56 protein-coding genes (2 of these 56 cut by a window edge) are annotated in these 57671 nt (G+C 54.4%); 16 read left to right on the top strand and 40 right to left on the bottom strand.

What is annotated here, in order from left to right; all coding sequences use genetic code 11:
- From NAZ64_RS19775 to NAZ64_RS19755, 5 genes are all read right to left on the bottom strand, one after another.
- Positions 1–136, bottom strand: the 5' end (the start) of a protein-coding gene (locus NAZ64_RS19775) for an MFS transporter (RefSeq protein WP_000028931.1). Its footprint begins 1154 nt before the window's first position; the window shows 136 of its 1290 coding nt (coding positions 1–136); the start codon lies at positions 134–136; its stop codon lies off the left edge, out of view.
- A 55-nt stretch (positions 137–191) separates the two neighbouring features.
- Positions 192–1397 (bottom strand): L-rhamnonate dehydratase, encoded by a 1206-nt coding sequence (gene rhmD / locus NAZ64_RS19770; protein WP_220569758.1) that lies wholly within the window; start codon positions 1395–1397, stop codon positions 192–194.
- 13 nt (positions 1398–1410) lie between these two features.
- Complete coding sequence (locus tag NAZ64_RS19765) at positions 1411–2193, bottom strand: IclR family transcriptional regulator (RefSeq protein WP_000894173.1); 783 nt, start codon at positions 2191–2193, stop codon at positions 1411–1413.
- 249 nt (positions 2194–2442) lie between these two features.
- Positions 2443–3639 carry a nicotinamide mononucleotide deamidase-related protein YfaY gene (locus NAZ64_RS19760; protein ID WP_000935679.1) on the bottom strand — a complete coding sequence of 399 codons (1197 nt, stop codon included), beginning with the start codon at positions 3637–3639 and terminating at the stop codon, positions 2443–2445.
- 114 nt (positions 3640–3753) lie between these two features.
- Positions 3754–4296, bottom strand: coding sequence for a YfaZ family outer membrane protein (locus tag NAZ64_RS19755; RefSeq protein WP_001562414.1), 543 nt, complete (start codon positions 4294–4296; stop codon positions 3754–3756).
- A gap of 278 nt (positions 4297–4574) precedes the next feature.
- Here NAZ64_RS19755 and nudI point away from each other — a divergent pair, with 278 nt between their 5' ends.
- Complete coding sequence (gene nudI / locus NAZ64_RS19750; protein ID WP_001249905.1) at positions 4575–5000, top strand: nucleoside triphosphatase NudI; 426 nt, start codon at positions 4575–4577, stop codon at positions 4998–5000.
- 45 nt (positions 5001–5045) lie between these two features.
- On the opposite strand, the gene pmrG is transcribed toward nudI, so the two are convergent.
- On the bottom strand, positions 5046–5651 hold the full coding sequence (gene pmrG, locus NAZ64_RS19745) for a lipopolysaccharide core heptose(II)-phosphate phosphatase PmrG (protein ID WP_000879260.1): 606 nt from the start codon (positions 5649–5651) through the stop codon (positions 5046–5048).
- Positions 5652–5949: 298 nt separating this feature from the next.
- Here pmrG and arnB point away from each other — a divergent pair, with 298 nt between their 5' ends.
- Genes arnB through arnF form a run of 7 tightly spaced genes read left to right on the top strand, consistent with a single transcriptional unit; the run spans position 5950 to position 13302 of the window.
- On the top strand, positions 5950–7089 hold the full coding sequence (gene arnB, locus NAZ64_RS19740) for a UDP-4-amino-4-deoxy-L-arabinose aminotransferase (protein ID WP_001279301.1): 1140 nt from the start codon (positions 5950–5952) through the stop codon (positions 7087–7089).
- Between the two features lie 2 nt (positions 7090–7091).
- Positions 7092–8075, top strand: a complete 984-nt coding sequence (gene arnC / locus NAZ64_RS19735; RefSeq protein WP_000458893.1) for an undecaprenyl-phosphate 4-deoxy-4-formamido-L-arabinose transferase — start codon at positions 7092–7094, stop codon at positions 8073–8075.
- Entirely contained in the window at positions 8072–10054 is a 1983-nt protein-coding gene (gene arnA / locus NAZ64_RS19730) for a bifunctional UDP-4-amino-4-deoxy-L-arabinose formyltransferase/UDP-glucuronic acid oxidase ArnA (protein ID WP_483641019.1), read from the top strand. Before arnC ends, arnA begins: the two co-directional genes overlap by 4 nt.
- Positions 10051–10950, top strand: coding sequence for a 4-deoxy-4-formamido-L-arabinose-phosphoundecaprenol deformylase (gene arnD, locus NAZ64_RS19725; protein ID WP_000169760.1), 900 nt, complete (start codon positions 10051–10053; stop codon positions 10948–10950). Before arnA ends, arnD begins: the two co-directional genes overlap by 4 nt.
- Entirely contained in the window at positions 10947–12593 is a 1647-nt protein-coding gene (arnT, locus tag NAZ64_RS19720) for a lipid IV(A) 4-amino-4-deoxy-L-arabinosyltransferase (RefSeq protein ID WP_000978056.1), read from the top strand. The genes arnD and arnT overlap by 4 nt, the downstream gene beginning before the upstream one ends.
- Positions 12590–12925: a 4-amino-4-deoxy-L-arabinose-phosphoundecaprenol flippase subunit ArnE gene (arnE, locus tag NAZ64_RS19715; RefSeq protein ID WP_000580685.1), complete on the top strand. Its 336-nt coding sequence runs from the start codon at positions 12590–12592 to the stop codon at positions 12923–12925. Before arnT ends, arnE begins: the two co-directional genes overlap by 4 nt.
- Positions 12925–13302 (top strand): 4-amino-4-deoxy-L-arabinose-phosphoundecaprenol flippase subunit ArnF, encoded by a 378-nt coding sequence (gene arnF / locus NAZ64_RS19710; RefSeq protein ID WP_000538692.1) that lies wholly within the window; start codon positions 12925–12927, stop codon positions 13300–13302. The genes arnE and arnF overlap by 1 nt, the downstream gene beginning before the upstream one ends.
- On the opposite strand, the gene pmrD is transcribed toward arnF, so the two are convergent.
- The 9 genes from pmrD to NAZ64_RS19665 form a co-directional block, all read right to left on the bottom strand.
- Positions 13297–13554 carry a signal transduction protein PmrD gene (gene pmrD, locus NAZ64_RS19705; RefSeq protein ID WP_000455132.1) on the bottom strand — a complete coding sequence of 86 codons (258 nt, stop codon included), beginning with the start codon at positions 13552–13554 and terminating at the stop codon, positions 13297–13299. The genes arnF and pmrD overlap by 6 nt on opposite strands.
- Before the next feature lie 97 nt (positions 13555–13651).
- Entirely contained in the window at positions 13652–15019 is a 1368-nt protein-coding gene (gene menE, locus NAZ64_RS19700; RefSeq protein ID WP_220569756.1) for an o-succinylbenzoate--CoA ligase, read from the bottom strand.
- A complete protein-coding gene (gene menC, locus NAZ64_RS19695) occupies positions 15016–15978 on the bottom strand; it encodes an o-succinylbenzoate synthase (RefSeq protein ID WP_483641018.1) in 963 nt (320 codons plus the stop codon). Before menC ends, menE begins: the two co-directional genes overlap by 4 nt.
- Positions 15978–16835: a 1,4-dihydroxy-2-naphthoyl-CoA synthase gene (gene menB / locus NAZ64_RS19690; RefSeq protein WP_000640013.1), complete on the bottom strand. Its 858-nt coding sequence runs from the start codon at positions 16833–16835 to the stop codon at positions 15978–15980. The genes menC and menB overlap by 1 nt, the downstream gene beginning before the upstream one ends.
- 14 nt (positions 16836–16849) lie before the next feature.
- On the bottom strand, positions 16850–17608 hold the full coding sequence (gene menH, locus NAZ64_RS19685; protein WP_079982485.1) for a 2-succinyl-6-hydroxy-2,4-cyclohexadiene-1-carboxylate synthase: 759 nt from the start codon (positions 17606–17608) through the stop codon (positions 16850–16852).
- The gene (menD, locus tag NAZ64_RS19680; protein ID WP_001606480.1) at positions 17605–19275 is read right to left on the bottom strand and encodes a 2-succinyl-5-enolpyruvyl-6-hydroxy-3-cyclohexene-1-carboxylic-acid synthase; all 1671 of its coding nucleotides are present in this window, start codon (positions 19273–19275) and stop codon (positions 17605–17607) included. The genes menH and menD overlap by 4 nt, the downstream gene beginning before the upstream one ends.
- Before the next feature lie 85 nt (positions 19276–19360).
- Positions 19361–20656 (bottom strand): isochorismate synthase MenF, encoded by a 1296-nt coding sequence (menF, locus tag NAZ64_RS19675; RefSeq protein WP_000555674.1) that lies wholly within the window; start codon positions 20654–20656, stop codon positions 19361–19363.
- 100 nt (positions 20657–20756) lie between these two features.
- The gene (gene elaB, locus NAZ64_RS19670; protein WP_001522308.1) at positions 20757–21062 is read right to left on the bottom strand and encodes a stress response protein ElaB; all 306 of its coding nucleotides are present in this window, start codon (positions 21060–21062) and stop codon (positions 20757–20759) included.
- Between the two features lie 54 nt (positions 21063–21116).
- Entirely contained in the window at positions 21117–21578 is a 462-nt protein-coding gene (locus tag NAZ64_RS19665; RefSeq protein WP_000568155.1) for a GNAT family N-acetyltransferase, read from the bottom strand.
- Positions 21579–21638: 60 nt separating this feature from the next.
- Between NAZ64_RS19665 and rbn the strand changes: the two genes are divergently transcribed.
- Positions 21639–22556: a ribonuclease BN gene (gene rbn / locus NAZ64_RS19660; RefSeq protein ID WP_023139156.1), complete on the top strand. Its 918-nt coding sequence runs from the start codon at positions 21639–21641 to the stop codon at positions 22554–22556.
- Between the two features lie 65 nt (positions 22557–22621).
- Positions 22622–23626, top strand: a complete 1005-nt coding sequence (locus tag NAZ64_RS19655; protein WP_058331728.1) for a chemotaxis protein — start codon at positions 22622–22624, stop codon at positions 23624–23626.
- Between the two features lie 140 nt (positions 23627–23766).
- On the opposite strand, the gene nuoN is transcribed toward NAZ64_RS19655, so the two are convergent.
- The 15 genes from nuoN to lrhA form a co-directional block, all read right to left on the bottom strand.
- On the bottom strand, positions 23767–25224 hold the full coding sequence (gene nuoN / locus NAZ64_RS19650) for an NADH-quinone oxidoreductase subunit NuoN (protein ID WP_000156669.1): 1458 nt from the start codon (positions 25222–25224) through the stop codon (positions 23767–23769).
- A gap of 6 nt (positions 25225–25230) precedes the next feature.
- A complete protein-coding gene (nuoM, locus tag NAZ64_RS19645) occupies positions 25231–26760 on the bottom strand; it encodes an NADH-quinone oxidoreductase subunit M (RefSeq protein ID WP_000926428.1) in 1530 nt (509 codons plus the stop codon).
- A gap of 76 nt (positions 26761–26836) precedes the next feature.
- Positions 26837–28678, bottom strand: coding sequence for an NADH-quinone oxidoreductase subunit L (gene nuoL, locus NAZ64_RS19640; protein WP_001056582.1), 1842 nt, complete (start codon positions 28676–28678; stop codon positions 26837–26839).
- Positions 28675–28977, bottom strand: a complete 303-nt coding sequence (gene nuoK / locus NAZ64_RS19635) for an NADH-quinone oxidoreductase subunit NuoK (RefSeq protein ID WP_000612687.1) — start codon at positions 28975–28977, stop codon at positions 28675–28677. The genes nuoL and nuoK overlap by 4 nt, the downstream gene beginning before the upstream one ends.
- Entirely contained in the window at positions 28974–29528 is a 555-nt protein-coding gene (gene nuoJ / locus NAZ64_RS19630; protein WP_000393522.1) for an NADH-quinone oxidoreductase subunit J, read from the bottom strand. Before nuoJ ends, nuoK begins: the two co-directional genes overlap by 4 nt.
- 10 nt (positions 29529–29538) lie before the next feature.
- Positions 29539–30081 (bottom strand): NADH-quinone oxidoreductase subunit NuoI, encoded by a 543-nt coding sequence (gene nuoI / locus NAZ64_RS19625; RefSeq protein WP_000172747.1) that lies wholly within the window; start codon positions 30079–30081, stop codon positions 29539–29541.
- A 14-nt stretch (positions 30082–30095) separates the two neighbouring features.
- Complete coding sequence (nuoH, locus tag NAZ64_RS19620; RefSeq protein WP_000118515.1) at positions 30096–31073, bottom strand: NADH-quinone oxidoreductase subunit NuoH; 978 nt, start codon at positions 31071–31073, stop codon at positions 30096–30098.
- Positions 31070–33796, bottom strand: a complete 2727-nt coding sequence (gene nuoG / locus NAZ64_RS19615; RefSeq protein ID WP_001528469.1) for an NADH-quinone oxidoreductase subunit NuoG — start codon at positions 33794–33796, stop codon at positions 31070–31072. The genes nuoH and nuoG overlap by 4 nt, the downstream gene beginning before the upstream one ends.
- 30 nt (positions 33797–33826) lie before the next feature.
- Positions 33827–35164 carry an NADH-quinone oxidoreductase subunit NuoF gene (gene nuoF, locus NAZ64_RS19610; protein WP_023201628.1) on the bottom strand — a complete coding sequence of 446 codons (1338 nt, stop codon included), beginning with the start codon at positions 35162–35164 and terminating at the stop codon, positions 33827–33829.
- Positions 35161–35661, bottom strand: a complete 501-nt coding sequence (gene nuoE, locus NAZ64_RS19605) for an NADH-quinone oxidoreductase subunit NuoE (protein WP_000545038.1) — start codon at positions 35659–35661, stop codon at positions 35161–35163. The genes nuoF and nuoE overlap by 4 nt, the downstream gene beginning before the upstream one ends.
- 2 nt (positions 35662–35663) lie before the next feature.
- On the bottom strand, positions 35664–37466 hold the full coding sequence (nuoC, locus tag NAZ64_RS19600; RefSeq protein ID WP_000247855.1) for an NADH-quinone oxidoreductase subunit C/D: 1803 nt from the start codon (positions 37464–37466) through the stop codon (positions 35664–35666).
- Between the two features lie 86 nt (positions 37467–37552).
- Complete coding sequence (nuoB, locus tag NAZ64_RS19595; protein WP_000386728.1) at positions 37553–38215, bottom strand: NADH-quinone oxidoreductase subunit NuoB; 663 nt, start codon at positions 38213–38215, stop codon at positions 37553–37555.
- 15 nt (positions 38216–38230) lie between these two features.
- Positions 38231–38674: an NADH-quinone oxidoreductase subunit NuoA gene (gene nuoA, locus NAZ64_RS19590; protein ID WP_000062993.1), complete on the bottom strand. Its 444-nt coding sequence runs from the start codon at positions 38672–38674 to the stop codon at positions 38231–38233.
- Between the two features lie 394 nt (positions 38675–39068).
- On the bottom strand, positions 39069–39221 hold the full coding sequence (locus NAZ64_RS19585; protein WP_061377306.1) for an STM2329 family putative cytoplasmic protein: 153 nt from the start codon (positions 39219–39221) through the stop codon (positions 39069–39071).
- 79 nt (positions 39222–39300) lie between these two features.
- On the bottom strand, positions 39301–40239 hold the full coding sequence (gene lrhA, locus NAZ64_RS19580) for a transcriptional regulator LrhA (protein ID WP_000606288.1): 939 nt from the start codon (positions 40237–40239) through the stop codon (positions 39301–39303).
- Between the two features lie 932 nt (positions 40240–41171).
- Between lrhA and alaA the strand changes: the two genes are divergently transcribed.
- A complete protein-coding gene (gene alaA / locus NAZ64_RS19575; protein WP_000074540.1) occupies positions 41172–42386 on the top strand; it encodes an alanine transaminase AlaA in 1215 nt (404 codons plus the stop codon).
- Between the two features lie 93 nt (positions 42387–42479).
- A complete protein-coding gene (gene yfbR, locus NAZ64_RS19570; RefSeq protein ID WP_000813882.1) occupies positions 42480–43079 on the top strand; it encodes a 5'-deoxynucleotidase in 600 nt (199 codons plus the stop codon).
- 105 nt (positions 43080–43184) lie between these two features.
- Here yfbR and NAZ64_RS19565 read toward each other — a convergent pair whose 3' ends face one another.
- The 4 genes from NAZ64_RS19565 to yfbV form a co-directional block, all read right to left on the bottom strand.
- Positions 43185–45011 (bottom strand): SLC13 family permease, encoded by a 1827-nt coding sequence (locus NAZ64_RS19565; RefSeq protein WP_023232858.1) that lies wholly within the window; start codon positions 45009–45011, stop codon positions 43185–43187.
- A 76-nt stretch (positions 45012–45087) separates the two neighbouring features.
- Positions 45088–45765 carry a sugar phosphatase gene (locus NAZ64_RS19560; RefSeq protein WP_076935019.1) on the bottom strand — a complete coding sequence of 226 codons (678 nt, stop codon included), beginning with the start codon at positions 45763–45765 and terminating at the stop codon, positions 45088–45090.
- Entirely contained in the window at positions 45758–46252 is a 495-nt protein-coding gene (locus NAZ64_RS19555; protein ID WP_000426135.1) for a YfbU family protein, read from the bottom strand. The genes NAZ64_RS19560 and NAZ64_RS19555 overlap by 8 nt, the downstream gene beginning before the upstream one ends.
- Before the next feature lie 83 nt (positions 46253–46335).
- Positions 46336–46791 carry a terminus macrodomain insulation protein YfbV gene (gene yfbV / locus NAZ64_RS19550; RefSeq protein WP_076935017.1) on the bottom strand — a complete coding sequence of 152 codons (456 nt, stop codon included), beginning with the start codon at positions 46789–46791 and terminating at the stop codon, positions 46336–46338.
- Positions 46792–47130: 339 nt separating this feature from the next.
- Here yfbV and ackA point away from each other — a divergent pair, with 339 nt between their 5' ends.
- The 3 genes from ackA to yfcC all read left to right on the top strand — a co-directional run bounded on the left by ackA (position 47131) and on the right by yfcC (position 52292).
- Positions 47131–48333, top strand: a complete 1203-nt coding sequence (gene ackA, locus NAZ64_RS19545) for an acetate kinase (RefSeq protein ID WP_000095689.1) — start codon at positions 47131–47133, stop codon at positions 48331–48333.
- A 76-nt stretch (positions 48334–48409) separates the two neighbouring features.
- Positions 48410–50554, top strand: coding sequence for a phosphate acetyltransferase (pta, locus tag NAZ64_RS19540; protein WP_000086690.1), 2145 nt, complete (start codon positions 48410–48412; stop codon positions 50552–50554).
- A gap of 217 nt (positions 50555–50771) precedes the next feature.
- The gene (gene yfcC, locus NAZ64_RS19535) at positions 50772–52292 is read left to right on the top strand and encodes a putative basic amino acid antiporter YfcC (RefSeq protein WP_000117932.1); all 1521 of its coding nucleotides are present in this window, start codon (positions 50772–50774) and stop codon (positions 52290–52292) included.
- A 48-nt stretch (positions 52293–52340) separates the two neighbouring features.
- On the opposite strand, the gene NAZ64_RS19530 is transcribed toward yfcC, so the two are convergent.
- The 5 genes from NAZ64_RS19530 to NAZ64_RS19510 all read right to left on the bottom strand — a co-directional run bounded on the left by NAZ64_RS19530 (position 52341) and on the right by NAZ64_RS19510 (position 56322).
- Entirely contained in the window at positions 52341–53294 is a 954-nt protein-coding gene (locus NAZ64_RS19530; RefSeq protein ID WP_183058381.1) for a transketolase family protein, read from the bottom strand.
- Positions 53287–54117 carry a transketolase gene (locus NAZ64_RS19525; protein ID WP_001103265.1) on the bottom strand — a complete coding sequence of 277 codons (831 nt, stop codon included), beginning with the start codon at positions 54115–54117 and terminating at the stop codon, positions 53287–53289. The genes NAZ64_RS19530 and NAZ64_RS19525 overlap by 8 nt, the downstream gene beginning before the upstream one ends.
- Positions 54114–55505, bottom strand: a complete 1392-nt coding sequence (locus NAZ64_RS19520; protein WP_001542443.1) for a PTS ascorbate transporter subunit IIC — start codon at positions 55503–55505, stop codon at positions 54114–54116. The genes NAZ64_RS19525 and NAZ64_RS19520 overlap by 4 nt, the downstream gene beginning before the upstream one ends.
- A gap of 20 nt (positions 55506–55525) precedes the next feature.
- Positions 55526–55798, bottom strand: a complete 273-nt coding sequence (locus NAZ64_RS19515; RefSeq protein ID WP_000699818.1) for a PTS sugar transporter subunit IIB — start codon at positions 55796–55798, stop codon at positions 55526–55528.
- Between the two features lie 80 nt (positions 55799–55878).
- Complete coding sequence (locus tag NAZ64_RS19510) at positions 55879–56322, bottom strand: PTS sugar transporter subunit IIA (protein ID WP_024798164.1); 444 nt, start codon at positions 56320–56322, stop codon at positions 55879–55881.
- Positions 56323–56574: 252 nt separating this feature from the next.
- Here NAZ64_RS19510 and NAZ64_RS19505 point away from each other — a divergent pair, with 252 nt between their 5' ends.
- Positions 56575–57594, top strand: a complete 1020-nt coding sequence (locus NAZ64_RS19505) for a LacI family DNA-binding transcriptional regulator (RefSeq protein ID WP_000026949.1) — start codon at positions 56575–56577, stop codon at positions 57592–57594.
- A gap of 5 nt (positions 57595–57599) precedes the next feature.
- Here NAZ64_RS19505 and yfcD read toward each other — a convergent pair whose 3' ends face one another.
- Positions 57600–57671, bottom strand: partial view of an NUDIX hydrolase YfcD gene (yfcD, locus tag NAZ64_RS19500; protein ID WP_076935015.1) — the 3' end only. Its footprint extends 483 nt past the window's final position; the window shows 72 of its 555 coding nt (coding positions 484–555); the start codon falls outside the window, past its right edge; it ends in the stop codon at positions 57600–57602.

The raw sequence follows: 57671 nt of genomic DNA, 5'->3' as shown, positions 1-57671 counted from the left end.
TATCTATCTGATAGGTCTCTTTGGCAAAACCAATATTTGAACGATCCAGAAACGCCAGTACATACAGTGCCAACATAAAAGGAATTAAACGTGCGCGGTTTTTCTTCACTACGCCGTCAAGTAAAGTGATGCTCATAGCAATATCCTCAACAGGATGAGGGCGTTGCCGTACAAAGGCAACGCACGAGTTATTAGTGGCTATAAGGGCGTTTCAAGTGACAGTCACGGTTAAGCTCGACGCCGAAGCCCGGCTTATCCAGCACTGATTTATGGATGCGTCCATTCACCGGCACTGGCTCATCCAGGAGAATCGGGTCAAATTGCGGACGCAGGGTGGAGCAGTCCGGGCTGGTCATCAGGAACTCGCTGAAAGGAGTATTAGTGAAAGTAATAACTGCATGGTGCGAATAGACAGACGAACCGTGCGGCACCACCAGTTGCCCGCGCGATTTGGCAAGCGCGGCGATCTCAACCAGCGTGGTTAATCCGCCGCACCAGCCAACATCCGGCTGCATAATATCAATGCCGGTTTCTGCCAGAGTGCGGAAGGATTGCAGCGTACCATGGTGTTCGCCGCTGGTAACCATCATCCCTGCAGGCGCGTTGCGTTTTAATTCGCGATAGCCTTCATACTGCTGCGGCGATAGACACTCTTCAATCCATTTGAGATTAAATGGCGCACAGGCGTGAGCCAGTTTAGTCGCATAGTTCACATCCTGACTCATCCAGCAGTCGAGCATCAGCCAGAAATCCGGCCCGCACTTTTCACGCATATCCGCCACCATCGCGGCATCTTTACGGATCCCCGCATCACCATCGTGCGGTCCCCAGTGAGTCGGCATTTTACCGCCGATAAAGCCCATTTCTTTAGCCAGATCCGGGCGTGCGCCGGTGGCGTAAAACTGAATTTCATCGCGCACCGCTCCGCCCAGCAATTTATAAACCGGCAGCCCAACCACCTTGCCAAACAGATCCCACAGCGCCAGATCCACACAGGAAATCGTGTTCATCACCAGACCGCCGGAACCGGAGTAGTACATGGTCGCGCCGAGCATCTGATCGTGAATAAGTTTGATATCGCTTACGCATTTGCCTTCAATAAACCGGTTAAGATGTTTTTCTACGATAAAACAGCCCATCTCCCCTGCTGTCGAAACGGCGAACCCCGTCTGCCCATTTTCCGCCTCTACTTCGACAATCAGCGTCCCTAACACGTTGATTCCAAAAGACTGACGAGACTGCTCATAGTCGCGATATTTGCTCATGGGAGTGGCGATATGGTCATCAATCCAGTGATTTCCTTCCTGGTCGTGATAATCCCCGCCGCCAGCCCCTTTCTCTGCGGTAGCGCCTCCAATAAACCAGGCTCGAACGTGTTTAATTTTAGGAAGAGTCATAATATTCTCCATTTTAAGATGCGAGTGAGTCGAAGGGACTTTTCCATCCCAACAGGCGTGAAATATCTTTGGCACAGGCAATAGCTTTACCGGCCAAATAATCAAGATTCTCTTCGTTGATTTGCAGGCGCGTGCCGACCACTGAAATTGCCGCGGTCAGTTCGTTTCTGGCATTAAATACCGGTGCGGCAACGCAGCGGACATCCGGATAATCCTCCCCGTTATCAAAGCTCCATCCACGCTGGCGAATGCGTTCCAGCTCATCATTCAATTGTTGCGGCTCGGTGATGGTGGTCAGCGTGGCTCGCTCCCATACCATTTTTTCAATAATGGCTTTGCGTACGGCGGCCGGCTGCCATGCCAGCAGGCATTTGCCGATGCCGGAACGATAAAGAGAGAGGCTTTTCCCCTCATGCGAGCGCACGCTGATAGTGGATGAGGATTCCACTTTCAGTATGTAATACGCATTTTCGTGGTCGATGATCCCCAAGTGACACAGCAGCCCGGTTTCATCCATCAGTTGTGTTAGACGAGGACGCGCCAGCTCCCGCAGATCCATCTTGCTGAGCGCATGGCCCGACAATTCAACGAGCTTAGTCCACAGGCAGTAGTTCTCCTGATGATCGAGGCTAATAAATCGCTGACGTTTTAATTCATTCAACAGCAGGTACGCGGTGCTTTTTGGAATACGCAGCGTTTCAATAATGATTGCCGCGCTGCATGGGCCAATACGCGCGATCAAATTGAGGATGTCGATTGCGCGAGTAAGAGCCGGGACTTTACTTGATTCCAACATATTGGACTCCAGTCTGAGACACTGGAATCAGTGTGAAAGGTCAGTAGGGAAAAAATTGTGAAGCGCGTCAAAGCTTATCCGCCTTCCAACGGAGTGGAAGGGTTAACCATATAAATGTGAATTAACGCACGTATTACTTTGTATTCAGTACAATTGGCTGGACAAAAAAGCAGATAATATTGCCGGATAATGGCATAGCGGCCTTATCCGGCTCACGATGTCGTTCCCATCGCAGATAAGAGAAAGGGATTATGATGTCAATGATTCAACCACGTCTATCCAGCCATGCTCGCTGGTAATGTCCTCACCATTAAGCCAGCGGCGCAGCATATTTAGCGCCATCATCGCGCAGACCTCCTGACGTATTGCCAGACTATACCGATTGGCGCTAAAACGCACGCGTAAGGCATACGTGCCATCCGGCGTCGCCAGCGCGAAATTAAGATGTTCGTTTTCCAGCCCCGACACGGCCAGCGCCAGACCGGCATAATGATTGCTGCGCCGTTCTGTCGTCCAGTGCGCCGTTTGCGCCAGCGTCTCTTCCTGAGAAGGAACGACTTCGCTGGCAAGAACCGGCGCCCCGGCGCGGGAAAGCTGTAGCGCCAGTAAGCCGCTGGTGTATTGCTCGCTCAACGTCAGACTCAACTGCCTTTCCTGCAGGCGGCGGGCTATTTGCGCCGGCAGGTTTTCCGTACCTTCAAAAATCAGGTTCTGCCCGGCAACCCGTTTGACCTCTGGCCATAACGCCAGCATCGCCTCCCGTTGCGTCGCCGGGCCGGTTAACTTCAGTTCAATGATAGGCATTGATGAGCGATACCCCATCGTCACGCCGGGCGGCAATGGCAATGCGTCGAGACGCTGCGCCAGGTCGCTTTCTGAACGTCCAAAAGTCGTTAACCGCAGGCAAAGCGGCGGCTCCGGCAGCGAAAAACGCGCGCGTAACCGCGGTAAGATTTCCTTCTCCACCATAACCTTAAATTCCGACGGTACGCCGGGGGTGAAAAACATCAGGCAGCGGTTGAGCTGTAGCGCAAATCCACAGGCAGTGCCGACCGGATTATTAATAAACTCCGCGCTGGCAGGCAGTTCCGCCTGTTTACGGTTGCTCGGCGCCATCACACGACCGCGCTGCTGAAAATAACGTTCCATTTCGGTCAGCCACGCCTGGTGCAGTACTAATCCTTCGCCTTTTGCCGTTGCCGCGGCGAGCGCGCTTAAATCATCGCTGGTCGGCCCTAACCCGCCATTAACAATCAAAACATCAGCATGTTGACTGCGTTCACGCAAGATAGCGACCAGACTGTCCAGGTTATCGCCTACCGTATTTCGCCGTGATAACGGAACGCCCTGATGAAAGAAAAAATCAGCCAGCCAGGCGGCATTGGTGTCAACGATTTGTCCGTGCAACACCTCATCCCCGGTGGATAGCATTTCCACATTTAGCATTGTGTTCTCCTGCTCTTATGATGAAAACACTATAACGCAAAGAGGAATAGGACGTGGAAAGAAGAATGACGGGAACAGGAGGAATATGGCGCGACGATTGCCGCGCCGTTAGCATCAAAAGCTGGCGTTTACGCCAACATAAGGGCCGTCAGCAATCGCATTATCGCGGTTGCCGTCTTTACCCGCCAGGTTCAGGTAACGATAACCGGCTTCAATGCTCAGCGGGCGCATAATGGTGAAACGCGCGCCTGCATTCGCTTCTTCATAACTTTCGATACCGCTGGACAGCGAATCTGGTGAATAATAATACTCGCCGAACAGACGGAAGCTGTCGCCGATTTTCCATTGTAACCCACCGCCGACAGCCGCCGCATAGCCTTCATCACTGTCTTTCGGATTGGTATAAATACCTTTACCGCCGACCGTCGCCAGCAGCGGTCCAACCGGGATGTTCAGCCCCAGACCCACGCCCGCAGCATCGCCATCATCATCGTTGTGCATCCAGTTACCGCTTAGCGCCAGACCCGTCGATTCCGTACCAAAACCCACGCCAATGTTGGTGTAATCTTCGCCCGCCTGGCCGCTAATACTGATAGCCTGCGCCGATGCAGAAACGAACAGCATTCCGGCAAAACCTAATAATATGCTTTTTTTCATTTTTACCCTTTCCAGCAAGCACATAAAGAAAAACTCCCCAAAACGGCAGAATTGTACTGCCAGACGCTGAGGAATCAATGCACTAAGAAACCATTCCAAAAACATATTGTAACGAAATACTACTTTCGCCATGACGCATCATTGCGCCATCACATGGCGACGCCTGCATCAACAAAATTAACCAAAAACGCAGTCTGCGTTATCGCTTCCATTTTTCACAAAGAATTTCGCAGAATGATTTGTTAAGCTGATGACCTGGTGGTTTAAGGAAGCGACTTATGCGTCAACGAACTATAGTTTGCCCATTAATTCAAAATGATGGCTGTTATCTGCTGTGCAAAATGGCCGACAACCGCGGCGTCTTTCCCGGTCAGTGGGCGCTGTCGGGCGGTGGGGTCGAGCCAGGCGAACGCATTGAAGAGGCGCTGCGTCGGGAGGTTCGGGAAGAACTCGGCGAACAACTGATTCTGAGCGATATTACGCCGTGGACCTTCCGCGACGATATCCGTGTTAAAACGTACGCGGATGGCAGACAAGAAGAGATTTATATGATTTATCTCATCTTCGACTGTGTTTCCGCTAATCGCGATATATGTATTAACGATGAATTTCAGGACTACGCCTGGGTCAAGCCAGAAGAACTGGCGCTGTATGATTTGAATGTAGCGACACGCCACACATTAGCATTGAAAGGGTTATTATAATGACGACAGCCGCTTCAGGCTGTCTTTACGCTTTTAACATGCCGGCTAGCCGGGAACAAATTCACCATCTAAAAAGAGTTTTCCGTTTTCCGCATGCATAACGAGCGCATCAAGATAGTCCGGATCAAACTTTACGCCGCGCTTATTTTTTGCAATATACGTCAAACAATGATTATGGGTAAAAATGACTATATTTTTATTCTGCGACTTTTTCAGTAACGTATTGATTGAAGCATAAATACCGCTGCCGCAATCCATCATTTTTTTATCCACCGTAAGCGACCTGCCCGCAGAAAACCAGGTTGCCGACTGGATGGTGCGCACCGTATTACTGGAATAGAGATTGTAATTTTGTATATCGGCACTGAAGGCTTTACCCAGCGCTCTGGCGTCTTGCGCACCGTTGACCGTAATCCCCGTACTGTCTGACAGGCAGGTATTATCGGAACGATCGCACCGCTCGGCATGGCGGAATAACACTACTACCGGATGCTGCTTCGCCAGCGCCGCCAGCGCTTTACCGTTAATCTGCGGTAGACCGTTACCACTCCAGGCATGTTGTGAGATCAACCCGGCGATAATAACCAACGCCCCCGCCAGAGTCGCGCGATAGCGTTTGTTTTTAATAAAGCGTAGGGTAAATGCCAGCACATTAACCTCTCAGGCAAACAGTGCAGCTAACTTAATAGCAATACGATTAAAATGAAATCCCGCGACGGAAGACCAGACCAGAAACATAAAAACAGCTTTTGGGCATGCATAAAATGCCTTAAACTTTCGGCGAAAGCAAAGCATAATTCCATTAAAAATTATCTTTTTACTTCACCTTAATTTCTTAATGTTAATTTAATATTCATCCAGTAGGGTTCAGTTAAATGCGTTAAAAAATAAGCCCTTTTCTATTCCCGAAATATTTGAAAAGCGGCTTTCAATGGCTGAAGGAAAAATGATGTCGGACTTTTTGCCTTTCTCTCGTCCGGCGATGGGCGCGGAAGAGCTCGCTGCCGTTAAGACCGTACTGGACTCAGGTTGGATAACAACCGGCCCGAAAAATCAGGAACTGGAAGCGGAGTTTTGTCGGCTAACAGGCAATCAATATGCCGTTGCCGTCAGTTCAGCCACTGCCGGTATGCACATCGCGTTGATGGCGCTGGGCATTGGTGAAGGCGACGAGGTCATTACACCGTCAATGACGTGGGTTTCTACGCTAAATATGATCGTTTTACTCGGCGCGAACCCTGTCATGGTCGATGTCGATCGCGATACGCTGATGGTCACGCCTGAACATATCGAAGCCGCGATTACGCCACAAACCAAAGCAATTATCCCCGTCCACTACGCTGGCGCGCCCGCCGATCTGGACGCTATTTACGCTCTTGGCGAGCGTTATGGCATTCCGGTGATTGAAGACGCGGCGCACGCGACAGGAACCAGCTACAAAGGTCGCCACATTGGCGCCCGGGGCACCGCGATTTTCTCCTTCCACGCCATTAAGAACATTACCTGCGCTGAAGGCGGTATCGTCGTCACGGATAACCCGCAATTCGCCGATAAACTGCGCAGTCTCAAGTTTCACGGGCTTGGCGTTGATGCCTGGGATCGACAGAGCGGAGGACGCGCGCCACAAGCGGAAGTCCTGGCGCCGGGCTACAAATATAATTTGCCCGACCTCAACGCCGCTATCGCGCTTGCCCAGTTACAGAAACTGGATGCGCTTAACGCTCGCCGCGCCGCCATCGCAGCGCAGTACCACCAGGCAATGGCAGACCTGCCTTTTCAGCCTCTGAGCCTTCCGGCGTGGGAACATATTCACGCCTGGCATTTATTCATTATCCGGGTCGATGAAACCCGCTGCGGTATTACCCGGGATGCTCTGATGGCATCGCTGAAAACGAAAGGCATCGGCACAGGACTGCATTTCCGCGCCGCGCATACGCAAAAATATTATCGCGAACGTTTCCCAACGCTCACGCTGCCTGACACCGAGTGGAACAGCGAGCGGATCTGCTCACTGCCGCTCTTCCCGGACATGACCGAGAGTGACTTTGATCGGGTCATTACCGCCCTTCATCAGATAGCAGGACAATAAGCATGTTTGACGCCGCCCCCATAAAAAAAGTCTCGGTGGTTATTCCTGTCTATAACGAACAGGAAAGCCTGCCGGAATTGATAAGACGCACCACCACCGCCTGCGAGAGTCTGGGCAAAGCGTGGGAGATTTTATTGATAGATGATGGTAGCAGCGATAGCTCGGCGGAACTGATGGTTAAGGCGTCCCAGGAGGCCGATAGCCATATCATCTCTATTTTACTCAACCGTAACTACGGTCAACATGCAGCGATTATGGCGGGGTTTAGCCATGTAAGCGGCGATCTTATCATTACGCTGGATGCCGATCTGCAAAACCCGCCGGAAGAGATCCCGCGCCTGGTGGCGAAGGCCGATGAAGGGTTCGATGTGGTAGGCACCGTGCGACAGAACCGACAGGACAGCCTGTTTCGCAAATCGGCGTCAAAAATCATTAATCTGCTGATCCAGCGCACAACGGGCAAAGCGATGGGCGATTACGGCTGCATGTTACGCGCCTATCGCCGCCCTATTATCGATACTATGTTGCGCTGCCATGAACGCAGCACCTTTATCCCTATTCTGGCCAACATTTTCGCTCGTCGGGCTACCGAAATCCCGGTGCATCACGCTGAACGTGAATTTGGCGACTCTAAATACAGTTTTATGCGTCTCATTAACCTGATGTATGACCTGGTGACCTGCCTGACGACGACGCCTCTGCGCCTGTTGAGCCTGCTGGGCAGTGTTATCGCCATCGGCGGATTTAGCCTGTCGGTATTGCTTATTGTACTTCGCCTGGCGCTGGGACCGCAGTGGGCGGCGGAAGGCGTATTTATGCTCTTTGCCGTCCTGTTTACCTTCATCGGCGCGCAATTCATCGGCATGGGACTGCTGGGCGAATACATCGGTCGCATTTATAACGATGTCCGCGCCCGCCCCCGCTATTTTGTTCAACAAGTTATCTACCCGGAAAGCACGCCGTTTACTGAGGAAAGTCACCAATGAAAGCCGTTATTTTTGCCTATCACGATATGGGATGTCAGGGTGTGCAGGCCGTACTGGATGCCGGGTATGAGATTGCCGCGATTTTCACTCATGCCGACAATCCTGCGGAAAACACCTTTTTTGGCTCCGTCTCCCGGCTGGCGGCAGAATTAGGGATTCCGGTTTATGCGCCGGATAACGTAAACCATCCTATCTGGGTCGACCGCATCGCTGAACTTGCGCCGGATATTATTTTTTCGTTCTATTACCGTAACCTGTTAAGCGAAGAAATTCTGCACCTCGCCCCGGCTGGCGCGTTCAATCTGCATGGTTCTCTATTGCCTGCCTATCGTGGCCGTGCGCCGCTAAACTGGGTTCTGGTTAACGGCGAAAGCGAAACGGGCGTAACGCTACATCGTATGGTCAAACGTGCCGACGCCGGAGAGATTGTCGCCAGTCAACGCGTCGCTATTGCGCAGGACGATGTTGCGCTTACCCTGCATCATAAGCTATGTCAGGCCGCGCGCCAGTTGCTTAATAGCGTCCTGCCCACCATGAAATGCGGCGATATACCTTCTGTTCCTCAGCGTGAATCTGACGCTACATATTATGGTCGCCGCAGGCCGGAAGATGGCCTTATCGACTGGCACAAACCGGTTTCCACGGTGTATAACCTGGTGCGGGCGGTAGCCGCCCCCTGGCCCGGCGCGTTCAGCTATAACGGCTCGCAAAAATTCACTATCTGGTCTTCCCGAATTTGTCCGGGTGCACAGGGCGCGCTTCCCGGCTCGGTAATTTCGGTCTCTCCGCTGCGGGTCGCCTGCGCCGATGGCGCGCTGGAGATTATTACCGGCCAGGCCGGAGACGGTATTACTGTACAGGGCTCGCAGCTTGCACAGACGCTTGGTCTGGTGGCGGGCGCGCGTTTGAACCGTCCATCAGCGACCAGCGGTAAACGTCGCATTCGCGTTCTCATCCTCGGCGTCAACGGTTTTATCGGCAATCATTTGACCGAACGGTTACTGAATGAAGAGAATTACGAGGTCTACGGTATGGATATCGGCAGCAACGCCATTAGCCGATTCCTGCTCCACCCTCGCTTTCATTTCGTGGAGGGAGATATCAGCATCCACTCAGAATGGATCGAATATCATGTCAAAAAATGTGATGTCGTACTGCCGCTGGTAGCAATTGCTACCCCGATTGAATACACCCGTAACCCGCTGCGCGTCTTTGAACTTGATTTTGAAGAAAATCTGCGGATTATTCGTTATTGCGTGAAATACCGTAAACGCGTGGTTTTCCCGTCTACCTCTGAAGTGTACGGCATGTGTACGGACGCCTCTTTTGACGAGGACAAATCGAATCTGATCGTCGGGCCGGTGAATAAGCCACGCTGGATTTACTCCGTTTCCAAACAGCTTCTCGACCGGGTGATTTGGGCTTATGGCGAAAAAGAGGGATTGCGCTTCACGCTTTTCCGTCCCTTTAACTGGATGGGGCCGCGGCTGGATAGCCTGAACGCGGCGCGTATCGGCAGTTCACGCGTGATAACGCAGTTGATTCTGAACCTGGTAGAAGGGACGCCGATCAAGCTTATCGACGGCGGTCAGCAGAAGCGCTGTTTCACCGATATTCGTGACGGGATCGAAGCATTGTTCCGCATTATTGTGAATGAGGGCGATCGGTGCGATGGCAAAATCATTAATATCGGCACCCCTGAAAACGAAGCCAGTATTCAGGAACTGGCGACGCTGTTGCTCGACAGTTTTGATAAGCATCCGCTGCGCTGCCATTTCCCACCGTTTGCCGGTTTCCAGGTCGTCGAAAGCCGTAGTTATTACGGCAAGGGTTATCAGGATGTCGCACACCGGAAACCCAGTATCGACAATGCCAGGCGCTGTCTGGACTGGGAACCGTCTATTGCGATGCGTGATACGGTTGAAGAAACGCTGGACTTCTTCCTGCGCAGCGTAGATGTCGCGGAACGCGCATCATGACGAAAGTCGGTTTACGCATTGATGTTGATACCTTGCGAGGAACGCGTGAAGGTGTCCCCCGGCTGCTGGCGACATTGCATCGCCACGGCGTTCAGGCCAGCTTTTTCTTCAGCGTCGGGCCGGACAATATGGGACGTCATCTTTGGCGTCTGATAAAACCGCGATTTTTATGGAAAATGCTACGTTCAAACGCCGCTTCGCTCTACGGTTGGGATATTCTGCTGGCCGGTACCGCCTGGCCGGGAAAAAATATCGGCAACGCCAATGCCGGGATTATTCGTGAAACGGCAACATACCATGAGACGGGACTACATGCCTGGGATCACCATGCGTGGCAGACTCACAGCGGCCACTGGAGTATCCGCCAGCTTGAAGAAGATATTGCGCGCGGCATAACGGCGCTTGAGGCCATTATCGGAAAACCCGTCACCTGCTCAGCTGCGGCCGGCTGGCGAGCGGATGGGCGCGTTGTTCGTGCGAAAGAACCGTTCAACCTGCGGTATAACAGCGATTGCCGTGGAACCACCTTATTCCGTCCGCTACTGATGCCGGGCCAGACAGGGACGCCGCAAATCCCCGTCACCTTACCCACGTGGGATGAGGTTATCGGCCCCGCCGTTCAGGCGCAGTCGTTCAATACCTGGATTATCTCCCGTATGTTGCAGGACAAAGGCACGCCGGTATATACCATCCATGCGGAAGTCGAAGGTATTGTCCATCAGCCGCTGTTTGAAGATTTGCTCGTTCGTGCACGTGACGCGGGGATCACCTTTTGTCCTCTGGGCGAACTGCTGCCGACATCGCCTGAGTCTCTGCCGTTGGGGCAAATTGTACGTGGGCACATCCCTGGCCGTGAAGGTTGGCTGGGGTGTCAACAGGCCGCGAGCGCCTCATGATGAAATCGATACGCTATTATCTGGCTTTCGCCGCGTTTATTGCGCTCTACTATGTTATTCCTGTCAATAGCCGCCTGCTCTGGCAGCCGGATGAAACGCGCTATGCCGAAATAAGTCGGGAGATGCTGGCGTCTGGCGACTGGATCGTGCCGCATTTTCTGGGATTACGTTATTTTGAAAAACCGATAGCCGGTTACTGGATAAACAGTCTGGGTCAGTGGCTTTTTGGCGCCACCAATTTTGGCGTGCGGGCTGGCGCTATTTTAACGACATTGCTGGCCGCAGCGCTGGTGGCGTGGCTGACGTTCCGCTTATGGCGGGATAAACGTACCGCGTTGCTCGCCTCCGTTATCTTTCTCTCCCTCTTTGCCGTTTACAGTATCGGGACGTATGCGGTACTCGACCCGATGATCGCGCTTTGGCTTACGGCCGGGATGTGTTGTTTCTGGCAGGGGATGCAGGCCACGACCCGAACGGGCAAGATTGGGATGTTTTTACTACTGGGCGCAACCTGCGGTCTGGGTGTATTAACTAAAGGCTTCCTCGCCCTGGCCGTACCGGTGGTGAGCGTGCTGCCGTGGGTTATTGTCCAGAAACGCTGGAAGGACTTTTTGCTTTACGGCTGGCTAGCGGTCTTGAGCTGCTTTGTGGTTGTCCTTCCCTGGGCGATCGCCATTGCGCGACGCGAAGCCGATTTCTGGCATTACTTTTTCTGGGTGGAGCATATCCAGCGATTCGCCATGAGCGATGCCCAGCATAAAGCCCCTTTCTGGTACTATCTGCCGGTACTGCTCGCGGGAAGTTTACCGTGGCTGGGGTTACTGCCTGGCGCGCTTAAACTGGGCTGGCGCGAGCGAAACGGCGCATTCTATTTGCTCGGATGGACGATCATGCCGCTTCTCTTTTTCAGTATTGCGAAAGGGAAACTGCCCACCTATGTTCTTTCCTGTTTCGCACCGATAGCGATACTCATGGCGCGCTTCGTCCTGCATAACGTAAAAGAAGGCGTCGCCGCGCTACGTGTCAACGGCGGGATCAACCTGGTGTTCGGGTTAGTCGGGATCGTCGCGGCGTTTGTCGTCTCCTCATGGGGCCCGCTGAAATCGCCGGTGTGGACGCATATCGAAACCTATAAAGTTTTTTGCGTCTGGGGCGTCTTTACTGTTTGGGCGTTTGTGGGCTGGTATAGCCTCTGTCATAGCCAAAAATACCTATTACCCGCGTTTTGTCCGCTGGGACTGGCGCTGCTGTTCGGCTTTTCCGTCCCCGACAGGGTGATGGAGTCCAAACAGCCACAGTTTTTTGTCGAAATGACCCAGGCGCCTTTGGCATCAAGCCGCTATATTCTTGTCGACAACGTCGGCGTCGCCGCCGGGCTGGCCTGGAGTCTGAAACGAGACGATATTATGCTCTACGGACACGCGGGCGAACTCAGGTATGGTCTTAGCTATCCTGATGTGCAGGATAAATTCGTTAAAGCCGACGATTTTAACGCCTGGCTCAACCAGCATCGTCAGGAGGGCATTATTACGCTAGTACTTTCAATAGCCAAAGATGAAGACATCAGCGCTCTTTCCCTTCCCCCTGCGGACAATATTGATTATCAGGGGCGTCTGGTGTTAATTCAGTATCGGCCTAAATGATCGGCGTCGTTCTGGTGCTTGCCAGTCTGCTCAGCGTTGGCGGTCAGCTCTGCCAGAAGCAAGCGACACGGCCATTGACGGCGGGCGGACGCCGCCGTCACCTGATGCTGTGGCTGGGCCTGGCGCTGATATGCATGGGTGCAGCGATGGTGCTGTGGCTGCTGGTGCTACAAACCCTGCCGGTGGGAATTGCTTACCCGATGTTGAGTCTGAATTTTGTCTGGGTCACGCTGGCGGCATGGAAAATCTGGCATGAACAGGTTCCGCCCCGCCACTGGTTGGGCGTCGCATTGATTATCAGCGGCATTATCATTCTGGGGAGTGCGGCATAATGGGCGTAATGTGGGGACTGATAAGCGTTGCGATTGCCTCCCTCGCCCAGTTGAGTTTAGGATTCGCCATGATGCGGCTGCCATCGATAGCGCATCCACTGGCGTTTATTTCCGGACTGGGCGCATTTAATGCCGCGACCCTGGCACTATTCGCCGGTTTGGCGGGGTATCTGGTTTCCGTCTTCTGCTGGCATAAAACATTACACACGCTCGCGCTCAGCAAAGCCTATGCGCTGCTGAGTCTCAGCTATGTGCTTGTCTGGGTAGCCTCAATGTTGTTACCCGGTTTGCAAGGCGCTTTCAGCCTAAAAGCGATGCTCGGCGTATTGTGCATTATGGCGGGGGTAATGCTGATTTTTCTGCCCGCCAGATCATGATGGCTTGCGCGTCAATCGCTGCCATTCGTCGCAGGAATAACAGCGTGCATCAACGATTTTTAAGGTCTGGTGTTTTTCCCGATTAATACAATACTGCGCATCCTGTAAAGGCGACAGGATATCGCCGGGACTCAGTAATATCATGGAATTCGCCTCGGCGATCATTTTTAGCGAACCGCCGCTATCGCACAGCACCAGAACATGGCACGCCCTCTTTTTGACATAATGCGATTTCTTAACCAACCATTCCATAGCGCCCCCGTTTCACGCTGATTGTTCATAACACGTTACACATCAACGGATAAACAAAACGGCAATAGCGATGGAATGGTTGTATATTAACCTAACATTAATTTTTACAGCTCTCACACACCCACTGCTGGAGCGCACGGCGAGATATTTTAATCCCTCCGTTTTTCAGTTCTGACGGCAGTGTCAACCAGCGAACCGGCTGCTGAAAACGCGCCAGCTTATCGCGAACCCATTCAGCGAGGTTCACGTCTCCGGCCTGCGATGCATACTCCACAACCGCAACGGGACGATGACCAAACTCTTTATCTTCTACCGGCACGACGAAGGCTTGTTGCACCAGCGGATGCGCGTTAATAACGCGTTCGACTTCCTCCGGCTGAATGCCTTCGCCGCCGCTAAAGAACAGGTTGTCCAGCCGCCCGGCGATGGTTAGCCTGCCGTGGTTCAGCTCGCCGCGATCGCGCGTGGCAAACCAACCCTCGTCATTAACCAGCGGGATCAGTTTGCCATCACGCCAGTAACCTTCCGCCATACTGGCGGCGCGCAGCCAGACTTCATTATCGACGATTCTGATCTCTCTGCCGGGAAGCGGCGCGCCCACATCATCCGAACCATCGGCCTCTTTGGCGCATACCGTAGACGCGAACTCCGTTAGCCCATACCCGCACCAGCAACGAATCCCTTGTTTGCTGGCCTGGTCGGTGAGTTCAACCGGAATCACCGCGCCGCCGAGCAAAACGGCTTTCAGCGTCACCGCCGCCCGATTCGCCAGCAACCGCCATAGCTGCGTCGGCACCAGCGAAGCATGAGTACACCCTGCCAGCATCTGCTCCAGCGGTTGCTTATCGCGTACCGTCATGCGCGCCCCGGCGAAGAGCCAACGCCACATAATACCCTGCCCGGATACATGAAACAGCGGCAGCGATAGCAGCCAGTCATCCTGAGGGCCAAACGGCATTAGCGAAAGCACCCCCTGCGCGCTGGCAAGATGCGCCTGGCACGTATGTACAGCCGCTTTTGGCAATCCTGTGGAACCCGATGTCAGCGTCATAGAAACCAGACGCTGCGGTTGCCAGGCCACGGCATACGCCGCTGTGCTCTTTTGTATCTGCAACGCGGTTAACCCGGAAAATACGTTTTCGCCTTCCAGTGTCAGCGCAAAACGCAGCGTTAACTTCGGCACCAGCGCCTCCAGCAATGTCTGGGGCAACTGCGGATTGACGGGCAGAACCCGCGCGCCGCACTGCATCAGCGCAAGCCATGCCAACACAGTGCGCGGCTGATTCCCGGCGCGCAGCAGGACACCATCGCCCTCGCGTACGCCCTGCGCGGCAAACCCGCCCGCCAGCGCATCAATACGCTCACAAAGGGCGCGCCAGCTTAGCACTTCATCGTTCAGGCGCAGAGCGGGCGCCTGACTGCGAACCTGACGCCAGTGGCGCCACGGCCAGTCCGTGAATGTCATAACAGTCGTTCCAGCTCATCACGCTTCAGACAAGGCAACGCGCTACCGGGCCAGGGACGAACCTGTTGCGCCTGCATCAGATGCAAGGTATCCAGTCCAGGCAGCGTTCCCGGCGTCAACCAGGCGGCAATCCGCGCCAGTTGCGTCAGGCCGAGGCTGGACTCGATCGAAGAGCTGATGACCGCCGTCAGTCCCAACGCATGGGCGGCAGCGACTTGCTCACGCACTTTATCAAGCGATCCGGTCAGCGTAGGTTTGATAACCACAGCCTTGACGCCCTCTTCGGCTTCAAAGGTGAAATCCGCTTCGCGCAGACTTTCGTCCCAGGCAATCGCGATGCCGGTTTCACGGGCAAAGGCGCGGGAATCATCCTGCGTCTTACACGGTTCTTCGAGAAAGGCGATACGAGCGCGGTAGTCCGGATTAACATACTTTGCGAACTGTTGGGCTTTTAGCGGCGTCCAGGCGCGATTCGCATCCAGACGCAGATGCAGATCCGGGATCGCCTCCAGCAGCAAATTAACCACCATGCCGTCGCGTACCGCTTCATAGAGACCCACTTTGACCTTAGCGATTTTCTCGCCGGGCATATCGGCAAGCCGCAGCACCAAATCGTCAGGATCGCCAGTGCATAACGGCGCGGCGCGATAGTCCGCCGCCTCCGGCAAGACGCCAGTCAGTTCCGCCAGCGCGCAGCTTGCGCCAAACGCGACCGAAGGCATCTCCGGTAATCCCTCGCTCCCCTGAAGCCAGTCGTTCACCCATGGCAGGAGCGCCGTCTGCGCCTCTTCCCACGTTTCCTGACTGAAGCCCGGCAGCGGGGAGATCTCTCCCCATCCCTCACGCTCGCCGTCACGCAGACAAACATACAGCCCATCGCGAGTTTTTAACCGCCTGTCGCGCAGAACCACCCCCGCGTCCATGGGGATCTGCCAGCGGTATACCTGCGCGCTACGCATTATGGGTTCCGTTTGAATTTGCTGAAGTCAGGCTGACGCTTCTGGTTAAAGGCGTTACGGCCTTCCTGCCCTTCTTCAGTCATGTAGAACAGCATGGTAGCGTTGCCGGCCAGCTCCTGCAGCCCGGCCTGACCGTCACAATCGGCATTCAGCGCCGCTTTCAGGCAACGCAGCGCCATCGGACTGTTTTGCAACATTTCGCGGCACCAGCGCACGGTCTCTTTTTCCAGATCCGCCAGCGGCACAACGGTGTTAACCAGCCCCATGTCCAGCGCCTGTTGCGCATCGTACTGGCGGCACAGGAACCAGATTTCACGCGCTTTCTTCTGACCAACGATACGCGCCATATACGAAGCGCCCCAGCCGCCGTCAAAGGAGCCGACTTTCGGACCGGTCTGGCCGAAGATGGCGTTTTCCGCCGCGATGGTCAGGTCACACATCATGTGCAGCACATGACCACCGCCGATGGAATATCCCGCGACCATCGCGACAACCGGTTTTGGACAGGTGCGAATCTGGCGCTGGAAATCCAGCACGTTCAGGTGATGCACGCCGGAGTCATCCTGATAACCGCCGTAATCGCCGCGCACCTTCTGGTCGCCGCCCGCGCAAAACGCTTTATCGCCTTCGCCGGTCAGAATAATCACGCCCACGTTGTCGTCGTAACGGGCATCCGCCAGCGCCTGAATCATCTCTTTGACGGTCAACGGACGAAATGCATTGCGCACCTGCGGACGATTAATAGTGATTTTTGCAATACCGTCGGTGGATTTTTCATAACGAATGTCGGTGTAACCCTCCGAGCAGTCGTGCCATTCTACCGGTGCGTAAAGCATTGTTTCATCAGGATAGATCATAGTGTGTCCTTTAGTCAGAGACGCAGAATCTGAGCCAGACTGTCTACCACGCCAGCGGGGTTTTCCCGGTGCGCGTTGTGTCCGGCGTTACGAATAACATGGCATGTCGCCGCCACTTCCTGCGCCAGGGCGCGGAATTTGCTGTCGCGTTCGCCACATAAATAATAAAACGGAAATGCCAGCGCGTTGAGCGCCTCGCGTAAATCCGGCTGGGCGGCAAGCGATGTCGCCTCCAGCATCGCAGCCAGCGTTTCGCCGTTATTCTGGCTACGCAGCGCCGTCAGCGCCTGCCTTTGCTGCGCCGTCAGCGAGGCGAACACCGGCTGCTGATACCAGTCGTGAAAAACCTCAGTCAGGGGTTCACGACGAAAACGCTCTGCCCAGCGCCCGTCGGACAATCGTCTTTCAGCGCGCGCCTGTTCATTTTGCAGCCCCGGATGACCGCCTTCGACCACCAGGCCGCACAGGCCTGGTATTCCCTGGCAGGCTACCATCATCGCCACCCGGCCTCCAAGAGAGTATCCCACCAACCAAAACTTTAGGATGTTGTAACTAATTAACGTAGCGCGCAGTAATCTGATGACATCGGCAAAGCCGCCGACCGGAATAGCCGTAGATCCGCCATGTCCCGGTAAGTCAATATAAAGCCGCGAACAGCCGTGAAACTGTTCGCCAACCGACTGCCATTCGCGGCAATCGCCAGAAAAACCGTGCAGGAAAACCAGCGAGGGCGCCCCAGGCTGTCCGGGCATGTGCTGCGCGTGCAACATCATAGATGGCTTACCTGAGCCAAAAGTTGCTGCAACGTCTGCGCGCCGTCCGTATCGTTTACCACCAGCTCAATCACCGTTGTCGCCGGGGTTCGCCACGCGCCAGCCAGCACAGACTCCAGTTCTTCCCAGTTTTCCGGGCGATGATAGCGCAGGTTAAACATGGCGGCCGCATGGTCAAAATGGACGTTTTGCGGCATCAAATAAAAGCGCTCACGTTTGCTTTGCGGCGTCGGCAGCAGGGAAAAGATCTGCCCGCCGTTATTGTTGACCACAATCAACACAAACGGCGCGGATACCTGACGTAGTAACGCCAGCGCGTTAAGATCGTACAGCGCGGATAAATCGCCGACGATAGCCAACGTCGATTTGGCGCTGGCGCGCTGCACGCCCGCCGCCGTGGAAAGCAGGCCGTCAATGCCGCTCGCTCCGCGATTGCTGTATACCGGATAGCCGGCCGGCAACTGTGACAGCGCGTCGATCAGACGCACCACCAGACTATTGCCCACGAACAATTGCCCCTGCTCCGGCAAATAATCGCGGATACGGTGCGCCAGCTGCGCTTCGCCAAAGGTGTCTCGCTGCGCGACCACCCGTTGCCACGCCAGTTCCGCCAGACGCGGGATCTCTACACACCACGGTTTACGTTTTTCCGCCGGATGCATCTCCAGCCAGTCGGCGATTTTCGCTACCAGTCTGCGTCCACGATGGTGCGCCGGGTCCAGACGACCTTCAATATTGTCGATTACCCAATACTCTTCCGGCTCGCAGGTTGCCTGCCATTGCAGTAAGCGTTTTCCGGTAAGGCTACTGCCAAGCTGGACGACAATCTGCGCCTGCTGCAGTTCGGTCACCGCTTTGGCGTTGCCGAGCCACAGGTCGGCGCACGGCAGCGGCTGCCCGGTTTGCGACAATACGTCGCCAATTAATGGCCATCCCAGAGTTTGCGCCCACTGCGCCACTTTTTTGCCTTCTTCCGCGCTCATACGCCCGGCGACGACAACGCCGCGTTTTTGTCTCCAGAAGAACCAGTCGCGCTGTTTGTCGCTTTCCAGTCGACGCGCTTCGCGCAGCCAGGGTTTTTCATCCTGCCACCAGTCACCGAGACGCTGCTGCCAGACCAGGCCGGTGTCATTCATATCGCCATACAGCGGTTCGGCAAAAGGACAGTTAATGTGCAGCGCGCCCGCATGAAGCATGGCGAGCGCATTATCGATGGTCGACACCAGCCAGCGCGCCGGAATATCCTGCGTGGGACGCGGCAACGACAGAGTTTGGGAGGGGTGCGAGGCAAACATCCCCGCCTGACGGATCGCCTGGTTGGCACCGCAGTCAATCAGCTCCGGCGGGCGATCGGCGGTAAGTAAAATGAGCTTCTCGCCCGTCAGACCCGCCTCAATCAGCGCCGGATAGAGGTTCGCCACGGCGGTACCTGAAGTGACAATAACGGCAACCGGCTGTTGGCTGACTTTCGCCAGCCCTAACGCCAGATGACCAAGCCCACGCTCATCAAAGTGCGTATGGTGAATAAAAGCAGGATTCTCTGCCGCCGCCAACGTGAGCGGCGTGGAACGGGAACCAGGGGCGATACAAACATGCCTGACGCCATGACGGGTTAAGGCTTCCAGGATGACCGCCGCCCAGCGCCGGTTAAATGCACTTACTGACATGAGTTTGTCCGGTATCAATCATTGGGACTAAGTATAAAGAGCTGCAAAAATGGATTATTGATATGGGTCGGGAATATGTGACTCATTACGCATCCATCTGCAATAAGGTACGTAACCCGGCCGCTTTATTATCTATTTCCTGCCATTCCTGTTCTGGATCGGAGCCGCGGACGATTCCCGCGCCGGCATACAATCGCACCACATTGGCCGTCACTTTGGCTGAACGTAACGTCACGCAAAACTCACTTTGCCGCGTGGAGAGATAGCCTGCCGACCCGGCATACCATTCACGTTCGAACGGCTCATGTTGTTCTATAAAACAACGCGCGGGTTCACGAGGGATCCCGGCGACCGCTGCGGTAGGCTGTAACTGGTGCAGGCAGAGCGTGTCGTCCGCCTGATTAAGCGCCGTCCAGATACAGCGGCGCAAATGCTGTACCTTGCGCAGTCTGAGCACCTGCGGCGGCAGCACATCCAGCGAGTGGGTACAGTTTTGCAGTCGCTGGCAGATGTCTTCGACAACCAGCATATTTTCTCGCTGGTTTTTATCGTCTTTCATTAACCATTCGCCAAGCTGCCAGGCTTTATGGTTATCCGGATGGTTCGCCACCGTCCCAGCCAGCGCTTCGGTACGCAGCGCCGTTTCACGCCGCCGCCAGAGCCGCTCCGGCGATGAGCCCAGAAAGGCGGTATCGGCGGAAAAGGCCATAAAAAAGTGGTAGCAGTTGAGATTTAAACGACGACTGGACGCCATCATCGCGGCGGCATTGACCGGACGGGAGAATTGTAAGTCGGTGGCCCGCGCCAGCACAACTTTATCAAACGCCTCTTGCGCAATGGTGTGGGTGGCCTGCTGAATTAGCTTCACCCAACCGTCTTTGTCCGGCCAGTGCTGTTCGCTCGTGAGCGAAAGGCGTAGCGCCGGAACAGGCTTAATACCGACCAGAGAAGCGAGAAACGCTTTCGCCTGGCGCGCATCATCGCGTAGCGAAACGTCACTGTGCAGATGTAAGCGTAAGGTCGCCGTACCCCCGCTACGTCGCCACTCCAGCCGCGGCAGCAATAAGTAGCCCTCTTTCGGCTCGAACGCATTCAGCCCCCAAATACGCAGGTCAGGCTGCGCGTGCTGACGTAAAAACCGTTGCGCCAGATCGAGCGATGAAAAAACGGTGATTGCCCCGAGAACGGCAGCTTCTTCGTCGCCATTGCGCTGTTGCCAGTAGAATTGCGGAAAGGATGACTGGCTGGCCAGCCAGCTCAATGCATCGAAGGCATCGTTTAAAGGGAAAGGCGCATCGAAAACGCAAAGCCCTGGCGTCGCCGGTATCTCTTGCGATAGCTGACGCGTCAGATTTTCCAGCGCAGTAGTAATAGAATGCACGCGGACCCTCCCTGTTAAAAACCCCACATTATACGGGGTACTGCCCTAAAAAAGCAGTACCTCATTTAGGGAGGGTTGCAATTCTGTTCAGTGGGGGGATTTAGCGCCGCGCCAGCAGCAGTCCAAGTACCAGTCCTACCGCCGCGCCTACGCCAATACCCTGCCAGGGTTTTTCATGAACGTAGTCATCCGCTTTATAAACGGCTTGCTTTGCCCGGTAATAATAGCTATCCGACGCATGGCTTACGCGGTTTTTCACCTCTTCCAGCGCTTGTTCCGCGCGGGCTTTCAGCTCAATGTATTTTTGATCGGCGGGATCGCCTGAGGAACGTAAAACCTCTTCCAGCGTTTCGCTGAGCAAAGTCAGATCATCATCAACACGTGATTCACCAAATTGATATGACATTCTCATTCTCCGTTGTGTTAACACCTGCTCCTAACTATAGTCAACGGTTTCGGTTTATGCCTGATGAACCTCCCGCGCCATTCCCCGGTGCGGAATGCCGTCTTCGTCATAAACATCGGTGACGGGAATAAAACCAAACCGCGCATAAAAAGGTTGCAGATGCGCCTGCGCCCCCAGATATAGCGGCTTATCCGGCCAGTGCCGCCCACAAGATTCCAGCGTTTTCGCCATTAATTGCTGGCCCAGTTTCGCCCCTCGCCAGGCATCGCTGACGATCACCCGGCCAATGACAACCGGGTCTGATTCGTTATCGCTTTTCAGAATCCTCGCATACGCCACCAGCTCATCCTGATGCCAGCCCAGAATATGCCGATTGTCGCCGACTAAATCATCGCCATCCACATCCAGGTAAGGACAGCGCTGTTCTACCACAAAGACCGCGCAGCGCAATTTGAGTAACGCGTAAAGTTGAGGAACGGTAAGTTCGCTATGGTGGAGATCCTGCCAGTCAATCATGATGCGCTCCTGTGTTGTGGTAATCTTGGGTTAAACGATAACCAAACGTGTATGGACAAGATGGAATTAATTTTTTTAGGTACGTCCGCAGGCGTTCCCACGCGCTCACGCAATGTAACGGCAATTTTATTACATCTGCAACATCCAACGCAGCCGGGAGTATGGCTTTTTGATTGCGGCGAAGGGACACAGCATCAAATGCTTAATACCGCGTTTCATCCCGGTAAGCTTGAGCGCATTTTTATCAGCCATCTTCACGGAGATCATCTGTTTGGCCTGCCGGGTCTGCTATGCAGCCGGTCGATGGCGGGGAATCCCCATCCGCTAACCGTATACGGGCCTCAAGGCGTGCGTGAGTTTATTGCAACCACACTGCGCCTTAGCGGTTCATGGACCGATTTTCCGTTGCAAATTGAAGAAATTAGCGCAGGCGATATTCTTGACGACGGTCTGCGTAAAGTGACCGCGTTCAGGCTGGAGCATCCACTGGAGTGCTACGGATATCGCGTTGTTGAACATGACAAGCCTGGCGCGCTGAATGCCAGGGCGTTAAAAGCCGCAGGCGTTACGCCCGGCCCGCTATTTCAGGCGTTGAAGGCAGGAAAAACCGTCACGCTTGCCGATGGAAGGCAGATCAATGGCGCCGACTACCTTGCTCCCGCCGTGGCCGGGAAATCAGTGGCGATTTTCGGCGATACCGCGCCCTGCGAGGCCGCCCTCGCGCTGGCGCAAGGCGTGGATGTGATGGTCCATGAAACCACGCTGGATGCGTCAATGGAGGAGAAAGCCAACGCTCGCGGACACAGCTCCCCCCGTCAAACCGCGACGCTGGCGCGGGAAGCTGCCGTCGGTCGGCTGATCATGACCCATATTAGCTCACGCTATGACGATAAAGGCTGTCAGCGCTTACTGGCGGAATGCCGCGCTATTTTCCCGGCGACGGAGCTGGCTTACGATTTTTCTGTTTTCCCGGTTTAGCGCTCCATTTTTTGTCCTCATTGCCGATAACACTAAAAAAGGCAGGCTTTCATAATGAGGTGAGGATGGACAATTTTCAGAAAGATATTGATGACAGGGCCAATTTAACCCTGTCAAACCGTTTTGAGCTGCTGTTATTCCGTCTTGGTACATCGCTGCATGAACAGAAGTCAGAGCTGTTCGGCATCAATGTATTTAAGCTGCGCGAAATCGTACCGATGCCCGCCTTTACGCGCCCGGCAGGCATGAAAGCGCCGCTATTGGGCATGGTCAATATTCGGGATCAGGTCATTCCGGTGATTGATTTGCCAGCGGTAGCGGGCTGCAAGCCGGAAACCGGGCTGAATATTTTGCTGATCACCGAATATGCGCGCAGCGTACAGGCATTTGCCGTCGAGTCGGTAGAAAATATTATGCGTCTTGACTGGCAGCAGGTGCATACCGCCGAGAAAGCCGTCAACGGTCGCTACATCACCAGTATTGCCTGCCTGGATGACAACAAAGAAACCAACAACCTGGCGCTGGTGCTCGACGTTGAGCAGATCCTTTATGATATTGTCCCCTCCAGCCACGATCTGCGCGCCACCAATCTGAAGACCAATAAATTTTATATTACCCCAGGCGCGGTAGCCATTGTGGCGGAAGACTCCAAAGTCGCCCGCGCGATGCTGGAAAAAGGGCTGAACGCAATGGGAATTCCGCATCAGATGCATGTGACCGGCAAGGATGCATGGGAGAGAATCCAGCAACTGACGCAGGAAGCGGAGGCCGAAGGTAAGCCAATTAGCGAGAAAATCGCGCTGGTCCTGACAGATCTTGAGATGCCGGAGATGGATGGCTTTACGTTAACGCGTAAAATTAAAACCGATGAACGGCTGAAAAAGATCCCGGTCGTTATTCACTCTTCCCTTTCCGGCAGCGCCAACGAAGATCATGTGCGTAAGGTGAAGGCCGACGGCTACGTCGCCAAATTTGAAATCAATGAACTCTCTTCAGTGATACAGGAAGTGATGGAGCGCGCGGCGCAAAACGTCAGCGGCCCGTTGGTAAGCCGGCAGTTGCTAAGTTAAATTCCGGTCGCTGAGACCTTACCTGCCGGATGGCGGCGCAAGCGCTTTATCCGGCCTACAATCCATAGTTATTTCAACGCATTACATCAGATAATAAAAAACCCGCTTCGTGAAGCGGGTTTTTCGTTTTTACTTATTGCTTACATCAACGGCGTCGCTAACTGCACAAGGCTAATCAGCGGCTGCGGCCAGACGCCCAGTACCAACACCAGCAACGCGGAGATCAGCACCACGATCCCGCCTGCGCTGTACTGCCAGTTTGTCGGCGCGTCGCGTCCCGGTTGCTGCGGCGCGTGCAGGTAGAGACTTACCGCAACACGCAGGTAGTAGTACAAACCAATCGCGGAACCCACCACCACGGCGGCGACCAGCCACCACAGGCTGGCCTGAACGCCGACCGCCAGCACGTAGAATTTGCCGATAAAGCCCAGCGTCATCGGGATACCTGCCAGCGACAGCATCATCACCGTCATCACCGCGGCAAGAACCGGACGGTGCCAGAACAGACCACGGTAAGAGTACAGAGAATCGGCATCCGGGCCGCGGAACGGGCTGGACATCAGGCTGACCACGCCAAACGCGCCGAGGCTGCTGAACAGATAACCGGCCAGGTAAACGCCAACCGCTTCCATCGACATCTCGCCGCTCTGCAGGGCAATCAGCGCCACCAGCAGATAGCCGAGGTGAGAGATAGAAGAGTAACCGAGCAGACGTTTGATGTTGGTCTGGCTCAGCGCCATCAGGTTACCGAAGATGATAGAGGCAAAGGCGATAATGCCCAGCACCACGCGTACCGCTTCGCTGTCGCCTACCGGCGCATAGAGGAACAGACGCATCACCACGCCGAAGATAGCGATTTTGCTCGCCGTCGCCAGGAAGGTGGAAACCGGCGCAGGCGCGCCCTGGTAAACGTCTGGCGTCCACAGGTGGAACGGCACCAGAGAGAGTTTAAAGCCCAGACCGACAATCATCAGGCCAAAGCCCGCCAGCAGCAACGGCTCGTGCAGCATACCATCGCCGAGGCTCTTACCGAGCGCTTCGAAAGACAGGTTGCCGGACTGCGCATAGACCAGCGCCATCCCGAACAGCAGGAAAGACGAGGCGGCGGCGGAGAGGATGGTGTATTTGATACTGGCTTCCAGCGAGCGCTTCTGGCGGAAAGCATAACCAATCAGGCCGAACAGCGGCAGCGAGATCAGTTCAATACCGAGGAACAGCGCCGCCAGATGGTTGGCATTCGCCAGCAGAATTCCCCCCAGGCTGGCGATTAACACCAGCAGGTAGAACTCTTCCTGGTTATCGTTATAGCCTTCCAGCCACGGGTAGGCAAAGGTGCAGGTGGCGAGGCTCGCCAGCAGCACCAGCCCGGTGTAGAGCATCGCAAAGCCGTCAACGCGCATCAGCGGCGTGACGTCCATTGCCCCGGCCTGGCCGACAAACCAAAGCGAAACCAGAGCAGCGTTAAGCCCAATGACCGACAGCGTGGCATTGAGGAAGTGATTGCGTCGCCACGCAATGGAGAGCATCACAACCACCACCGTCAAGCCGACGATCAGCAGCGGTAGCAGCGCAATCAGGTGTTGTGGAGTTATTGTCATGGCGATTTACGGCCTTGTAGTAGTAACAGAATTAACAAACCACTGCTGGATGTTGCTCATCGCAGAATGCGAGGTATCCAGAATCGGCTGCGGATAGAAGCCAAGCAGTACCAGAAGCACCACCAGCAACAGAATGATAAACAGCTCGCGCAGCGACATCCCTGGCAGTTCCTGGCTGGCAATCTGGCTCTTCGCTTTACCAAAGTAAGCGCGATGCAGCATCGCCAGCGAGTATACAGAGGCGAATACCAACCCAAAGGTGGAGATCACGGTAATCATCGGCACCACCTGGTAGCTGCCGAACAGAATCATAAATTCGCCGACAAAGTTACCGGTGCCCGGCATCCCGAGCGTCGCCACCGCAAAGAACATGGACAGCGCAGGCAACCATTTCATTTTGCCCCACAGGCCGCCCATCATACGCATGTCACGCGTATGCAGACGTTCGTACAACTGGCCACACAGAATGAACAGACCGGCTGCGGACAAACCGTGCGCAATCATCTGAATCACCGCGCCCTGGTACGCCAGTTGGCTGCCGGTGTAGATAGCGATCAGCACGAAGCCCATATGCGAAACGGAGGTATAAGCAATCAGGCGCTTGATGTCGTATTGGGTAAAGGCCATCCACGCGCCGTAGAAAATGCCGATAACGCCCAGCCACATGGCGATGGGCGCAAACTCCGCCGACGCGTTCGGGAACAATGGCAGGGAGAAACGCAGCAGACCGTAAGCGGCGGTTTTCAGCAAGATACCGGCCAGGTCGACGGAACCGGCGGTCGGCGCCTGGGAGTGCGCATCTGGCAGCCAGCCATGCAGCGGCACCACCGGCATTTTCACCGCGAAGGCGATGAAGAAGCCCAGCATCAGCAGATATTCCACACCGTGGGACATCGGCGTGTTCAGCAGCTCTTCATAGTTGAAAGTCCACACGCCGGTCGCGTTGTAGTGCACAAAGACCAGCGCCAGGATGGCAATCAACATCACCAGACCACTCGCCTGGGTGTAGATGAAGAACTTGGTCGCCGCCGTGATACGCGTTTTCCCGTCAGAAGCTTTGTGGCCCCACAGCGCTATCAGGAAGTACATCGGCACCAGCATCATTTCCCAGAAGAAGAAGAACAGGAACATGTCGATGGCCAGGAACACGCCGATAACGCCGCCCAAGATCCACATCAGGTTCAGGTGGAAGAAGCCCTGATATTTTTCGATTTCTCGCCAGGAGCAAAGCACCGCCAGAACGCCGAGCAGGCCGGTCAGCACCACCATTAGCAGCGACAGTCCGTCGAGCGCCAGATGGATAGAGATGCCAAAACGCGGGATCCACGGCAGGACAAATTCAGATTGCCACTGTGGAATACCGGCGGATTGCGTCAGTGAATAGCCGCCCTGCAACCACAATTGCAGACCGAGCGCCAGCGTCAGTCCCATGGTAATCAGCGCTATCCAGCGCGGCACCTTCACGCCAAAGCGTTCAGTCTGCCAGCACAGGAAGCCGCCAATAAAGGGAATCAATATTAGCCAGGGTAGTAACATGGCGATTTTTATTCCTTTTTAAGGCCTCTGACAGAGGCCTGATTTTCAACGAATTTGGATAAAATTCACTTTACGATCAACGCAGTACCATCAGCAGCGCCAGCACCACAACCGCGCCGATGCTCATGGATGCCACATACCAGCGCAAATAACCGTTCTCGCTCAGTACCAGGCCTTTGCCTGCAAAACGGGAAAGGATAGCCGGAATGTTCATCAACGCATTAAGCGGGTCGCGCTTCAGCAGCCAGGCGATACCGAGGAATGGCTTGACGAATACTTTGTCGTACAGCCAGTCAAAGCCCCAGGCGTTATACCACCAGGTCCCCAGCAGACGGCCCGGCGCGCTGTTGGCGATCGACGTCACCAGCGTGCGTTTACCCAGCCACAGCCATGCGGCAATCAGGATGCCGGCAATCGCCACTACGCCAGAGGTAATTTCCAGGGTCATGACGCGACCATGCGCCAGTTCAGTTGTCTGCGGCAGCACCCCCTGCAATGGCGGCACAATCAGCGCGCCAACAAAGGTAGACAGAATCATCAGGACAATCAGCGGCAGATGGTGGGTAATCCCCTTCCCTGCATGAGCATGAATTTGTTCTTTACCGTGGAATACGATGAAAATCATCCGGAAGGTGTACAGGGAGGTCATGAACGCGCCGACCAGACCCGCCACCATCAGATTGATATGACCGTTCGCCATCGCCCCGGCCAGGATCTCATCCTTACTGAAGAAGCCCGCAGTGACCAGCGGCAGCGCCGACAGCGCCGCGCCCCCCACCAGGAAGCAGGCATACACCAGTGGAATCGACTTACGCAGACCGCCCATTTTGAAGATGTTCTGTTCGTGATGGCAGGCCAGAATGACCGAGCCGGACGCCAGGAACAGCAGCGCTTTAAAGAAGGCGTGCGTCATCAGGTGGAAGATCGCCGCATCCCACGCCTGTACGCCCAGCGCCAGGAACATGTAGCCAATCTGGCTCATGGTGGAATAGGCCAGCACGCGTTTGATGTCGGTCTGCACCAGCGCGGCGAAACCTGCCATTACCAGCGTAATCGCCCCGATAATGCCCACCAGATGCAGAATTTCCGGGGTCATCAGGAACAGACCATGGGTACGAGCGATCAGGTAGACACCGGCGGTGACCATGGTAGCGGCGTGGATCAGCGCGGAGACCGGCGTCGGACCGGCCATCGCGTCGGCAAGCCAGGTCTGCAACGGTAGCTGCGCAGATTTACCGACCGCGCCGCCCAGCAGCATCAGCGTCGCCCACATCAGCATGTTATTGCCGTCAGCAAAGTGCGCTGGCGCCAGCTCGACCATTTCGCGGAAGTTCAGCGTGCCCAGTTCGTTGTAGAGGATGAACAGCGCGAAGGCGAGGAACACGTCACCGACACGGGTCACCACGAAGGCTTTCATTGCCGCTGCGCCATTCTTCGGATCGCTGTAATAGAAGCCGATCAACAGATAAGAGCACAGGCCCACGCCTTCCCAGCCGAGGTACATCAACAGCAGGTTATCGGACAGCACCAGAACAACCATGCTGGCGATAAACAGGTTGGTATAAGCGAAGAAGCGGGAGTAACCCTCTTCTCCACGCATGTACCAGGACGCGAACATGTGGATCAAGAAGCCGACGCCGGTGACCACAGAGAGCATGGTCAGCGACAGGCCGTCCAGCACCAGGTTAAAACCGATGTTGAAGTTACCGACCGACATCCACGTCCACAGCGGCTGGCTGAACGCCTGTTTGCCGTTGGCGAAGAAATCCATCCCGACAAACGCTGTCACCAACGCCGCCAGACCAACGGAGCCCACGCCAATGGTCGCGGAGAGATTTTCCGACCAGCGTCCGCGAGAGAACGCCAGCAGTACAAAGCCAATCAATGGCAGAATAATGGTTAAGGCAAGCATGTTCATCCACGCATCTCACTTACTGAATCGATGTTCAGGTTCTGGCGACGGCGATGGAGTTGCAGCAACAGTGCAAGTCCAATACTCGCTTCCGCAGCCGCAAGGCTGATGGCGAGAATGTACATCACCTGACCATCGGTCTGGCCCCAGTAGCTCCCGGCGACCACAAAGGCCAGCGCGGAGGCGTTAATCATGATTTCCAGCCCGATCAGCATAAACAGCAGATTGCGGCGGATAACCAGACCGGTTAAACCCAGGACGAATAAAATCGCAGCGAGGATCAGTCCGTGTGTTAAGGGGATCATGCGCGCTCCTCCGTTTTTCTTTTCGCGCGGTCATCGGCGCGGTTGCTTAGCACTTCGCCCGCACGCTCTTCACGACCGACGTGGAACGCCACCACCAGGCCTGCCAGCAGCAGCATCGACGCCAGTTCGACCGCCAGAACATAAGGCCCGAACAGCGTGATGCCCACCGCTTTCGCGCTAATCGGCGTGCCGTCGATGCCCTGGTCGTTAACGCCCAGAATGGCGTACACAATAACCGCCAGCATAATGGCCGACAAAACCGCCGGACCAATCCACACCTGCGGTTTCAGCCACTGGCGTTCCTGTTCGATTTCGCTGCCGCCGAGGTTGAGCATCATCACCACGAACACAAACAGCACCATGATGGCGCCTGCGTAGACGATAATTTCCAGCGCACCGGCAAAATAAGCGCCCAGCGAAAAGAACACCCCGGAAATCGCCAGTAGCGATATCACCAGATACAACAGCGCGTGTACCGGATTGGTATGGGTGATCACTCGCAGGGTCGCGAGGATGGCTATCAGGCCACAGATATAAAAAGCGAATTCCATTGCCCTCTCCTTACGGTAACAGGCTCTTGACGTCGATAGGCTTGGCTTCGTTCTCTGCTTCGCCTTTATCTTTGCCGTCGATTGCCATACCCGCCATCCGGTAGAAGTTATATTCCGGGTATTTGCCCGGACCGGAAATCAGCAGATCCTCTTTTTCGTACACCAGATCCTGACGTTTGTATTCGCCCAGTTCGAAGTCCGGGGTCAACTGAATCGCCGTGGTCGGGCACGCTTCTTCGCACAGGCCGCAGAAGATGCAGCGTGAGAAGTTAATGCGGAAAAATTCCGGATACCAGCGGCCATCTTTGGTCTCCGCTTTTTGCAGAGAGATACAGCCTACCGGACAGGCTACCGCACACAGGTTACAGGCAACGCAGCGCTCTTCACCGTCCGGGTCGCGCGTGAGCACGATACGGCCACGGTAACGGGGCGGTAAATAGACCGGCTCTTCCGGATACATCCGCGTTTCGCGTTTGGCGAACGCATGCAGGCCGATCATCCAGATACTGCGTACCTGAGTGCCGAAACCTACTAATAATTCTTTTAAGGTCATGGTCTTTGTGTCCCTTATTGCGCCTGCCACAGAATGACAGCCGCCGTTACCAGCAAGTTGATGAGCGTCAGCGGCAGGCAAACTTTCCAGCCGAAGGACATTACCTGGTCATAACGCGGACGCGGTAACGACGCACGAATCAAAATGAACATCATCATGAAGAACGCGGTTTTCAGCGCGAACCAGACGAATGGCGGTAAGAACGGGCCATGCCAGCCACCGAAGAACAACGTTACCATCAGCGCGGAAACGGTGACGATGCCGATGTACTCCCCCACGAAGAACAGACCGAATTTCATCCCGGAATATTCGATGTGGTAACCGTCCGCCAGTTCCTGCTCGGCTTCCGGCTGGTCAAACGGGTGACGGTGACAGACCGCTACGCCCGCGATGGCGAAAGTAACAAACCCAAAGAATTGCGGAATCACGTTCCACAGATGCGCCTGGTTATTGACGATATCGGTCATATTAAATGAACCGGCCTGCGCCACCACGCCCATCAGGGAAAGACCAAGAAACACTTCGTAGCTCACCGTCTGGGCAGACGCACGCATCGCGCCCAGCAGCGAGTATTTGTTGTTGCTCGACCACCCGGCGAACAGCACCGCGTAAACCGCCAGACCGGCCATCATCAGGAAGAACAAAATCCCGATGTTTAAATCGGCCACCACCCAATTAGGGCTAACCGGCACAATGGCGAAGGAGAGCAGCAGCGAAGTAAACGCGATCATCGGCGCCAGGGTAAAGATGACGCGATCCGAGAATTTCGGGATCCAGTCTTCTTTAAAGAACATCTTGATCATATCCGCGACCAGCTGGAGCGAGCCACCCCAGCCAACGCGGTTTGGTCCATAACGGTTCTGGAACAGACCCAGCAGACGACGTTCGCCAAAGCTCATGAAAGCCCCGCAGGTGACGACCACCAGCAGAATCACCACCGCTTTGAGAATGCTCAGCAGGATCTCAATCAGATCCGGTGTAATCCAACTCATTGTTGCGCCTCCCGCAGATCCTCAAGACGCGCGCCAGCCAGAACCGGCGCGATGCCAGGCATACCCATCGGCAGCCCTACCTGCCCTGCCGCTAACCCTTCAGAGATTTCAACCGGCAGCGTCACCGTATTGCCATCGTAGCTAAAGGAGACGCGCGTCCCGGCATTGACGCCCAATTTCGCGGCATCCGCCGGGTTAAGTTTGATATACGGCTGCGGCATACGGCTCTGGAAGACCGGAGAACGCTGAGACAATTCGTCGCTGCCAAACAGGTGGTAATACGGCGCAATACGCCACTGACCGTCCTGCGCCTGGAAGCTTGCCGGCACGGTAGTGAAATAATCCAGACCGCCCTCAGTCGCTTCAATCAAACGCACGCCCGGATCGCCGTGACGCAGTTTGCCGCCCACTTCATCCTGGAATTTGTTCCACGCCTGCGGGGAGTTCCAGCCCGGCGCCCAGGCGAACGGAATTTCAGATCGCGGGGCAGTCGGTTGGTTATTCCCTTCCATTGAGAAGGCGAACATGGTGTCTTTATCCTGCGGCTGACGTGGTTCATGCACGCTGATATTGGCGCGCATTGCGGTACGACCGCTGTAACGATGCGGTTCGCGCGCCAGCTTCTGCCCACGAATGCGGAAGGTCGCATCCGGCGCGGCGTCTTTAATACCGGCAAATTGCGGCATGGCGGCAATGACCGCGTCGATCACGTGGTCAAGCTGTGTCCAGTCCACTTCGCGGTTTTCGACGGTGCTGTGCAGCGAATGCAGCCAGCGCCAGCTTTCCAGCATAATCGTCTTGTTATCGTAGTAGGCCGGGTCATAAACCTGGAAGAAGCGCTGCGCGCGGCCTTCGTTGTTGATGACCGTACCATCGCTTTCGGCGAAGCTTGCCGCGGAAAGCACCAGATGCGCGTTTTCCATAATCGCCGTGCGCTGATGGTCAACCACCATCACCAGCGGCGCTTTGGCGAGCGCAGCGTTCACGCGCGTAGCGCTTGCATGACGGTGGAGATCGTTTTCCAGCACCACCACCGCGTCCGCACTGCCGGTTTCCAGCTCGCCCAACGCATCATCAAGCGAACCGCCGCCCATCATACCCAGCCCCATGCTGTTCACGGAACGAGCAATCATAGTAATACCGACGTCGGCGCCACGGCCTTTCAGCGCTTTCGCCACGTTGGCGGCCGCCTGAATCACCTCACTGCTACCGGCGTTAGTGCCGGAGATAATCAGCGGTTTTTTCGCGCCGGCCAACGCCTGCACAATGACATCAATTTTGTTTTGTAAGTCGCTGTCGATACCGTCAACCGCAGGCGCTGTATTGTCCAGCGCATGAGCAATCGCAAAGCCCAGGCGCGCCTGATCTTCCACCGGCGCGCGATAGGTCCAGGCGGCGATATCATCCAGACGGGTGCCGTCCACGTTGGTCACGAACAGCGGATGTTTGGCACGCTGGCCGATGTTAAGGATGGCCGCAATCTGCCAGTCGGCTACTTTCTGCGCCGCCGCCATTTCACGCGCTTTACCTTTCACCGCCTGGCGTACCGCCAGCGCAACGCGCGCGCCGGTCTGGGTAACGTCTTCGCCCAATACCAGTACCGCGTCATAAGATTCGATTTCCCGCAGCGCCGGGGTGTAAATTCCGCCTTCACGCAACACTTTCAGCGCCAGTTGCAGACGTTCCTGCTCGCCGCGCGCGATACCGGTGTAGAAGTTTTCCGCACCAACCAGCTCACGCAGCGCAAAGTTGCTCTCAATGCTGGCGCGTGGCGAACCGATACCGATCACTTTCTTCGACTGGCGCAGAATATCCGCCGCGCCCTGCATCGCCTGCTCGGCGTTGAGAGTAATAAAGTCATCGCCACGGCGCTGAACCGGCTGACGCGGACGGTCTTTCAGGTTCACATAGCCATAGCCGAAACGACCGCGGTCGCAGAGGAAGTAGTGGTTAACGGTACCGTTGTAACGGTTTTCGATACGGCGCAGTTCGCCATAGCGCTCGCCCGGGCTGATGTTACAGCCGATGGAACACTGCTGGCAGATGCTCGGCGCAAACTGCATGTCCCATTTACGGTTGTAACGCTCGGAATGCGTTTTATCGGTGAAGACGCCGGTCGGGCAAATCTCGACCAGGTTACCGGAGAATTCGCTTTCCAGCGTACCGTCTTCCGGACGCCCGAAGTAGACGTTGTCATGCGCGCCATAGACGCCCAGATCGGTGCCGTCGGCATAATCTTTGTAGTAACGCACACAACGGTAGCAGGCGATGCAGCGGTTCATTTCGTGCGAGATGAACGGCCCCAGATCCTGGTTGCGGTGGGTACGTTTGGTGAAACGGTAGCGGCGGAAACTGTGACCCGTCATCACGGTCATATCCTGAAGATGGCAGTTACCGCCCTCTTCACAGACCGGACAGTCGTGCGGGTGGTTAGTCATCAGCCACTCCACCACGCTTTCACGGAACTGTTTCGCTTCTTCGTCGTCAATAGAGATAAAGGTACCGTCGGTGGCTGGCGTCATACAGGACATCACCAGGCGACCACGCGTATCTTCCGCGTTTTGGTATTGCTTCACCGCACACTGGCGGCAAGCACCGACGCTTCCCAGCGCCGGGTGCCAGCAAAAATACGGAATATCAAGGCCGAGGGACAGACATGCCTGTAGCAGGTTGTCCGCGCCGTTGACCTCGTATTCTTTGCCGTCTACATGAATCGTAGCCATTAGCATGCTTCCAAATTAAAAATCGTTAACTCACCAGCGCTCTTTGAGCAGGTTCGGCTGAATACCATTGATTAAATGGGTATTACTGAACGGCTGCTTGATGCCAGCTTCGAATTCTTCGCGGAAATACTTAATTGCGCTTTGCAGTGGCTCAACCGCGCCCGGCGCATGCGCGCAGAAGGTTTTACCCGGTCCGAGGAAACGACACAGTTGCTCAAGTGTCTCGATATCCCCCGGCTGGCCTTCGCCACGCTCCAGCGCGCGTAGAATTTTCACGCTCCACGGCAACCCGTCGCGGCATGGCGTACACCAGCCGCAGGATTCGCGGGCAAAGAACTCTTCCAGGTTACGCACCAGCGACACCATGCCGATTTCGTGGTCTACCGCCATCGCCAGCGCGGTGCCAAGACGGCTGCCTGCTTTACCGATGCTTTCGAACTCCATCGGCAGGTCAAGATGCGCCTCGGTCAGGAAGTCGGTTCCCGCCCCGCCCGGCTGCCAGGCTTTGAATTTCAGGCCATCGCGCATACCGCCCGCGTAGTCTTCGAGGATCTCGCGCGCGGTGGTGCCGAACGGTAATTCCCACAGGCCCGGATTCTTCACGCGGCCTGAGAAGCCCATCAGCTTGGTACCCGCATCTTTGCTTTTCGAAATGTTCTGGTACCACTCCACGCCGTTGGCGAGGATTGCCGGGACGTTGCACAACGTTTCGACGTTATTCACACAGGTCGGTTTGCCCCATACGCCGGAGGTCGCAGGGAAGGGCGGCTTGGAGCGTGGGTTCGCGCGGCGGCCTTCGAGGGAGTTAATCAGCGCCGTTTCTTCACCACAGATGTAACGCCCTGCCCCGGTGTGCACGAACAGTTCGAAGTCAAAACCGGTGCCAAGGATATTTTTCCCCAACAGGCCCGCCTCGGTGGCTTCGGCAATCGCGCGACGCAGGTGCTGCGCTGCTTCGATATATTCTCCACGCAGGAAGATGTAGCCGCGGTACGCTTTCAGCGCAAACGCGGAGATCAGCATGCCTTCCACCAGCAGGTGCGGCAGCTGTTCCATCAGCAGACGGTCTTTATAGGTGCCCGGTTCCATTTCATCGGCGTTACACAGCAGGTAACGGATGTTCATGGATTCATCTTTCGGCATCAGGCTCCACTTCAGACCGGTGGAAAAGCCCGCGCCGCCGCGCCCTTTCAGACCGGCGTCTTTTACCTGGCTGACGATTTCATCCGGAGACAGGCCGGTCAGCGCCTTACGCGCGCCTTCGTAGCCGTTTTTGCTACGATATTCATCCAGCCAGACCGGCTGTTTGTCATCGCGCAGACGCCAGGTCAGCGGATGGGTTTCGGGAGTACGGATAACGTTTTTCATTTATACCGCTCCAGTAGTTCAGGAATGGCTTCCGGGGTCAGATGGCTGTGAGTATCCTCATCAATCATCATGTTCGGCCCTTTATCGCAATTCCCCAGGCAGCAGGTCGGCAGCAGCGTAAAGCGACCATCAAAGGTCGTCTGCCCCGGTTTGATGTTGAGATTTTTTTCCAGCGCGGCCTGAATCCCCTGATAGCCGGTGATATGGCACACCACGCTGTCGCAGTAGCGAATCACGTGGCGACCGACCGGCTGACGGAAGATCTGGCTGTAGAATGTGGCGACGCCTTCGACGTCGCTCGCCGGAATACCCAGCACATCGGCAATAGCGTAGATCGCGCCGTCCGGCACCCAGCCACGCTGCTTCTGAACGATTTTCAGCGCTTCAATGGACGCCGCACGCGGGTCTTCGTAGTGGTGCTTCTCGTGCTCTATCGCTTCACGCTCTGCCGCACTCAGCTCAAAAGCCTCGGTTTGTGGTTGTTGATTCTCGTGCATAATTAGCGGTCCACATCTGACATAACAAAATCGATACTACCCAGATAGACAATCAGGTCGGAGACCAGGCTACCGCGGATCGCCGAGGGAATCTGCTGCAGGTGCGCAAAGCTCGGCGTGCGCACGCGGGTACGGTAGCTCATAGTGCTGCCGTCGCTGGTCAGGTAGTAACTGTTAATCCCCTTCGTCGCTTCCACCATCTGGAAGGACTCCTGCGCCGGCATCACCGGGCCCCAGGAGACCTGCAGGAAGTGGGTGATCAGGGTTTCGATATGTTGCAGCGTGCGCTCTTTCGGCGGCGGCGTGGTCAGCGGGTGATCCGCTTTGAACGGGCCTTCCGGCATGTTATCGAGGCACTGCTGAAGAATGCGCAGACTCTGGCGCAGCTCTTCCACTTTCAGCATCACGCGGGTATAGCAGTCGGAAACACCGCCGCCCACCGGCACTTCAAAGTCAAAGTTTTCGTAGCCAGAGTATGGACGCCATTTACGTACGTCGAAGTCGATCCCGGTCGCGCGCAGCCCTGCGCCGGTGGTGCCCCACTCCAGCGCCTCTTTCGCGCCGTAAGCGGCAACGCCCTGCGAACGCCCTTTCAGAATGGTGTTACGCAGCGCGGCTTTCTCGTAAGAGTCCAGACGCTTCGGCATCCACTCAAGGAACTCTCGCAGCAGGCGATCCCAACCGCGCGGCAAGTCGTGCGCGACGCCGCCGATACGGAACCAGGCCGGGTGCATACGGAAACCGGTAATCGCCTCCACCAGGTCATAAATTTTCTGCCGGTCGGTAAAGGCAAAGAAGACCGGGGTCATCGCGCCGACGTCCTGAATAAAGGTCGAGATGTACAGCAGATGACTGTTAATGCGGAACAGTTCAGAGAGCATCACGCGGATGACGTTCACACGATCCGGGACGGTGATCCCTGCCAACTTTTCTACCGCCAGCACGTACGGCATTTCATTGACGCAACCACCGAGGTATTCGATACGGTCGGTATAGGGAATGTAGCTATGCCAGGACTGGCGCTCGCCCATTTTTTCGGCACCGCGATGGTGATAGCCGATATCCGGCACGCAGTCGACGATTTCTTCGCCGTCAAGTTGCAGGATAATACGGAACGCACCGTGCGCAGACGGGTGGTTCGGGCCGAGGTTGAGGAACATAAAGTCCTCGTTGTCAGTCCCGCGCTTCATCCCCCAGTCTTCCGGTTTAAAGGTCAGCGCTTCCATCTCCAGATCCTGCTTGGCTTTGGTCAGCTCAAACGGGTCGAATTCGGTCGCGCGCGCCGGATAATCTTTACGCAGCGGATGGCCTTCCCAGGTTTGCGGCATCATGATGCGCGTCAGGTGCGGGTGGCCTTCGATATCAATACCAAACATCTCCCAGGTCTCACGCTCGTACCAGTTGGCGTTAGGGAAAAGTTTAGTGAAGGTCGGCACGCGCAGGTCGTTTTCAGACAACGCCACCTTGAGCATGATATCGCGATTACGCTCAATGGAAATCAGGTGGTAGAAAACGGAAAAATCCGCGGCGGGTAACCCGTCACGGTGCGTACGCAGGCGTTCATCCATGCCGTGTAAGTCAAACAGCATGACGTAAGGTTTCGGCAGTTTCTTTAAGAAATCGCCAACCTCCAGTAGTTGTTCACGCTTGACCCAAACAACGGGGATACCGGTGCGGGTCGCCTGAACGGTAAAGGCATCCGGCCCAAAACGGTTGCGCAGTTCGCCGATAACCGGATCATCAAGATGATCGCGGGTACTCCATGCAGCGTCTTGCGCGGTTAAGTCGGTCATATTGTTCACCATTGCAAATGGTCCGTGGTGGTCGGCAGTGCTTCGCGCTATTAAAATAGTGGTTAGCGAAGTGAAGTGCTGCTGCCGACAGGCGCAAATTAAATCTCGTCCGGGGTACGCAGGTTCGTGACGGCAATACGCTCGCCGCGTTTACGTTCGCGTTCTGGCTGCATATTGGCGCGATACACGCCCTGATCGCCCACCACCCATGAGAGCGGACGGCGCTCTTTGCCAATCGATTCTTGCAGCAGCATCAACGCCTGCATATACGCTTCCGGACGCGGCGGACAGCCAGGGATATACACATCCACCGGGATGAACTTATCAACGCCCTGCACTACCGAATAAATATCGTACATGCCGCCGGAGTTGGCGCAGGCACCCATAGAAATGACCCATTTTGGCTCCAGCATTTGGTCATACAGACGCTGAATAACCGGGGCCATTTTGGTAAAGCAGGTACCGGCCACCACCATCAGGTCAGCCTGACGTGGCGACGCACGCAGCACTTCCGCGCCGAAACGGGCGACGTCATGCACTGCGGTAAAAGAGGTCACCATCTCTACATAGCAGCAAGAAAGGCCGAAGTTGTAGGGCCAAATTGAGTTTTTACGGCCCCAGTTAACCATGTCATGCAGTTTGCCCATGAACACGTTTTTGTTAACTTCCTGCTCCAGGGGGTCAGTTACGATCTCCTGTTTTTGCAGGGGGTAACGGTCATTCTCACCGTTAGGATCTATGCGGGTGAGCGTATAATCCATCTTAATGCCTCGCGGTTAGCGTTGACGATTAGCGATACTGTTCGTTTCCGGGTTCATACGCTCGCGGCGTGAACGCGCGGGCGTCCAGTCCAACGCGCCAATACGCGCCAGATAAACCAGACCAGCCAGTAACACAAAAATAAAAATTGCAGCTTCCACAAAGCCAACCCAGCCGCTTTCGCGGATAGAAGTCGACCATGCGAACAGATACAGCGCTTCAACGTCGAAGATAACGAAGAACATGGCTACCAGGTAAAACTTGGCAGACAAGCGTAAGCGGGCGGTGCCGACCGAGTCGATACCTGATTCAAACGGAACGTTCTTGTGCCTCGCGCGTGCGCGACCGCCCAAAAACCAACCGCCTACCAGCATCAGGCAGCACAGGCCAATGGCAACGATAAGAAAGATAGCGAATGCCCAGTGATGAGCGATGACTTCAGTGGATGTTGACATACTCATTGCTTACTCATCAAAAGTAGCGCCAGTTTCTCTGCTCTTTACGGCAGATGGGCGCCACATCGATTCATGGGGAGGAATAAAAAAAACCCTACAATTACTGTAGAAAATGATAAAAACAGCTAATTGATGTGGTTTTTTACTCCTTTCTATAACCTTTTGTCAACTTTAACAAAAGTTCCTTCACATTAATTTACATCAATTCATCATCATTAACATTAAATGCCATCCTGGAGAAAATGACTCTTCGACCAGGGGGGATTTTATGTTGTTGAATCGTGTCCGTTGTGAAGCAAAAGAAATAACACACACCTATTTTGACAGGAATTTGTGAAGATGCCTCCCCCTAAATGGGAGTATTTTCTTGATCTGTGACACGCTTTTGTTAATTCACCCCCTAAAACAGCAACAATTTCTCTAGTTTTTTAACATGCAAATTCATAAAATGGATGTTCTGGTTATTTTTTGCCCACATTGAACTGTGAATCGCTACTGGCTGATTTACCGGAACTTTTACAATTTGTGCGGTTAAGCGCGTACAGATGGGCACAAAAAAAGAGCCACTGAGCGTTTTTTCATCGCCAGCGGCTCTTTTTTACATTTACGACTTAGCGCCTTTTGCCTGCGAGCTACTCAAAACCCCCTTCCACCATCAGCGGATCATCTCCGCCCTCTGCAGAAAACTGGTTGTAATGCCATGGGTTTTGATAGCTTTCCATCGCATGGAAAATCACCATCGCCAGCTCGTTCTGGCTATTGGGATCGCGGCACAACAGATATTCCGTATCCGGCAAAGGCGGTAATCCGTCTGCGGCGCCCAGCACGCGAAGGTCGGGACTCATCATTTCGACAGGTCGAGCCGTTACGCCAAGACCGGCTTTAACGGCCGCGCGTACCGCCGGTAATGTAGACGCCACATAGGCCAGCCGCCAGGGAATACCCGCTGCATTTAGCGTCTCCAGCACCATATCGCGGAATGGGCTGGGATCGTCCAGCAGGACTAATGGTACGGGCTCTCCCCTTTGCAAAACATACTCAGCCGCACAATACCAATGGGTGGGCGAGGTCCGCAAATTCAGACAGTCCAGCGAATGAGGTTGGTTAGTCGTCACCACCAAATCTACTTCCTGCGATTTAACCATGTCCACCATATAGGCGTTGCGTTTTACCCGTACATCAAGCGCGAGTTTCGGATAAACCGAGCTGATTCGGCTAAGCAAAAAAGGCAGGATAGTATCAGCTGATTCATCAGAAGCGCCGATTGTTAACACTCCCTGAAGATTACTGAACATTAATGATGAACACGCCTCATCATTAAAACGCAGGATTTTTCTTGCGTACCCCAGAAGCTGGATACCGTGTTCGGTCAAAAGTTTGTTACGGCCATGGCGGGCGAACAATTCCTTTCCCACGAGTTGCTCAAGACGCTGCATTTGCTGACTGACCGCAGACTGAGTACGACATACCGCCGCCGCCGCCGCGGCGAAGGTGTTCAGATCGGCAACGGCCACGAACGTTCTCAGCAGATCGAGATCGAGGTTAATTATCGGACGATTTGCATTTATCATAATTTTTCACTTACTGGCGGGTCATATCGGGCTGACCTGGTTAATGCTGTGCATTCAGAAACAAGCAATTCCATTTGTAATGTGCATCCTTCGCAGTACCGCCTGGTTACCCAGGTAAATGTTAGAATGTAATTGAAAATACGACCAAAACACTTCTCTTACTTACTGATATAATACCAAATGCAACTGATTGGGATATATCAAAGAGAATGTGTCATACCTTTAGGCGTCTACAGATTTCTGCTAATGATGGACGTGTAAATCTTGTAACAAGCGTCAAATAGTTTACCGAGACGCACAGATACAAAAACAATATATTGAACAATAGGTTATGTATAAAATCGCGTCATGAAAATTAGCAGACAACGCAGACTACGCCCCCGTTTCGGATCATTATCTTAACCTAAAACCGCTATATTTATAAGTATTATTACGAATAATCTTAACCTTGGATATGTTATACTAATCGGACCAGAAAGATATTATTACGACTTTAGTAAATGCTTTTTAAATATTAAATAATAATTAATTAAGATTTCTACCATTCATTAATTATACTTAACAATAGTTTCACACCCCCCGCCGCCGGAAAGGTCTAACCTTCTCATTTTACCTTTAATACTCAGTATTTCCGAAATAGCCAGCGCGACACTAATGATGAATGCTTATCTCTCATAAAACAGATAATTTCTGACAACATAAAAAACCACATTACGCGCAATCATATAGAATAAAACACTATACATACAAACAAAAATAGAAAATACATCTAACCAAATGATTTTATGAAGTTTTAAACAGCACGAAAGCGCGTTAAAAATAAACAAAATCTTCTTCTGTTCACTCTTCAAAACTCACCGTCGTGGGAGTACATTGTTTCGTGCTGACTTCCACGGCAGGGAGTGGCAATAACAGCTAAAAGGTCAAGATTCATGTCCCCCATTGAAAAATCCAGCAAACTCGAAAATGTCTGTTATGACATTCGTGGCCCCGTTCTGAAAGAAGCGAAACGCCTTGAGGAAGAAGGTAATAAAGTTCTTAAACTGAATATCGGCAACCCCGCCCCCTTCGGATTCGAAGCGCCGGACGAAATTCTGGTCGATGTCATTCGTAATTTGCCGACGGCGCAAGGATATTGCGACTCGAAAGGGCTTTATTCCGCCCGTAAAGCGATTATGCAGCATTATCAGGCCCGTGGAATGCGCGATGTAACCGTGGAAGATATCTATATCGGTAACGGCGTTTCCGAGCTGATCGTTCAGGCGATGCAGGCGTTGCTTAACAGTGGCGATGAAATGCTGGTTCCCGCGCCCGATTATCCGTTATGGACAGCGGCGGTATCGCTCTCCAGCGGCAAGGCGGTACATTATCTTTGCGATGAATCTTCCGACTGGTTCCCGGACCTTGACGATATCCGCGCCAAAATCACCCCACGTACGCGTGGTATTGTCATTATTAATCCAAACAACCCTACTGGCGCCGTCTATTCTAAAGAATTGTTGATGGAAATTGTCAACATTGCGCGCGAGCATAATCTCATCATCTTCGCCGATGAAATTTATGACAAGATTCTCTATGACGATGCCGAGCATCACTCTATCGCCGCACTGGCGCCTGATCTGCTGACCATCACCTTTAATGGTTTGTCTAAAACCTATCGCGTCGCCGGCTTCCGCCAGGGCTGGATGGTGCTGAACGGGCCGAAAAAACATGCGAAGGGCTATATTGAAGGGCTGGAGATGTTAGCCTCAATGCGCCTGTGCGCCAACGTCCCGGCGCAACATGCTATTCAGACCGCGCTCGGCGGCTATCAAAGCATTAGCGAATTTATTCTGCCGGGCGGCCGACTGTATGAACAGCGTAACCGCGCCTGGGAGTTGATTAACGATATCCCCGGCGTTTCCTGCGTAAAACCGCGCGGCGCGTTGTACATGTTCCCCAGGATCGACGCTAAACGTTTTAATATTCACGACGACCAGAAGATGGTGCTGGACTTCCTGCTACAGGAAAAGGTGCTGCTGGTGCAAGGTACCGCCTTTAACTGGCCGTGGCCGGATCACTTCCGCATTGTGACGCTACCGCGTGAAGATGACCTGGAGATGGCCATCAACCGTTTTGGGCGTTTCCTCTCAGGTTACCATCAATAATCTTAAATTCAGGCTACTTCGGTAGCCTGAATTGCATCTTCATCCCCCTCCCCGCACAATGAAGTCTGCCGCAGTGAAAACAAAAGGTAATCTATGAAGCAGAGCCATTTTTTCGCCCATCTCTCCCGCATGAAGTTGATTAACCGCTGGCCGCTGATGCGTAACGTGCGTACGGAAAACGTCTCCGAACATAGTCTGCAGGTGGCGATGGTCGCCCATGCGTTGGCGGCGATAAAAAACCGTAAATTTGGCGGTCAGCTCAATGCTGAACGCATCGCGCTTCTGGCGATGTATCATGATGCCTCGGAAGTACTGACCGGCGATCTGCCGACGCCGGTAAAATATTTTAATTCCCAGATAGCTCAGGAATATAAAGCGATCGAAAAAATCGCCCAGCAAAAGCTGGTTGATATGGCGCCGGATGAATTACGCGATATTTTCGCACCGCTTATTGATGAGAATGCCTGGAGCGAAGAAGAACAGGCAATCGTAAAACAGGCCGATGCGCTTTGCGCCTACCTGAAATGCCTGGAGGAGCTATCGGCGGGAAATAATGAGTTTGGACTGGCAAAAACGCGGCTGGAAAAAACGCTGGAATTACGTCGCAGCCAGGAGATGGACTATTTTATGGCGGTGTTCGTACCAAGTTTCCATCTCTCTCTTGACGAGATAAGCCAGGATTCACCGCTTTAAACGGTTGTGCCGGATGGCGACGTCAACGTCTTATCCGGCCTGGACGTAGCGTGATATCCGTAGGCCTGATAAGCGCAGCGCCATCAGGCCTTTTTCAGCCTGGGGTTAAAACGGAAACAACATCGGAATCATCACAATACAAACCGCCATCACAATAAGCGTGAACGGCACGCCAAGCTTCACAAAATCGCTAAAGCTATAGTTTCCCGGCCCCAGAACCAGAGTATTGACCGGCGATGAAACCGGCGTCATAAAGGCGGCGGAGGCCGCCATCGCCACCGCCATCGCAAACGGATAGGGCGACACCCCCATCGATTTCGCCGCCGCCAGCGCAATCGGCGCCATCAGCACCGCCGTTGCCGTGTTAGAAATGAACAGTCCTATGACGGCGCACAGCACGAACAGGCATCCCAGCATCATATACGGCCCATAGCCACCGCCGATATTCATTAACCCTTGCACGACCAGAGAGACGCCGCCGGTTTTTTGCAACGCCAGCGCAAACGGCATCATACCCACAATCAAGATAATACTCGGCCAGTGGATCGCTTTATACGCGCTTTCAGCATCAATACAGCGAAATTTTCCCATCAGCAGGCAGGCGATAATCGCCGCGATCGGGTTGGGAATTTCATCGGTCAACATCAGCGCCACCATAAGTACCAGGCAGAAAATGGCGTGCGGCGCCTGGCTGTGCGCAGGAGAGGCTTCGCTGACCTCGACCGGCATATTCAGCACCACAAAGTCGCGGCCTTTTTGCCCCAGCAGGCTGATTAACTTCCAGTTCCCCACGACCAGAATGATATCGCCCATCAATAACGGCTCATCGGCCAGCGACCCTTCCAGCGCGACGCCGTCGCGTTTCAGGCCGACCACATTCAGCCCGTAACGTGTACGGAAAGCGATTTCACGCACCGACTTGCCAATCAGTTCAGACTCCGGAATAAGCGAAATTTCCGCCATCCCGACATCCAACGCCTGATCGGAAAAATATTCTCCACGCAATACCATCGGTTCCAGCAGTTGCTCGGCGCAGAACTCTCTGAGGTCAACCTCCGCCGCCGACATATCAATCAGCAGAACGTCGCGAGCGCGAAACTCCGATACGCCGTTCACATTGACGATAACCCGCCGAAAGCGCCGCCAGCGTTCAACGCCGATGACATTGGCGCCGTAACGTTCGCGCAGTTTAAGGTCGTCCAGTCGCTGTCCCACCATCGGCGAACCGGGGCGAATCGCCAGACGACGAGCGCGCCCCGTCAGACGGTACTCGCGGATAAGATCGCGGAAAGTGCGCCGCTTACCGGCCTGTTGTCCGGGCGCATCGCCTTTTAGCATGAAGCGCATCACCAGCATATAAACAATGCCGAGCGCCAACACCACTACCCCCAGCGGCGTCACGCTAAAAAAGTTGAACCCGTGCAGGCCTTCACGCAGCAGTTCACTGTTAACCACCAGGTTCGGCGGCGTCGCCACCAGCGTCATCATTCCGCTGATAAGCCCGGCAAAACTCAGCGGCATCATCAGGCGCGAAGGCGAGGTCTGCATATGCATAGAAACGCTAAGAACAACGGGGATAAAAATCGCCACCACGCCGGTTGAACTCATGAAAGCGCCAAGTCCGGCGACAGTGATCATCAGTAAAACCAGCATTTTGATTTCACTGCTGCCCGCCATTTTAACCAGCCAGGTACCGACCACCGTAGCAACGCCGGTGCGCACGAGGCCGTCGCCAATAATAAATAAGGCGGCGATAAGAATGACATTCGGATCGCTAAAGCCGGAGAAGGCTTCCGGAAGGGTCAAGGTACCGCTAAGGACAAAAGCAACAATGACGAATAAAGCCACCGCATCCATACGTACTTTGCCCGTCGCAAACAACACGACGGCAATCGCCAGTAAAGAGAGAACCCAAATCAATTCACCGTTCACAACATATCCTTGTCAGATGAGAAGATAACGCGATTCTGCCATAAATATGCCCCGCCAAAGCGGGGCGATATCATGATCAGGTCTTTCTTAACACCACCACATCGCCGTTTGGTTGTTTAGCGACCGATAATTGCGTCAGGCTATCCAACGCAAAATCAACATCCGCCAGACGCGGCGTGTCGGCCGGCGCATTGACCGCAATGACGTGGCAGCCCGCAGCCAGTCCGGACAGCACGCCAGCCGGGGCATCTTCTACTACGACGCACTCCTGAGGGGGCAGGCCAAGCAGTTGTGCGCCCAGCAAATACGCATCCGGCTCCGGTTTGCCGCGTTTGACCCGTTCGGCGGTGACAAACACCTCTGGCGCTGGAAGGCCCCCGACCTGATGGCGCGCACGCGCGACCGGCATTGAACCGGAGGTGACAATAGCCCACGGAATGCCCGCTTTATTCAGATAATTGAGTAAATCGACAGCCCCCGGCAGCGCGGTGATCCCTGCGGTTTCAGTGGCTTCTATTTGCTCCAGGAGCGTAAACTCAGCGGCAATTTCCGCCTCCGATTTACCCGCCATAAAATGCCGCAGCGAGGTGATCGCCTGTTTACCATGAATAAAGCCCAGCACCTCATCATGAGCAAGGTTAAAACGATCGGCCCAGCTACACCACGCGCGTTCGACGGCAGGTAATGAGTCAACCAACGTTCCATCCAGATCAAACAGAAAGCCTTTACACTGCATGCGAACCTCCTCAGGCATTAATGATTTGATTGATTTCATTCGCGCTCAGGTGGTACTGACGCGGGCAGGCGTGCCAGACATTCAACATCCGCTGGTATTTTTCCCACATTGGCGTCTGAGCATTGAAACCGTGCGTCCCGGCGTCAAAGTGAGTGTAGCGTCCTTCTATATTCACCATAAAACGGACATAGCCGAGGTAACGCGCTTCCGTCGCGGCGTCAAACCCCAGGAAGGTGACGCGACGTTCGTCGATGGCTTGCGTATCTTTGAGGTTGGTCCAGGAGACGTGCAGCGCATGGTACATCTCCATAATATCGATGATGGTACGACAGGTCTCTTCCGTCAGCTCGCCAAACTCGCGATCCAGCTCGCGCATCTGCAGGCCGTACCCGCGTTCAATAATTGTTTGTAAGCGACGGTAACGCTCGGCGTTGGTGGGATCGAGCATCGTCATCATTTTGTACTGGTTAGACAAAATCAGACGTTGCGCGTTGGTCATTTCCATTTTGAACTCCTGTATCACGCTATAGCGATGAAAAAAAAGAAGACATTGGTATGCCTTCTTTTATATGCGTAATCCGGGGTCAATTACAAATCATCAAGGAAAGTTTTATCCAGTTGCTTTAAGGCGCGTTTAAGCGTGTCAGCTAATGCCTGGTAATCCGGCTTTCCTTCTACCGGCGCCAGCGCTTGTCCAGCCTCCTGCAATTTACCGCGAACTTCGTAAAACCAGTTGAGGATTGAAGGCGGCAAGGGCGTCACGGAACGTTTCCCTAACCACCATAATCCCTGCATGGGCAAGCTCAGGGCGAACAGGGCGGTCGCCACGGCCGGACCTAACTGACCGCCCAGCGCTATCTGCCAGCATAACGTAAAGACCGCGACAGGCGGCATAAATCGTATGGCATAGCGCGTCATACGAATGACGCGGTTTTCGACGAAAACGAGCGCCAGCCGCTTTTCCATCGGCCACGTCTTCGCGTAGTGCTGCCCCCGGCGAAATAAGCTAAAAAAATTTACGGAGCGATTATCCGGTGTCGACATGGCCTACCTCAACTTCACATATAAAATTTAAAAAATTTGTGCAAAACAACAACTGCGAGGGACAACGTTCAAAACATTTTGTCTTCGATACCCACTATCAGGTATCCTGTGTCGGCCTGTCAAAGGCCGGTAGTTTAAAATCATTGAGTCGTCAATATTACACATAGTATGCCATTGGCTGAAAAATACGCAAAATGGCATAGACTCAAAGGTATTTCTTCCATCATGCCCAAAAAAACTCCTGCGCATGATGTTAATCATAAATGTCAGGGCTATCATGCGCTACGCTCTATGGCTCACTGACGTTTTTTTAGCCACGTATCATAAATAGGTACTTCCATGTCGAGTAAGTTAGTACTGGTTCTGAACTGCGGTAGTTCTTCACTGAAATTTGCAATTATTGATGCAGTTAATGGTGATGAATACCTTTCTGGTTTAGCCGAATGTTTCCATCTGCCAGAAGCACGCATCAAATGGAAAATGGACGGCAGTAAACAAGAAGCGGCTTTAGGTGCAGGCGCCGCTCACAGTGAAGCGCTGAACTTTATCGTTAACACTATTCTGGCACAAAAACCAGAACTGTCTGCGCAGTTAACTGCAATTGGTCACCGTATCGTACACGGCGGCGAGAAGTATACCAGTTCCGTAGTCATTGATGAGTCCGTCATTCAGGGCATCAAAGATTCCGCCTCTTTCGCACCGCTGCATAACCCGGCTCACCTGATTGGTATCGCCGAAGCGCTGAAATCTTTCCCGCAGCTGAAAGATAAAAACGTTGCAGTATTCGACACCGCCTTCCATCAGACCATGCCGGAAGAATCTTACCTGTATGCCCTGCCGTACAGCCTGTATAAAGAACACGGCGTTCGTCGCTATGGCGCACACGGCACCAGCCACTTCTATGTAACTCAGGAAGCGGCAAAAATGCTGAACAAGCCGGTAGAAGAACTGAACATTATCACCTGCCACCTGGGCAACGGCGGTTCTGTTTCTGCTATCCGTAACGGTAAATGCGTGGATACCTCTATGGGTCTGACCCCGCTGGAAGGCCTGGTCATGGGTACCCGTTCCGGCGATATCGACCCTGCGATTATCTTCCACCTGCACGACACTCTGGGCATGAGCGTGGATCAGATCAACAAAATGCTGACCAAAGAGTCCGGTCTGCTGGGTCTGACTGAAGTGACCAGCGACTGCCGTTATGTTGAAGACAACTACGCCACCAAAGAAGACGCAAAACGTGCGATGGACGTTTACTGCCACCGCCTGGCGAAGTACATCGGTTCTTACACCGCTCTGATGGACGGTCGTCTGGATGCAGTCGTGTTCACCGGCGGTATCGGTGAAAACGCCGCGATGGTTCGCGAACTGTCTCTGGGTAAACTGGGCGTGCTGGGCTTTGAAGTCGACCACGAACGTAACCTGGCGGCCCGCTTCGGCAAATCTGGTTTCATCAACAAAGAAGGTACCCGTCCGGCGGTGGTGATCCCAACCAACGAAGAACTGGTTATCGCGCAGGACGCGAGCCGTCTGACTGCCTGATTTGACACCGCCAGCCTCGCTGGCGGTGCTGTTTTGTAACCCGTCCCCAAAAGACGGTAACGAAAGAGGATAAACCGTGTCCCGTATTATTATGCTGATCCCTACCGGAACCAGCGTCGGCCTGACCAGCGTCAGCCTCGGCGTCATCCGTGCTATGGAACGCAAAGGCGTTCGTCTGAGCGTCTTTAAGCCTATCGCCCAGCCTCGCGCTGGCGGCGATGCGCCTGACCAGACCACCACTATCGTTCGCGCGAACTCTACCCTGCCGGCGGCTGAACCGCTGAAGATGAGCCACGTTGAATCTCTGCTCTCCAGCAACCAGAAAGACGTGCTGATGGAAGAGATCATCGCGAACTACCATGCGAATACCAAAGACGCGGAAGTGGTGCTGGTTGAAGGTCTGGTTCCGACCCGTAAACATCAGTTCGCTCAGTCTCTGAACTATGAAATCGCGAAAACGCTGAATGCGGAAATCGTTTTTGTCATGTCTCAGGGGACCGACACGCCAGAACAGCTGAACGAGCGTATCGAATTGACGCGCAGCAGCTTCGGCGGCGCGAAAAACACCAACATCACCGGCGTTATCATCAACAAACTGAATGCGCCGGTTGATGAACAAGGCCGTACTCGCCCGGATCTGTCGGAGATCTTTGACGACTCTTCCAAAGCACAGGTGATCAAAATCGATCCTGCTAAACTGCAGGAATCCAGCCCGCTGCCGGTTCTGGGCGCAGTGCCGTGGAGCTTCGACCTGATTGCGACCCGCGCTATCGATATGGCGCGTCACCTGAACGCCACCATCATTAACGAAGGCGATATCAAAACCCGCCGCGTTAAATCCGTCACGTTCTGCGCGCGTAGTATTCCGCATATGCTGGAACATTTCCGCGCAGGATCGTTGTTAGTGACCTCCGCTGACCGTCCGGACGTACTGGTCGCAGCTTGCCTGGCCGCGATGAACGGCGTAGAAATCGGTGCCCTGTTGCTGACCGGCGGCTATGAAATGGACGCGCGCATTTCTAAACTGTGCGAACGCGCATTCGCCACCGGTCTGCCGGTCTTTATGGTGAACACCAACACCTGGCAGACTTCGCTGAGCCTGCAAAGCTTCAATCTGGAAGTCCCGGTTGATGACCATGAGCGCATCGAGAAAGTTCAGGAATACGTCGCGAACTACGTTAACGCTGACTGGATCGAGTCGCTGACCGCCACTTCCGAGCGTAGCCGTCGTCTCTCTCCGCCGGCGTTCCGCTACCAACTGACTGAGCTGGCGCGTAAAGCCGGTAAACGCGTAGTGCTGCCGGAAGGCGACGAACCGCGTACCGTCAAAGCGGCGGCAATCTGCGCTGAACGCGGCATCGCCACTTGCGTACTGCTGGGCAACCCGGATGAAATCAACCGCGTCGCGGCATCTCAGGGCGTTGAGCTGGGCGCAGGTATTGAAATCGTCGATCCGGAAGTGGTGCGTGAAAGCTATGTCGCTCGCCTGGTTGAGCTGCGTAAGAGCAAAGGCATGACCGAACCGGTTGCCCGCGAACAGCTGGAAGACAACGTGGTGCTCGGCACGCTGATGCTGGAGCAAGACGAAGTCGACGGTCTGGTTTCCGGCGCGGTTCATACCACCGCCAACACCATCCGTCCGCCGCTGCAGCTTATTAAAACGGCGCCGGGTAGCTCCCTGGTCTCTTCTGTGTTCTTTATGCTACTGCCGGAACAGGTTTACGTTTACGGCGACTGCGCAATCAACCCAGACCCGACTGCAGAGCAGCTGGCAGAAATCGCGATTCAGTCTGCGGATTCCGCCATTGCCTTCGGCATCGAACCGCGTGTGGCAATGCTCTCCTACTCCACCGGCACCTCTGGCGCGGGCAGCGACGTAGAGAAAGTACGTGAAGCGACGCGTCTGGCGCAGGAAAAACGTCCTGACCTGATGATCGACGGTCCGTTGCAGTACGACGCCGCGGTCATGGCTGACGTAGCGAAATCCAAAGCGCCGAACTCGCCGGTTGCGGGTCGCGCTACCGTGTTCATTTTCCCGGATCTGAACACCGGTAACACCACCTACAAAGCGGTACAGCGTTCTGCCGACCTGATCTCCATCGGGCCGATGCTGCAGGGTATGCGCAAGCCGGTGAACGACCTGTCCCGTGGCGCGCTGGTTGACGATATCGTCTACACCATCGCCCTGACGGCGATCCAGGCTTCTCAACAGCAGCAGTAACAGTAAAAGATAATGCCGGATAGCGGCGTGAACGCCTTGTCCGGCCTACAGGTGAAATACCGTTGTAGGCCGGATAAGACGCGTTAGCATCGCCATCCGGCATTCTGCTATTTACCCTGCAAAGCGGAATTTTTTGCTTAACTGCGCTGCATCAATGAATAACTATTCCCTTCTTCTCATACTTAGCCTCTTTGCTTTGCAACAGGGATAGTCTGTCATGTCTGTCGTTACAGAATCAAAAACAGCCAGAAAATGGGCAATGCCCGATACGCTGGTCATCATCTTTTTTGTCGCCATTTTAACCAGTATCGCCACCTGGGTCGTCCCCGTTGGGATGTTTGATAGCCAGGAAGTGCAGTATCAGGTCGATGGTCAGACAAAAACCCGCAAAGTCGTCGACCCGCACTCTTTTCGCATTGTGACCAATGAGGCCGGGGAAGCGCAGTATCATCGCGTACAATTTTTCACTACCGGCGATGAAAGACCAGGGCTGATGAATTTTCCGTTTGAAGGGTTAACATCCGGATCGAAATTCGGCACTGCCGTCGGCATTATTATGTTTATGTTGGTGATTGGCGGCGCATTCGGCATCGTGATGCGTACCGGCACCGTGGATAACGGCATTCTGGCGCTTATTCGCCACACGCGGGGCAACGAAGTCCTGTTTATTCCGGTGCTATTTGTCCTCTTTTCGTTAGGGGGCGCCGTATTTGGCATGGGCGAAGAGGCGGTTGCCTTTGCAATTATCATAGCCCCGCTGATGGTCAGGCTGGGCTATGACAGCATTACCACCGTCCTGGTGACCTATATCGCCACCCAAATTGGCTTTGCCAGTTCGTGGATGAACCCTTTTTGCGTAGTCGTCGCCCAGGGGATTGCCGGCGTGCCGGTACTTTCCGGCTCCGGGCTGCGTATTGTGGTCTGGATTGTCGCCACGCTGATTGGGCTGGTTTTTACGCTGGTCTACGCCTCACGCGTGAAAAAGAATCCGCTGCTTTCCCGCGTCCACGAATCCGATCGCTATTTCCGCGAACAGCAGGATGAAGTCGTCCAGCGCCCTTTCACCTTCGGTGACTGGCTGGTACTGCTGGTCCTGACCGGCGTAATGATTTGGGTCGTCTGGGGTGTGATTGTCCACGCCTGGTTTATTCCGGAGATCGCCAGCCAGTTTTTCACCATGGGCGTGGTGATCGGCCTCATCGGCGTTATCTTCCGCCTCAACGGTATGACGGTCAACGTGATGGCGTCCTCATTCACCGAAGGGGCGAGGATGATGATCGCGCCCGCCTTGCTGGTAGGTTTTGCCAAAGGCATTCTGCTGCTGGTCGGCAACGGCGAAGCCGGGGAACCCAGCGTGCTCAATACGCTGCTTAACAGTATCGCGCATGGCATCAGCGGGCTTAATAATGCTATCGCCGCCTGGTTTATGCTGCTCTTCCAGGCGGTATTTAATTTCTTTGTCACGTCCGGTTCGGGTCAGGCGGCGTTAACCATGCCATTACTGGCGCCGCTCGGCGATCTGGTCGGTGTTAACCGTCAGGTGACTGTTCTGGCCTTCCAGTTTGGCGATGGCTTCAGCCATATTATCTATCCGACATCAGCCTCGCTGATGGCCACGCTGGGCGTGTGCCGGGTCGATTTTCGCAACTGGCTGAAAGTGGGGGCGTCGCTGCTGGGACTACTGTTTATTATGTCCAGCGTGGTCGTCATTGGCGCGCAGATGATGGGATATCATTGATCCAAAATGCCGGATGAGCATCAGCGCCATCCGGCAATATCTCCATGATTAAAGCAGTGATTTCGCGGCTTCTACAATCGCTGTGGCGGTGAGTCCGTACTCTTGTTGTAAGAAATCCTGCGTTCCTACCTGCCCATAACGCTCTTTGACGCCAACACGGCGCATCGGCACCGGGCAGTTTTCCACCAGCACTTCCGCCACCGCTGATCCCAGTCCATTATGGATGCTGTGGTTTTCACACGTGACGATACGCCGCGTTTTTTCCGCGTAGTTTTTCACCAACATGCGATCGATAGGCTTTAAGGTGAACATATCAATGACCGCGGCGCTCACGCCTTCCTGCTCCAGTTGGCGCGCCGCCTCCAGCGCCTCCGCCACCATAATGCCGTTGGCGATAAGCGTAATATCATCGCCCTCGCGCAGTACGTTGCCCTTGCCAATGGTAAAGGTAGAGCCTGGCGCATAGATACTCCGCGCCTGCTTACGGATGGTACGCAGCCAGTAAAAACCGTCCAGGTCCATTAGCTGGCGTAAAATATCCGCGAACATCACCGCATCCGTCACCTCCAGTACTACGGAGTGCGCCAGCCCGCGAACAATCCCCATATCTTCAAAAGACATATGGGTGCCGCCGTTATGGCACGCTGTCACTCCGGCATCGGAGGCGATCACTTTGACGTTGTTACGCTGATAATCCAGCGCCATAAAGAGCTGATCAAAACAGCGGCGGCTGGCAAAAGCGGTAAAAGTATGCACAAACGGTTTGCGGCCGGTCAGCGCCAGCCCCGCCGCAGTGCCAATCACATTCGCCTCCATAATACCGCAGTTAATGACATGCTGCGGGTAGTCACGCGCCACGCTGTCCATCGCCATTGAGCTCATTAAATCAGCCTCAAGCGCAATAATTGGGCTTCCGGCCTCAATCTGCCCGGCGACAAAACCGGCGTAAACTTTGCGCATTTCGATATCGTCTTTAAGCCCTGCGGGCGCAAGCTTAATCATGCATGACCTCCAGTTGATGAATGGCCTCATTGAGCGTCTGCTTCATGCCATCCGTCAGGCGTAAGTGGTGAGAATTCGTTAACTGCTCCAGGCATGGCACCCCCTGCCCTTTAATGCTGTCAAGGATCACTACCCGTGGCTGGGCATCGGCGGGCGGCACAGGCTGAACCACCGCCAGTAGTCCGGCGATATCATCGCCTTTGACGGTGACGACATCGAAACCAAACGCGCGGAATTTCCCTTCCAGATCGAACGGATTGATAATCTCCTCCAGCTCGCCGTCAAGCTGCTGTTTGTTCCAGTCAATGAAAACGGTCAGATTATTCAGGCGGTGGTGGGCAATAAACTGAAACGCCTCCCAGCACTGCCCTTCATTCAGCTCGCCATCGCCGACAATGCAAAATACCCGGTTGGGTCGCCGCGCCAGTTTATGCGACAGCGCCATACCGCCCGCAATAGAGATGCCCTGTCCCAGTGAGCCGGTCGTGGCGTCCACGCCGCGCGTTTTTAGCCGATCCGGATGGCTGGGAAGACGGGTGCCGTTCTGGTTAAGCGTATTCAGCTCTTCGCGCGGGAAATAGCCTTTAATCGCCAGGGTACTGTACAACGCGGGGCCCGCATGGCCTTTCGACAGTACGAAGTAATCGCGTTCCGGCCAGTCCGGGTCGGCAGGGTCGATTTTCATCACCGCGCCGTACAGAACCGCCAGAGTTTCCACTACCGACATGCTGCCGCCATAGTGACCAAAGCCAAGATGGTTTAAGGATTTGAGCGTGGCGACGCGAATGTCGCGCGCCAGTTGGGTGATTTCGGTTACGTTCATTCTTTCGCTCCGCTATTTTCCTGCACTTCGGCATTCACTTTTTTGTTTTTGGCCAACACGTTGTACGCCACCAGTAGCGCGAATAGCGCCACCACCAGCCCCGTGATAGCCATCGGCGACAGATAACGCGCCAGGTTGCCCAGCAAAATACCGATTACGCCAAAGTCAGCATCCGAGAACGTGGTATTGGCGAAGCCGATCGCGCCGAGAACCGGCAGTAACAGCACTGGCAGGAAAGTGATTAATAGACCATTAGCAAATGCGCCGATCATCGCCCCGCGGCGACCGCCGGTGGCATTGCCAAAGACGCCTGCGGTCGCGCCGGTAAAGAAGTGCGGCACAACGCCTGGCAGGATCAACACAAGCTTCATCTGTCCAAGCAGGAACAACCCCACCAGCCCACCGAGAAAACTGAACAGGAAGCCAATCAGTACCGCGTTAGGGGCATAGGGATACACCACCGGGCAGTCCAGCGCCGGACGCGCGTTTGGCACCAGTTTTTCTGAAAAGCCGGTAAAGGCCGGAACAATTTCCGCCAGAATCAGACGGACGCCTTGCAGAATGATGAATACGCCGGCGGCGAAGGTGATTGCCATGATGATGGCGTACACCAGATAGTTTTGCCCGCCGCTAAACGTCGCTTCGACATACTCACGCCCTGCGCTGACTGCCATGATCAGATAGATAATCATCATGGTCAGCGAAATCGAGATAGAACTGTCGCGTAAAAAACTGAGGTTTTTCGGCAGGTTCATCTCTTCCGTGGAGCGGGAGCCTTTACCACACAGGCTGCCAATCCAGCCGGAAAGCACATATCCCAGGGTACCGAAGTGACCAAACGCAATGTCATCGGTACCGGTAATCCGCCTCATATAACGTTGGGCCAACGCCGGGAAGAAGGCCATCACCAGTCCCAGGATTAGCGATCCGGTGAAGACCAGCCCTACGCCCTCAAACCCCGCCACGGTCAGGATTACGCCAATCATACAGGCCATGTAAAAGGTGTGATGCCCGGTCAAAAAGATATATTTAAGACGCGTAAAGCGCGCCACGACAATATTGGCCACCATACCAAATGCCATAATTAACGCCGTGGACGCGCCATATTTCTCCAGCGCGATTGAAACTATCGCTTCATTATTAGGAATAATGCCCTGAATATTAAAAGCGTGTTCAAACATACCCCCTAGCGGGTTTAATGAACCCACCAGTACGGTTGCGCCGCCGCCAAGCACAATAAAACCTAAAATGGTTTTAATCGTGCCTTTTACCACATCGGAAAACGCTTTTTTCTGCGCCACCAGACCAATCAGCGCAATTAATCCTACAAGCACCGATGGCACTTTTAAAATATCAACAACAAAATTCAGCGTTTCAAGGATAAACATATCCACCTCGCCAGCAATAATTATTGTTTAGCGAACCATGCGCGCAGCTGCGTTTCCAGTTCGTTGATGTCGATGATGTTATTGATCACCACCAGTTGGCTTTCCGGCACGCTGGCGCTGGCCGCAATATCTTTGGCCATTACAAAAAGATCGGCGGCCCCGGGCGTGGCCGATGAGAGATCGGAGTGTTCCACTTCAGCGTCAATATTGAGTTTCTTTAATACTTTTTTAATGTTCATTTCTACCATAAAACTACTACCCAGGCCGGAACCGCAAATTGCCATGATTTTCATTATTGTCACCTTTTAAAAGTAGAGTTGGTCTGCATCACGCACGGGCGTAATGTTATTTACCGCAAGAAAATGGAATAAAATCAAAAACGGTCAATAATCGCTTTAATGTCCTCCAGGTTTTTTGCCTGATGTAATTTTTCCATATCTACATCACTGGAAAATAATTCCGCCAGCGCCGATATCATTTCGATATGACTGTGCTTATCAGGCGCCGCCAGCATAATAATGATGTCAACCGGATCAAATTCGTCTGCGCCAAATGAAACGCCGCGCTGTAGTTTCAGTAACGATAAACCTAACCCTTTCGCCCCCTCTTCCGGCCTCGCATGCGGCATCGCTAACCCTGGCGCTAATACATAATACGGCCCAAGCTTTTGGTGCTGCTGAACAATCGCCGTAAGGTATTCCGGTGCGATAACACCTGCGTCCAGCAGGGGTTTGCCGCAAATTTCCAGCGCCTGCGGCCACGTTTCCACGCTCTCCCGTAGCGTGATGGTTGCGTCAGATAACCAGGTTCCCAGCATGTTATTCGCCCCCACGGTGTATGAAATTATGAACAAACTTTATTCAAGCCATTCGATATTAGCTGCGATCGTTATCACAAAGATAGCGCTACCAGCGACTATTACTCAGAATTGTGATAGCGCTATCAAATTAAAATCATGGTGTGAAATCACAGCAAAAAAGCGGATTTAAGGCGTATACTGCCAGTCATGCGAAGCAAAGAACGACAATAAAAAAGCATCTCAACATGTTGTAATGACGCAGGAATTTGTATGTCGATACCCCGTAAACGGCGCAGTACCGGTAAAGTGACTATCGCCGATGTAGCCCAACTTGCCGGTGTAGGCACGATGACCGTATCACGAGCCTTACGCACGCCGGAACAGGTCTCTGATAAACTCCGGGAAAAAATCGAAGCGGCAGTGCATGAGCTGGGCTATATGCCTAATCTCGCCGCCAGCGCGCTGGCGTCTGCCTCCTCGCACACCATCGCAATGGTCGTACCGAACCTTGCGGAAGCGGGGTGTTCTGAAATGTTCGCCGGGCTGCAACAAATTTTACAGCCCGCTGGCTACCAGATTATGCTGGCGGAATCGCAGCATCGCGTGGAACAAGAGGAGAAGCTGCTCGAAACGCTGCTGGCCTCCAACATTGCCGCGGCGATTCTGCTTAGCGTCGAACATAGCACTACCGTGCGCCAGTGGCTGAAAAATGCCTCTATCCCGGTGATGGAGATGGGCGCGATTCGCAGCGATCCTATTGATATGAATATCGGTATTGATAACGTTGCGGCAATGTATGAGCTGACGGAAATGCTGATTCAGCGCGGTTATCAGAATATCGGGCTGCTATGCGCCAATCAGGAGCAGTGGATTTTTCAGCAACATCTGCACGGGTGGTACAAAGCGATGCTTCGCCACCATATGTCGCCAAACCGGGTGATTAATGCCGCCTTGCCGCCCAATTTTTCTACCGGCGCGTCGCAGCTGCCGGAGTTTTTACTGGCGTGGCCGGAGCTGGACGCGCTGGTATGCGTATCGGATGAGCTGGCCTGCGGCGCGTTATACGAGTGCCAACGACGGCGGATCAAAGTTCCGGACGATTTAGCGGTGGTCGGGTTTGGCGATAGCGATGTCAGCCGGGTCTGCCAGCCGCCGTTAACCACAATGGCCGTACCGCACCGTAAGATTGGCAGTGAAGCCGGACGGGCGCTGTTGGAAAGGTTAAATCAGGGAAACTGGAGCGATCGAAAATCCATCGCCTCCAGTTTATGTATGCGGGAAAGCTGCTAAAACGCTTATTCCGTCTCTTCCGGTTTCTCCTGGAGCGCGGCTTCGTTTTTGGCGTTGCGGGTCATCCACAGCGCCAG

This window comes from Salmonella sp. A1325, assembly GCF_056991255.1.
The sequence above is the reverse complement of the archived record's forward strand: the minus strand, read 5'-3'. Positions and strand labels throughout refer to the sequence as shown.

What these genes read in the sequence shown, in the direction of transcription:
- NAZ64_RS19760 (WP_000935679.1), bottom strand. Translation starts at nt 3,639, where the DNA reads ATGCTAAATGTGGAAATGCTATCCACCGGGGATGAGGTGTTGCACGGA.
- nuoK (WP_000612687.1), bottom strand. Translation starts at nt 28,977, where the DNA reads ATGATCCCCTTAACACACGGACTGATCCTCGCTGCGATTTTATTCGTC.
- nuoM (WP_000926428.1), bottom strand. Translation starts at nt 26,760, where the DNA reads ATGTTACTACCCTGGCTAATATTGATTCCCTTTATTGGCGGCTTCCTG.
- yfbV (WP_076935017.1), bottom strand. Translation starts at nt 46,791, where the DNA reads ATGTCGACACCGGATAATCGCTCCGTAAATTTTTTTAGCTTATTTCGC.
- alaA (WP_000074540.1), top strand. Translation starts at nt 41,172, where the DNA reads ATGTCCCCCATTGAAAAATCCAGCAAACTCGAAAATGTCTGTTATGAC.
- ackA (WP_000095689.1), top strand. Translation starts at nt 47,131, where the DNA reads ATGTCGAGTAAGTTAGTACTGGTTCTGAACTGCGGTAGTTCTTCACTG.
- NAZ64_RS19525 (WP_001103265.1), bottom strand. Translation starts at nt 54,117, where the DNA reads ATGAACGTAACCGAAATCACCCAACTGGCGCGCGACATTCGCGTCGCC.
- NAZ64_RS19560 (WP_076935019.1), bottom strand. Translation starts at nt 45,765, where the DNA reads ATGCCTGAGGAGGTTCGCATGCAGTGTAAAGGCTTTCTGTTTGATCTG.
- nuoB (WP_000386728.1), bottom strand. Translation starts at nt 38,215, where the DNA reads ATGGATTATACGCTCACCCGCATAGATCCTAACGGTGAGAATGACCGT.
- arnA (WP_483641019.1), top strand. Translation starts at nt 8,072, where the DNA reads ATGAAAGCCGTTATTTTTGCCTATCACGATATGGGATGTCAGGGTGTG.
- elaB (WP_001522308.1), bottom strand. Translation starts at nt 21,062, where the DNA reads ATGTCATATCAATTTGGTGAATCACGTGTTGATGATGATCTGACTTTG.
- nuoC (WP_000247855.1), bottom strand. Translation starts at nt 37,466, where the DNA reads ATGGTGAACAATATGACCGACTTAACCGCGCAAGACGCTGCATGGAGT.
- nuoN (WP_000156669.1), bottom strand. Translation starts at nt 25,224, where the DNA reads ATGACAATAACTCCACAACACCTGATTGCGCTGCTACCGCTGCTGATC.
- arnF (WP_000538692.1), top strand. Translation starts at nt 12,925, where the DNA reads ATGGGCGTAATGTGGGGACTGATAAGCGTTGCGATTGCCTCCCTCGCC.
- NAZ64_RS19665 (WP_000568155.1), bottom strand. Translation starts at nt 21,578, where the DNA reads ATGATTGACTGGCAGGATCTCCACCATAGCGAACTTACCGTTCCTCAA.
- NAZ64_RS19510 (WP_024798164.1), bottom strand. Translation starts at nt 56,322, where the DNA reads ATGCTGGGAACCTGGTTATCTGACGCAACCATCACGCTACGGGAGAGC.
- NAZ64_RS19765 (WP_000894173.1), bottom strand. Translation starts at nt 2,193, where the DNA reads ATGTTGGAATCAAGTAAAGTCCCGGCTCTTACTCGCGCAATCGACATC.
- NAZ64_RS19755 (WP_001562414.1), bottom strand. Translation starts at nt 4,296, where the DNA reads ATGAAAAAAAGCATATTATTAGGTTTTGCCGGAATGCTGTTCGTTTCT.
- arnT (WP_000978056.1), top strand. Translation starts at nt 10,947, where the DNA reads ATGATGAAATCGATACGCTATTATCTGGCTTTCGCCGCGTTTATTGCG.
- arnC (WP_000458893.1), top strand. Translation starts at nt 7,092, where the DNA reads ATGTTTGACGCCGCCCCCATAAAAAAAGTCTCGGTGGTTATTCCTGTC.
- NAZ64_RS19530 (WP_183058381.1), bottom strand. Translation starts at nt 53,294, where the DNA reads ATGATTAAGCTTGCGCCCGCAGGGCTTAAAGACGATATCGAAATGCGC.
- nuoE (WP_000545038.1), bottom strand. Translation starts at nt 35,661, where the DNA reads ATGCACGAGAATCAACAACCACAAACCGAGGCTTTTGAGCTGAGTGCG.
- nudI (WP_001249905.1), top strand. Translation starts at nt 4,575, where the DNA reads ATGCGTCAACGAACTATAGTTTGCCCATTAATTCAAAATGATGGCTGT.
- NAZ64_RS19505 (WP_000026949.1), top strand. Translation starts at nt 56,575, where the DNA reads ATGTCGATACCCCGTAAACGGCGCAGTACCGGTAAAGTGACTATCGCC.
- menD (WP_001606480.1), bottom strand. Translation starts at nt 19,275, where the DNA reads ATGTCAGTAAGTGCATTTAACCGGCGCTGGGCGGCGGTCATCCTGGAA.
- NAZ64_RS19555 (WP_000426135.1), bottom strand. Translation starts at nt 46,252, where the DNA reads ATGGAAATGACCAACGCGCAACGTCTGATTTTGTCTAACCAGTACAAA.
- lrhA (WP_000606288.1), bottom strand. Translation starts at nt 40,239, where the DNA reads ATGATAAATGCAAATCGTCCGATAATTAACCTCGATCTCGATCTGCTG.
- NAZ64_RS19520 (WP_001542443.1), bottom strand. Translation starts at nt 55,505, where the DNA reads ATGTTTATCCTTGAAACGCTGAATTTTGTTGTTGATATTTTAAAAGTG.
- nuoH (WP_000118515.1), bottom strand. Translation starts at nt 31,073, where the DNA reads ATGAGTTGGATTACACCGGATCTGATTGAGATCCTGCTGAGCATTCTC.
- yfbR (WP_000813882.1), top strand. Translation starts at nt 42,480, where the DNA reads ATGAAGCAGAGCCATTTTTTCGCCCATCTCTCCCGCATGAAGTTGATT.
- nuoF (WP_023201628.1), bottom strand. Translation starts at nt 35,164, where the DNA reads ATGAAAAACGTTATCCGTACTCCCGAAACCCATCCGCTGACCTGGCGT.
- arnE (WP_000580685.1), top strand. Translation starts at nt 12,590, where the DNA reads ATGATCGGCGTCGTTCTGGTGCTTGCCAGTCTGCTCAGCGTTGGCGGT.
- nuoI (WP_000172747.1), bottom strand. Translation starts at nt 30,081, where the DNA reads ATGACCTTAAAAGAATTATTAGTAGGTTTCGGCACTCAGGTACGCAGT.
- arnD (WP_000169760.1), top strand. Translation starts at nt 10,051, where the DNA reads ATGACGAAAGTCGGTTTACGCATTGATGTTGATACCTTGCGAGGAACG.
- menH (WP_079982485.1), bottom strand. Translation starts at nt 17,608, where the DNA reads ATGATGTTGCACGCGCAGCACATGCCCGGACAGCCTGGGGCGCCCTCG.
- pmrD (WP_000455132.1), bottom strand. Translation starts at nt 13,554, where the DNA reads ATGGAATGGTTGGTTAAGAAATCGCATTATGTCAAAAAGAGGGCGTGC.
- NAZ64_RS19515 (WP_000699818.1), bottom strand. Translation starts at nt 55,798, where the DNA reads ATGAAAATCATGGCAATTTGCGGTTCCGGCCTGGGTAGTAGTTTTATG.
- nuoA (WP_000062993.1), bottom strand. Translation starts at nt 38,674, where the DNA reads ATGAGTATGTCAACATCCACTGAAGTCATCGCTCATCACTGGGCATTC.
- yfcC (WP_000117932.1), top strand. Translation starts at nt 50,772, where the DNA reads ATGTCTGTCGTTACAGAATCAAAAACAGCCAGAAAATGGGCAATGCCC.
- rhmD (WP_220569758.1), bottom strand. Translation starts at nt 1,397, where the DNA reads ATGACTCTTCCTAAAATTAAACACGTTCGAGCCTGGTTTATTGGAGGC.
- NAZ64_RS19655 (WP_058331728.1), top strand. Translation starts at nt 22,622, where the DNA reads ATGGACAATTTTCAGAAAGATATTGATGACAGGGCCAATTTAACCCTG.
- menB (WP_000640013.1), bottom strand. Translation starts at nt 16,835, where the DNA reads ATGATCTATCCTGATGAAACAATGCTTTACGCACCGGTAGAATGGCAC.
- arnB (WP_001279301.1), top strand. Translation starts at nt 5,950, where the DNA reads ATGTCGGACTTTTTGCCTTTCTCTCGTCCGGCGATGGGCGCGGAAGAG.
- menC (WP_483641018.1), bottom strand. Translation starts at nt 15,978, where the DNA reads ATGCGTAGCGCGCAGGTATACCGCTGGCAGATCCCCATGGACGCGGGG.
- nuoL (WP_001056582.1), bottom strand. Translation starts at nt 28,678, where the DNA reads ATGAACATGCTTGCCTTAACCATTATTCTGCCATTGATTGGCTTTGTA.
- nuoG (WP_001528469.1), bottom strand. Translation starts at nt 33,796, where the DNA reads ATGGCTACGATTCATGTAGACGGCAAAGAATACGAGGTCAACGGCGCG.
- nuoJ (WP_000393522.1), bottom strand. Translation starts at nt 29,528, where the DNA reads ATGGAATTCGCTTTTTATATCTGTGGCCTGATAGCCATCCTCGCGACC.
- rbn (WP_023139156.1), top strand. Translation starts at nt 21,639, where the DNA reads ATGGAATTAATTTTTTTAGGTACGTCCGCAGGCGTTCCCACGCGCTCA.
- menE (WP_220569756.1), bottom strand. Translation starts at nt 15,019, where the DNA reads ATGACATTCACGGACTGGCCGTGGCGCCACTGGCGTCAGGTTCGCAGT.